This window comes from Streptomyces sp. NPDC127084 (genome assembly GCF_042724175.1).
GTDB lineage: Bacteria > Actinomycetota > Actinomycetes > Streptomycetales > Streptomycetaceae > Streptomyces.
In genome coordinates, this window is sequence record NZ_JBHXFA010000050.1 from 1 (window position 1) to 44,080 (window position 44,080).

General features: G+C 71.0%; 33 protein-coding genes. 21 read left to right on the plus strand and 12 right to left on the minus strand.

Annotated elements, in window-relative coordinates:
• The first annotated feature begins 139 nt into the window (after positions 1-139).
• Together ACFWI9_RS14390 and ACFWI9_RS14395 are read left to right on the plus strand one after the other, a co-directional pair.
• Positions 140-1,014 (plus strand): IS5 family transposase gene (locus ACFWI9_RS14390; protein ID WP_387161842.1). Its coding sequence is split into 2 segments (ribosomal slippage): positions 140-484 and positions 487-1,014, totalling 873 coding nucleotides; the frame shifts between segments, so codons are not numbered across the junction.
• A 75-nt stretch (positions 1,015-1,089) separates the two neighbouring features.
• Positions 1,090-1,749: a hypothetical protein gene (locus tag ACFWI9_RS14395; protein ID WP_387161844.1), complete on the plus strand. Its 660-nt coding sequence runs from the start codon at positions 1,090-1,092 to the stop codon at positions 1,747-1,749.
• Between the two features lie 19 nt (positions 1,750-1,768).
• Here the strand turns inward: ACFWI9_RS14395 and ACFWI9_RS14400 are convergent, their stop codons facing one another.
• Complete coding sequence (locus tag ACFWI9_RS14400) at positions 1,769-2,530, minus strand: VOC family protein (protein ID WP_387161845.1); 762 nt, start codon at positions 2,528-2,530, stop codon at positions 1,769-1,771.
• A gap of 363 nt (positions 2,531-2,893) precedes the next feature.
• On the opposite strand from ACFWI9_RS14400, the gene ACFWI9_RS14405 reads away from it, so the two are divergent.
• Together ACFWI9_RS14405 and rsgA are read left to right on the plus strand one after the other, a co-directional pair.
• Positions 2,894-4,009 carry a helix-turn-helix domain-containing protein gene (locus ACFWI9_RS14405; RefSeq protein WP_387161847.1) on the plus strand — a complete coding sequence of 372 codons (1,116 nt, stop codon included), beginning with the start codon at positions 2,894-2,896 and terminating at the stop codon, positions 4,007-4,009.
• Positions 4,010-4,277: 268 nt separating this feature from the next.
• On the plus strand, positions 4,278-5,402 hold the full coding sequence (gene rsgA, locus ACFWI9_RS14410) for a ribosome small subunit-dependent GTPase A (protein WP_387161848.1): 1,125 nt from the start codon (positions 4,278-4,280) through the stop codon (positions 5,400-5,402).
• Positions 5,403-5,566: 164 nt separating this feature from the next.
• On the opposite strand, the gene ACFWI9_RS14415 is transcribed toward rsgA, so the two are convergent.
• Complete coding sequence (locus tag ACFWI9_RS14415; protein ID WP_387161850.1) at positions 5,567-6,049, minus strand: DUF456 domain-containing protein; 483 nt, start codon at positions 6,047-6,049, stop codon at positions 5,567-5,569.
• Between the two features lie 52 nt (positions 6,050-6,101).
• Entirely contained in the window at positions 6,102-7,160 is a 1,059-nt protein-coding gene (locus ACFWI9_RS14420) for a helix-turn-helix domain-containing protein (protein ID WP_387161851.1), read from the minus strand.
• A 282-nt stretch (positions 7,161-7,442) separates the two neighbouring features.
• Here ACFWI9_RS14420 and ACFWI9_RS14425 point away from each other — a divergent pair, with 282 nt between their 5' ends.
• The 3 genes from ACFWI9_RS14425 (at position 7,443) to ACFWI9_RS14435 (ending at position 11,279) form a co-directional block, all read left to right on the plus strand.
• Complete coding sequence (locus ACFWI9_RS14425) at positions 7,443-8,939, plus strand: protein phosphatase 2C domain-containing protein (RefSeq protein ID WP_387161853.1); 1,497 nt, start codon at positions 7,443-7,445, stop codon at positions 8,937-8,939.
• 28 nt (positions 8,940-8,967) lie between these two features.
• Positions 8,968-10,710: a pyruvate dehydrogenase gene (locus tag ACFWI9_RS14430; protein ID WP_387161854.1), complete on the plus strand. Its 1,743-nt coding sequence runs from the start codon at positions 8,968-8,970 to the stop codon at positions 10,708-10,710.
• A 140-nt stretch (positions 10,711-10,850) separates the two neighbouring features.
• A complete protein-coding gene (locus ACFWI9_RS14435) occupies positions 10,851-11,279 on the plus strand; it encodes an ATP-binding protein (RefSeq protein ID WP_387161856.1) in 429 nt (142 codons plus the stop codon).
• A gap of 65 nt (positions 11,280-11,344) precedes the next feature.
• Here the strand turns inward: ACFWI9_RS14435 and ACFWI9_RS14440 are convergent, their stop codons facing one another.
• Positions 11,345-12,406, minus strand: a complete 1,062-nt coding sequence (locus ACFWI9_RS14440) for a DUF2637 domain-containing protein (RefSeq protein ID WP_387161857.1) — start codon at positions 12,404-12,406, stop codon at positions 11,345-11,347.
• 465 nt (positions 12,407-12,871) lie between these two features.
• Between ACFWI9_RS14440 and ACFWI9_RS14445 the strand changes: the two genes are divergently transcribed.
• Positions 12,872-13,513: a hypothetical protein gene (locus ACFWI9_RS14445; protein WP_387161859.1), complete on the plus strand. Its 642-nt coding sequence runs from the start codon at positions 12,872-12,874 to the stop codon at positions 13,511-13,513.
• A 131-nt stretch (positions 13,514-13,644) separates the two neighbouring features.
• On the opposite strand, the gene ACFWI9_RS14450 is transcribed toward ACFWI9_RS14445, so the two are convergent.
• Positions 13,645-14,511, minus strand: coding sequence for a (2Fe-2S)-binding protein (locus ACFWI9_RS14450; protein ID WP_387161861.1), 867 nt, complete (start codon positions 14,509-14,511; stop codon positions 13,645-13,647).
• A 179-nt stretch (positions 14,512-14,690) separates the two neighbouring features.
• Between ACFWI9_RS14450 and ACFWI9_RS14455 the strand changes: the two genes are divergently transcribed.
• Complete coding sequence (locus tag ACFWI9_RS14455) at positions 14,691-15,455, plus strand: GntR family transcriptional regulator (RefSeq protein WP_387161895.1); 765 nt, start codon at positions 14,691-14,693, stop codon at positions 15,453-15,455.
• A gap of 167 nt (positions 15,456-15,622) precedes the next feature.
• Here the strand turns inward: ACFWI9_RS14455 and ACFWI9_RS14460 are convergent, their stop codons facing one another.
• The gene (locus ACFWI9_RS14460; protein WP_387161863.1) at positions 15,623-16,399 is read right to left on the minus strand and encodes a hypothetical protein; all 777 of its coding nucleotides are present in this window, start codon (positions 16,397-16,399) and stop codon (positions 15,623-15,625) included.
• Between the two features lie 913 nt (positions 16,400-17,312).
• Positions 17,313-19,094, minus strand: coding sequence for a PucR family transcriptional regulator (locus ACFWI9_RS14465; protein ID WP_387161865.1), 1,782 nt, complete (start codon positions 19,092-19,094; stop codon positions 17,313-17,315).
• Between the two features lie 287 nt (positions 19,095-19,381).
• Between ACFWI9_RS14465 and ACFWI9_RS14470 the strand changes: the two genes are divergently transcribed.
• The 5 genes from ACFWI9_RS14470 (at position 19,382) to ACFWI9_RS14490 (ending at position 26,315) form a co-directional block, all read left to right on the plus strand.
• Positions 19,382-20,272 (plus strand): FAD binding domain-containing protein, encoded by an 891-nt coding sequence (locus tag ACFWI9_RS14470; RefSeq protein ID WP_387161867.1) that lies wholly within the window; start codon positions 19,382-19,384, stop codon positions 20,270-20,272.
• Positions 20,273-20,274: 2 nt separating this feature from the next.
• Entirely contained in the window at positions 20,275-20,904 is a 630-nt protein-coding gene (locus tag ACFWI9_RS14475) for a (2Fe-2S)-binding protein (protein ID WP_387161870.1), read from the plus strand.
• Positions 20,905-20,909: 5 nt separating this feature from the next.
• On the plus strand, positions 20,910-23,315 hold the full coding sequence (locus tag ACFWI9_RS14480; protein WP_387161871.1) for a xanthine dehydrogenase family protein molybdopterin-binding subunit: 2,406 nt from the start codon (positions 20,910-20,912) through the stop codon (positions 23,313-23,315).
• A gap of 279 nt (positions 23,316-23,594) precedes the next feature.
• The gene (locus ACFWI9_RS14485; protein WP_387161872.1) at positions 23,595-25,070 is read left to right on the plus strand and encodes an NCS2 family permease; all 1,476 of its coding nucleotides are present in this window, start codon (positions 23,595-23,597) and stop codon (positions 25,068-25,070) included.
• An 81-nt stretch (positions 25,071-25,151) separates the two neighbouring features.
• The gene (locus ACFWI9_RS14490) at positions 25,152-26,315 is read left to right on the plus strand and encodes an XdhC family protein (RefSeq protein WP_387161873.1); all 1,164 of its coding nucleotides are present in this window, start codon (positions 25,152-25,154) and stop codon (positions 26,313-26,315) included.
• Positions 26,316-26,343: 28 nt separating this feature from the next.
• Here ACFWI9_RS14490 and ACFWI9_RS14495 read toward each other — a convergent pair whose 3' ends face one another.
• Together ACFWI9_RS14495 and ACFWI9_RS14500 are read right to left on the minus strand one after the other, a co-directional pair.
• Positions 26,344-26,649 carry a DUF6479 family protein gene (locus tag ACFWI9_RS14495; protein WP_387161875.1) on the minus strand — a complete coding sequence of 102 codons (306 nt, stop codon included), beginning with the start codon at positions 26,647-26,649 and terminating at the stop codon, positions 26,344-26,346.
• 201 nt (positions 26,650-26,850) lie between these two features.
• Entirely contained in the window at positions 26,851-27,363 is a 513-nt protein-coding gene (locus ACFWI9_RS14500) for a DUF6328 family protein (RefSeq protein WP_387161877.1), read from the minus strand.
• Between the two features lie 230 nt (positions 27,364-27,593).
• Here ACFWI9_RS14500 and ACFWI9_RS14505 point away from each other — a divergent pair, with 230 nt between their 5' ends.
• Positions 27,594-30,017 carry an FHA domain-containing protein gene (locus ACFWI9_RS14505; RefSeq protein ID WP_387161878.1) on the plus strand — a complete coding sequence of 808 codons (2,424 nt, stop codon included), beginning with the start codon at positions 27,594-27,596 and terminating at the stop codon, positions 30,015-30,017.
• Positions 30,018-30,134: 117 nt separating this feature from the next.
• Positions 30,135-30,767, plus strand: a complete 633-nt coding sequence (locus ACFWI9_RS14510) for a hypothetical protein (protein WP_387161879.1) — start codon at positions 30,135-30,137, stop codon at positions 30,765-30,767.
• A gap of 4 nt (positions 30,768-30,771) precedes the next feature.
• Here the strand turns inward: ACFWI9_RS14510 and ACFWI9_RS14515 are convergent, their stop codons facing one another.
• Entirely contained in the window at positions 30,772-32,067 is a 1,296-nt protein-coding gene (locus tag ACFWI9_RS14515; protein ID WP_387161880.1) for a streptophobe family protein, read from the minus strand.
• 120 nt (positions 32,068-32,187) lie between these two features.
• On the opposite strand from ACFWI9_RS14515, the gene ACFWI9_RS14520 reads away from it, so the two are divergent.
• Positions 32,188-33,570, plus strand: coding sequence for a DUF6777 domain-containing protein (locus ACFWI9_RS14520; protein WP_387161882.1), 1,383 nt, complete (start codon positions 32,188-32,190; stop codon positions 33,568-33,570).
• Positions 33,571-33,759: 189 nt separating this feature from the next.
• Here the strand turns inward: ACFWI9_RS14520 and ACFWI9_RS14525 are convergent, their stop codons facing one another.
• Positions 33,760-35,955, minus strand: a complete 2,196-nt coding sequence (locus ACFWI9_RS14525; protein WP_387161884.1) for an FUSC family protein — start codon at positions 35,953-35,955, stop codon at positions 33,760-33,762.
• A 400-nt stretch (positions 35,956-36,355) separates the two neighbouring features.
• On the opposite strand from ACFWI9_RS14525, the gene ACFWI9_RS14530 reads away from it, so the two are divergent.
• Together ACFWI9_RS14530 and ACFWI9_RS14535 are read left to right on the plus strand one after the other, a co-directional pair.
• A complete protein-coding gene (locus tag ACFWI9_RS14530) occupies positions 36,356-37,267 on the plus strand; it encodes a DMT family transporter (RefSeq protein WP_387161886.1) in 912 nt (303 codons plus the stop codon).
• Positions 37,268-37,372: 105 nt separating this feature from the next.
• On the plus strand, positions 37,373-37,828 hold the full coding sequence (locus tag ACFWI9_RS14535) for an SPW repeat protein (RefSeq protein WP_387161888.1): 456 nt from the start codon (positions 37,373-37,375) through the stop codon (positions 37,826-37,828).
• A gap of 203 nt (positions 37,829-38,031) precedes the next feature.
• Here ACFWI9_RS14535 and ACFWI9_RS14540 read toward each other — a convergent pair whose 3' ends face one another.
• Positions 38,032-40,113, minus strand: coding sequence for a SpoIIE family protein phosphatase (locus ACFWI9_RS14540; protein ID WP_387161890.1), 2,082 nt, complete (start codon positions 40,111-40,113; stop codon positions 38,032-38,034).
• 327 nt (positions 40,114-40,440) lie between these two features.
• Here ACFWI9_RS14540 and ACFWI9_RS14545 point away from each other — a divergent pair, with 327 nt between their 5' ends.
• On the plus strand, positions 40,441-41,367 hold the full coding sequence (locus ACFWI9_RS14545) for a MurR/RpiR family transcriptional regulator (RefSeq protein WP_387161891.1): 927 nt from the start codon (positions 40,441-40,443) through the stop codon (positions 41,365-41,367).
• A 318-nt stretch (positions 41,368-41,685) separates the two neighbouring features.
• On the plus strand, positions 41,686-43,869 hold the full coding sequence (gene glgX / locus ACFWI9_RS14550) for a glycogen debranching protein GlgX (RefSeq protein WP_387161893.1): 2,184 nt from the start codon (positions 41,686-41,688) through the stop codon (positions 43,867-43,869).
• Positions 43,870-44,080: the final 211 nt, after the last annotated feature.

The following is a 44,080-nucleotide window of genomic DNA, read 5'->3' on the forward strand; positions in this document are numbered from 1 at the left end:
TCTCCCGCTCGGCATCAGACAGCACAACAGGCGGGATCTTCGGTCCAGGACGACTCACACCAGACCAACGACGAATCTTCGACTCAGGACACTAGGGCCTGTTGCGAAAGTTGATCAAGGTCGTGGATGATCAAGCGCCGTGGGGCGCGGAGATCTGACGAATGGCCAGTGGGCTCGGTTGGAGCCGTTGCTGCCGCTGGGCAAGAAGCCGGGGCGGCCGCCGACGTGGACGCGTCGGCAGTTGATCGACGGCATACGCTGGCGGACCAGGACCGGTGCGCCGTGGCGGGACGTTCCGGAACGGTATGGGCCGTGGGACCGGGCCTACGACCTGTTCCGCCGCTGGCAGCGCAACGGCACCTGGAAGCGGATCTTCGAGCAGCTCCAGGCCGAAGCCGATGCGAAGGGCCTCATCACATGGGACGTCAGCGTGGACTCCACCATCGCCCGGGCGCACCAGCACGCCGCCGGGGCGCGTAAAAAGGGGCAGAGCAAAAGGAGTCTCCCGGCGGCGTCGACACCGAGCCCGACGACCACGGCCTCGGGCGTTCACGCGGCGGGCTGACCACCAAGTTGCACCTGGCGGTAGAGCAGGGTCAGAAGCCGCTCTCGCTCATCGTCACCGCCGGGCACCGGCATGACAGCCCGCAGTTCCAGCCGGTGCTGGAGGCCATCCGGGTGCCTCGGATGGGTCTGGGCCGGCCGCGCACCCGGCCGGACAAGGTGCGGGCCGATAAGGCTTATGGCTCTCGAGCGAACCGCGCTTACCTGCGCAGACGTGGCATCGGCTGCACGATCCCGGAGAAAGCCGACCAGGTCCGCAACCGCAAGAAGCTCGGCTCCCGTGGCGGCCGACCGCCAAAGTTCGACAAGGTCGACTATCGCGAGCGACACGCGGTGGAGTGCGGGATCAATCGGCTGAAGAGGCACCGTGCGGTGGCGACGAGATACGACAAGCTGGCCGTCCGCTACGAAGCGACCGCACTGGTCGCTGCCATCAACGAGTGGCTGTGACTAGCGGAGCGGGGGGCGGAAAGTCCCGGGAAAAACCTTTCGAGGACACCACCACTGACCTGCCACCCTGGTGAGATGCTGCTCAAACTGACCGGCTCCAGCTGTTCGGGCAAGACCACGCTCGCTTACTCCATGGGCGAGCGGCTGGGGCGGCTCGCCGTGCACGACTTCGACGAGCTCGGCGTACCGGAAGGAGCCGATCGCTGGTGGCGTAACCGCATGACCGAGATGTGGGTGCGTCGTGCGCTGGAGTACCAGGACCGTGGAGTCGACCTCCTACTGACCGGGCAGTCCCCGCTGGGAGAGGTCCTGGCCAGCCCCTCCGCCCCGTTGCTGGACGGAATCGCGGTGTGTCTGGTCGACGTGTCCGACGAACTCCGGCGCGACAGGCTCACCATGCGCGACTCGGGCCGATGGGACGCTCCGGCGGTTGACGCCTTCCTCGGCTGGGCCGCCTGGCACCGCAAGCACGCCCAGGATCCCCGATACCGGCCCGACGTCATCATCGACAACAGCTGGCCCGAGATGGCTTGGCACCGCTGGACCGGGTGGACTGCCGAGGACCGGCGATGGTCCACCCACCTGCTCAACACCACGGACCGACCCGTCGCGGAATCCGTAGATCAGGTTGAGCAATGGGTGACCGAACAGCGCGACGCGCTCCGATCCGGCCGCCTCACCCTGTCGCGCGGCTGGTCAGACCAGACGGCCGCCCGAGCAGACCACGACTCCTGATCCACTTTCGCAACAGACCCTAGTCCGGTGTCTGCCGCTCCCCGGAGGTGAGATGGAACAGGCCCCCCTCGGGGTCCCTCACCGTCGCGGTCCTGCCGAGCGGTGTGTCCTCGGGCGCGGAGACCACCGTGCCGCCCTCGGCGCCCGCCCGCTCGGCCGCGGCGTCGACATCGGAACGGCAGAAGTACACATGCCACTGCGGACGGACCACCGGATCCTGCGCCTGTGTCGCACCGCTGCCGTAGATCCCGGCCACGGTCTGGCCGTCAGCGCGCAGCATCACCCGGTCGTGTTCGTACCGCACATCGATGCGGTCCGGCGCCCATGAGTCCCATTCGAACACCTCGCCGTAGAACAGGGCGGCAGCGAACGGGTCCCTGGTACGCAGCTCCAGCCACGCCACGGCGTTCATCCGGCGCCCGGCGTGCCAACCCGAGTCGACATGCCCCTCCCACACGCAGAACAGTGCGTCGCCGGGATCCGCCGCCCAGACACTGCGCCCCCTGCCGAACGCGATCGGCCCCACCGCCACCGTGCCGCCCCGCTCCCTGATCCTCGCGGCCACGGCATCCGCACTGTCAGCGGCGAAGTGAGCGGTCCAGACCGCGGGCAGCTTCACGCCCATGGTCCGCGTCGACTCCACCAGTCCGGCCACCGGCAGGCCGTTCGCCAGCGCGACGACGTACACCCCCTGCCCCTCCACACCGGGCGTGAACTCCCAGCCGAACACAGATCCGTAGAACGCCTGTGCGGCGCTGATGTCCTGGGTCCGCAGGCTCACCCAGCAGGGCGTGCCCTGAAGCCCACGCGGTGTGGTCGCCAAGGCCGCTCACCTCAAATCCGGGCACCCCCGCGCAGGTATCCACTCCTTCACACCTTTCAACACAATCAGCGCCCTCGCCACCGCAGCCGCCCGCCGCTCCTCGGCGGACGTCCGGGATCCGCTGCCGGGCACCGGTGCCGGGACTTCGGCGTTGCCGTTTCCCCGAATTCTGCTGTGGGCTTCCCTCCCACGGTGGTTCGGATTCTGCGACCTGCGCAGATACGTCAGTAAAGTGTTCGAGGGCAGGTGCGGCGAAACCGGGTGGGAACCGGGCCGTGATCCTGCTGAGGTGACGTTGGCACAGGGGGGAGGCATCGAGCGGTGCCCCGTACGTCGAGGCCGGATGTGGAAGCAGCGGTGCGGGCCGGGCCTGAGGCGTGCAACGCCATGGTGGCGCAGTTCGTCGGCCGACTGGCGAAGGCGAGGGGCCTGACCCTGCGTCGGCTCGCCAGCGAGATAGGCATCGCGCCGAACTCGCTCCGGTACTGGTTGCGGCACGCGTACCGGCTTCCGGAGGCGCAGGCCGAGCGGCTCGCCGACGCGCTGGAGATGGGCGCCGATGACCGCCGTTCCCTCGCCCTCCTGACGGGCAACGGCGGCCGGACCGCGCCGCTCCCCGGGCAAGAAGCCCCGGCGGCCGGGGAGCCGCCCGGGCAGAACGCTCTCATCGTCGCGCTGCTGAGGCGGCTGCTCAAGGCCGAGGGAATCACCTGGAAGGAACTGGCGGACAGGCTGGGCATCTCCGCGAAGTCGCTGCGGAACTGGATGGCCCGTGCCTACCGGCTGGAGACGCACGAGGTGGAGCGTCTCGTCGAGGCACTGCACCTGAGCGGGGAGAACCGCAACGACCTGTATGTGCTGACGGGGAAGGTCCCGCCCCCACCGCCGGCGAGCGAGCTTCGCCGCAGGCCGGACATGGCGCTCTACCAGGAGCTGATCGACGGCATCGAACACCTGTCGATGGCCCACACGGAGTGCGTCGACGTCGTGATCTACAACCGGACCTACCGGGACATCTTCGGGCCGGTACGGCCGCACGTCAGCGCCCACCCGTTCCGTAACGCGATGCGCTACACCCTGTTCCACCCTGATTCCTACCTGATCCTCGGCGCCGGCGACCGGGACGCCTGGTTCGAGGACTGGCTCATGCCGACGCTCGCCTACTTCGCCGCGGTCCTCCAGCAACTGCCCGACAACCCGCGGTTGAGGCAACTGGAGCAGGACATCCTGGAGCGCCCGGATCTGCGCCGGGCTTATCGCCAGGCGCCCGCGTGGATCGCGGACCACGGCGACATCGCGTTCAACCAGTCAGCGCGCCGGTTCTGGGATCCCCGCGTGGGCAAGGTGATGGACGCGTATGTGATCACGGAGGCGCATCAGGGCTACGGTCTCACCCTCCAGCGGGCGACCTTCGTCCTGCGCGACCGGGACGGATGAGTAGGCCCGCGAAATGCGCTGGTGCCGGGTGAGGCGGCGGGCTATGGTTCCAGCTGTCCGGAGCGCGGCATCGCGCCGCCGCTGTTCGGACAGGTCGGTTCGTTGAGGAATCAGGAGGTGAGGACAGTGATGACTGTCACGCTGACGGGCGCTGCCCGCACACAGGAGTTCATCATCGTTTCCGCCCCTGTGGCCTCCGGCTGACACAGACGCACCTCAGCGCGCCGAGCGCGCAACTCGCCGGGGCCACCCTTCGAAGGGTTTCCCCTTGTTCCACGCTTCGTTCGACTCGTTCGACGACACCATCACTTCTGAGGCCGCGCACGCCCTCGCTCCCTACGGTTGGGATGCGGCCTGGGCCGCGGAGTTCGGTCCCCACCTCGCACAGGGCCTGGTGCCCGGCCGGGTCGTACGTGTCGACCGCGGGCAGTGCGATGTCATCACCCCGCACGGAGTCGTCCGGGCCGACACCGCCTTCGTGACCCCGCACGACCCGCTACGGGTGATCTGCACGGGCGACTGGGCCGTGCTGGACGCGGACGGTACGCCGCGCTACGTACGCGCGTATCTGCCACGGCGCACAGCACTCGTGCGCTCCACGTCCTCCGGGCGCTCCGAGGGCCAGATCCTCGCCGCCAACATCGACCACGCGATCATCGCCGTATCGCTCGCCGTCGAGCTCGATCTCGGGCGGATCGAGCGATTTCTCTCCCTGGTCTGGGAGAGCGGCGCCGAGCCGGTCGTCGTACTGACCAAGGCGGACCTGGTCCCGGACGAGACCACCCGTTCGTATCTGGTGGCCGATGTCGAGAGCACCGCTCCGGGCGTGACCGTGCTGTCCGCCAGCGCGCTGACCGGCGAGGGGGTGGATGTGCTCTCGGCTGTCGTTGCCAGCGGTACGAGCGTGCTGCTCGGTGTCTCGGGCGCCGGCAAGTCCACTCTGGCGAACGTACTCACCGGCGAGGACGTCATGGCGGTACAGGCGGCCCGTGACGTGGACGGCAAAGGCCGCCACACCACGACCACCCGCAACCTCCTCGCACTGCCCGGCGGGGGTGTACTCATCGACACGCCGGGGCTGCGGGGCGTCGGGCTCTGGGACACCGGTACGGGCATCGGGCAGACCTTCTCCGAGATCGAGGACCTGGCCGAAGGGTGCCGCTTCCACGACTGCGCCCACGAAGTGGAGCCGGGGTGCGCCGTACTGGTCGCGATCGAGGACGGGCGGCTGCCGCAGCGCCGCTTGGAGAGTTACCGCAAGCTCCTGCGGGAGAACCAGCGCATCGTCGCCAAGACCGATGCGCGGCTGCGGGCGGAGCTCCGCCGCGACTGGAAGATGAAGGGTGCGGAGGGCCGCGCGAACATGCAGGCCAAGCGGGGCTACGTGCGCTGAGTCGGTAGGGGCGGGGTCGCGAGACCTCTGCCGCGGCCCTGCCCCTACCGTGGTCCGGTGACCGGCCGGCCAACCGCCCCGGCCTCAGGGCCGGTCTCGTTCCACGCGCCGCTGCGGAGTCCGGCTGGTTTCCGGCGCTGCGTCATGGCCTCGGCCCGACGGGTTCAGCTCGCGACCACCACGCACACCCAGGCGGCGACGATCAGCAGACACCCGAGCAACTCCACGAGCACACTCGTCCCCGCCGCGCGCATCACCGTGCGCGTCGAGGTCATCGCCTCGCCGTGCCCGCCGAGTCGCAGCCGCTCGGAGCCGTAGACCCCGCCGACAAAGCCCGCCACCGCGCCCACGACCGGGACCACCACGAAACCGACCAGCGCTCCTGCGCCCGCGAACACCGCCATCCGGGGGGTGATGCCCACGCCCCGCATCCTGCGTGGGCCCAGCTGCCAGACCACCATCTGGGTGACCAGCAGGAGCGCCGTGGACCCGACCAGCAGCCACCAGGCCGACGCCGACCGCTCCTGCGCCGACCACCAGAGCACCCCGGACCAGACGAGCCAGCTGCCCGGAACCCCCGGCACCAGCACCCCGAACAGGCCTAGCAGCATCACCATGCCGACCAGGACGAGCTGCCATGCCACCATCAGCCAAGGGTGCCGGATCGGCGCCGCCGCCGCAGGTCGTGGGGGCGCGGCGTCAGCCTGTCCGCGGCGCCGATCCCGAGTCCGACGCCCAGCCCGGTCCCGGTGCCGGTGCTGGTTCCGCGTTCGGTTCGCGTGCGACCCAGCCCTTCTCGTACGCGTGCCACCCCAGTTGCAGACGGGTCGTCACCCCCGCCAGCTCCATCAGCCCGCTCACCCGCCGCTGCACCGTACGCAGCCCCAGATCCAGCTGCTTCGCCACGCTCGCGTCCGTCATCCCCGCCAGCAGCAGCGAGAGTATCCCCAGGTCCAGGGCGTCAGGTCCCGGTGACTGGCCCTCCGTCACCTGGGCGTGGACACCGAGCCGCAAGGGCATGGCCTCCCGCCACACCGTCTCGAACAAGCCCAGCAGCGACTCCAGCAGCCCGCTCGTATGCACCACGAGCGCCGCGGTCTCAGCTCCTCGTTCCGCGAGCGGCACCATGGCCAGTGCTCGGTCCGCGATCACCAGTTTGGTCGGAACCCGGTCCGCGACGCGCACTTGCTCCGCGCGGCCCAGCGCGGCGGTCAGCTCGGTCAGCCTGGCGGGCCGGGCAAGCACATCACGCTCGATCACCACCCGGTACGCGACGCCGCGCCGCGCGGCGCGTACCTCCGCTTCCTCGTTGTCCGTTCCTGTCACCGCGACCGGCTGGCCGGTGACCAGCGCGCACACCTCGGTGGCGGCCCCCGACTGGAGCTGGCGGAAACGATGCGCCACCGCGCTCGCCCCCGTCACCACCTCGATCAGATCGTGTACGGCCGGCTCCGCGGCCTCTGTGCGGTACGCCTTGGCGAGCAGCGTCGCAGCGAGTTCCGCCTGTTCGAGCTCCTGCCGCTGCCGGGTGAGCAGCGCCCCCAGGGCCGCCGCGGGCGGCGCCGCCACCCAGCGGCCCGCACCGGCCGACGACTGCGCGGCGAGACCCTGCCGTTCCAATCGGCGCAGAGTGCTCTCGGTGTCCCCTTCGGGCAGCGCCAGCCGGTGTGCCAGATCGGTGACTTCGGCCGCGCCGAGCGCCACCAGCGCGCGATACGCGGACTCCTGCCTCGCGTCGATTCCTATCGCTCCCAGCACCCAGACCCCTCCCCGGACCTGTCCATTCCCCTTGTCCCCTCGCCCTTTGACGCGTACATCATCCCCGGCATCGCCGACCCGGCTTGAAGCTCACGGGGCCTCCGCTCTCCATCGACACGCCGACACGCCGACGGGCCCTGCGCCGCTTCAGGGAGGAAGTCACGCCGGCGCTTCCATGACGGGTTGCCAGGTACGCCTATTCGCACACCCGTTCCTTCACTTATTCTGACAAATTCTCCCGTTGGCCCACCCGCGCCCCGCCCTCGCGGGGACAATAAGGCCATGAATGAGCAGGGGGAGAGCCCCGCCTTCGCTGACGACTGGTGGCATCGGTTGTACGACGCGTCCGCTCCGGACACCGGCCCCGGACCCTCGGCGGGGGACACGGTTGACGACCGGTACGCGTCCGCGGTGGACACGGTCGGTCCCGAACCCGGCTCCACGGCGCCCTTGGGCCTCGGCCGGACGCCAGTGCGCCCGGCATCCGGAACGGCACCGGCCCCCGAACCATCGTCGTTACCCGTGCCCGATTCCACGCCTCCGACTTCGCCCCGTGCGGCGCGCCCCGGCGCCTGGTGGGACTCGCTGCTGCCCGGCGCCCGCGCTCCCTGGGAGTCCCCACCCGGCGAACCGTCCGGCACCCTCGAGCCACCGGAACGGCACCCCGTCGCCACAGGAGCCGAAGACGGGATCCCGACCGGCGGCATACCCGACCCCCGTGGCAACGCATCCCGCCCAACCCGCCGCCTCTCGGTCGGCCATGTGGGTGACGGCCCGCCCACCTACAACCCCGAGCCCACCGCCCTGCCACCCGCCGACCCCCACGAACTCGACGCCCTCGTGGCCGACACCGTGCTCGACGGCGCCTCCTACGGTACGTATACGCTGCGCGCCGCGTCCGTACGAGGCGACTCCGCGCGCTTCCGCGGCGAACCCCGGCGCGATGTCCTGCTGACCGCGCGCTTCGGCAGCGGCGAGGAAGCCCTGGTGCTGGTGGCTGTGGCCACCGGCACCCGGGCTGGTGAGCGGACGCATCTCGCCGCGGCGGACCTATCGCGCTGGATCGGGACGGCCGTCGGCCGCAGCCATGCCCGTCTGGCCGACGACATCCGCGCCGGCCGCCGGGGTGACCTCAAGTCAGGACTGCACCGGCTCACCGACCGCTCCCTCGGCAAGCTACGCGGCCGCGCCGGTGAACTCGGCGTGTCCCCGGAGGAGTACACCGCGGGTCTGCGCTGTCTGCTGCTGTCCGCTGACCCCGACTGCCGTACCCGGGTGTTCTTCGGAGTCGGCCGTGGCGGCCTCTTCCGGCTGCGGGACGGTGCCTGGCAGGACCTCGACCCACGTGCGCCCGAGGCCGCCGCCACGCCCGGGGAGCCCGTGGTCGGCTACGGCTCACCACCCTCGACACCGCCCCAACCGCCACCGCGGCCCGCAGCCTCCCCGACGTGCCCGCCATCGGAGACCCCCGAGGGCGACCGGCTCACCATGGACCTCGGCATCTCCACACCACCGGCACCGCATATCGACGCACCCGTGCCCCCGCCCGCCGAGCCCTTCCGATTCCGCGCCTCCGTGGCCCGCCCCGGCGACACCCTGCTGCTGTGCAGCGCCGGTCTCGCCGATCCGCTACGCGGGGAACCGGCGCTCGCCGACCGCCTCGCCCAGCGCTGGTCCGCGCCGGAGCCGCCCGGCCTCGCCGCCTACCTCGCGGACACCCAACTGAGAGTGAAGGGTTACGCCGACGACCGTACGGCCTGCGCGGTCTGGGAGGCGTGAGTGCGGAGGCCGTGGGATAGATGGACCCATGGCCAAGCAGAACGTCGCAGAACAGTTTGTCGACACGCTCGTCCGCGCCGGTGTGCGGCGGCTGTACGGAGTCGTCGGCGACAGCCTCAACCCTGTCGTCGACGCCATCCGGCGGACCCCCGGCATCGAGTGGATCCAGGTGCGCCACGAGGAGACAGCCGCCTTCGCCGCCGGAGCCGAGGCACAGATCACCGAACGGCTCGCCGCCTGCGCCGGCTCCTGCGGACCCGGGAACCTGCACCTCATCAACGGCCTCTACGACGCCCATCGGTCGAGCGCCCCCGTGCTGGCCCTCGCCTCTCACATCCCGTCATCCGAGATCGGCCTCGGCTACTTCCAGGAGACACATCCGGATCGGCTGTTCAGCGAGTGCAGCCACTACAGCGAGCTGATCTCCAGCCCCAAGCAGATGCCGCGCATCCTCCAGACGGCGATCCAGCACGCCATCGGGCTCAGCGGGGTGAGCGTCGTCGCGCTCCCCGGGGACATCGCGTCACAGCCGGCCCCGGAGCAGCCAGTCGCACAGGCCCTGGTCACCACGCGCCCGACGGTCCGCCCCGGTGACGCGGAGATCGACGCACTGGCCCGCATGATCGACGAGGCCGACCGCGTCACCCTCTTCTGCGGCAGGGGAACAGCCGGCGCCCACAACGAAGTCATGCAGTTCGCGGAGCGCATCAAGTCACCCGTCGGGCATGCGCTTCGCGGCAAGGAGTGGATTCAGTACGACAATCCCTACGACGTTGGTATGAGTGGGCTGCTCGGCTACGGTGCCGCGTACGAGGCCACCCATGAGTGCGATCTGCTGATCCTGCTGGGTACGGACTTTCCGTACAACGCCTTCCTCCCCGACGACGTCCGGATCGCCCAGGTCGACGTGCGGCCCGAGCACCTCGGCCGCCGCTCCAGGCTCGACCTCGCCGTGTGGGGCGATGTACGCGAGACGCTCCGCTGCCTGACCCCGCGGGTGCGCGCCAAGACGGACCGGCGCTTTCTCGACAAGATGCTGAAGAAGCACGCCGACGCACTCGAGGGCGTCGTCAGGGCGTACACCCGCAAGGTGGAGAAGCACACGCCGATCCACCCCGAGTACGTCGCCTCGGTGCTCGATGAAATCGCCGCTGAGGATGCGGTGTTCACGGTGGACACCGGGATGTGCAATGTGTGGGCTGCTCGCTACCTCACGCCCAACGGGCGCCGCCGCATCATCGGCTCGTTCAGCCACGGCTCAATGGCCAACGCACTGCCCCAGGCTATCGGCGCGCAGTTCGTCGACCGCGACCGGCAGGTCGTGTCGTTGTCCGGCGACGGCGGGTTCAGCATGCTGATGGGCGACTTCCTCACCCTCGTCCAGTACGACCTGCCGGTGAAGGTCGTGGTCTTCGACAACTCCTCGCTGAGCATGGTCGAGTTGGAGATGCTGGTGGCCGGGTTGCCTTCGTACGGGACGGCCTACCGCAATCCCGACTTCGCGGCGATCGCCCGTGCGGCGGGCGTCCACGGTGTGCGGGTGGAGAAGCCGAAGCAGCTCGCCGGTGCGCTGAGGGAGGCCTTCGCGCACAAGGGGCCCGCTCTCGTGGACATCGTCACCGACCCCAACGCGCTGTCCATTCCGCCGAAGATCCGTGCCGAGATGGTCACCGGCTTCGCGCTCTCCGCCAGCAAGATCGTGCTGGACGGTGGTGTCGGCCGGATGCTCCAGATGGCCCGTTCCAATCTGCGGAACGTACCGCGCCCTTGACGAGCGGAGGGTGCATCTTTCATCACGCCGCGTGAAATCCGCATGCGTCGGCGGCTCAGGGGCGGGGCATGCATTCCAGGGTGCCTGCTCGGGCTGCGAGCAGGGCGAGACGAAGGGACCGTTCCGACGTGCTGTGGGGGATGATGACGAGACGTCAGGGAAGGTCCGAGCCCGCCCAGTTGCACCGCCGAGTGGGAAGGTCGGACTTGCGTGCGGTGCCCGAAGTGCGGCGCGCGCTGCGCGACTTGTTGGGGCACGGCGACTGGGGTGAATCGGGGTCGGCCGAGGTGGCGGAGCTGCTGGTCAGCGAACTGGTGACCAACGCGCTGGTGCACACCGACGACGGGGCGGTGGTGACAGCGACCGTGGCGCCCGCCCGGCTGCGGGTCGAGGTGCGGGACTTCACCACGGGGGTGGGAGATCCGCATCTGCCGGTGCCTGCCGTGGGTGACGACAGTACGCACGGCAGGGGGCTGTTACTGGTGCAGAACCTCGCGGACGCCTGGGGGGTGCGCGCGCACGCTCTGGGCAAGGTGGTGTGGTTCGAGCTGGACGGCGCCAGGAAGTGACCTACGCGCCGCGGCCCGGCCAAGGGATCCCTCTCCCTTGACCGGGCCGCGGCGACGCGTAAGGCTCAGCCGAACTGCCGCTCAAGGTCCTGGAGTTTGCGCTCCAGCGAGTCCAGTCGCGGCAGCGCCTGGGTGTCGTCCTCGGCGGTCAGATCGACCGTGACGGGGGTGCGGGCCTCAGTGGTCCGCACGGCCTGAAGGGAGGGCCGGGAGCGAGCGGGCAGTTGTCCTGTCTCGGATAGGGCAGGCTCCGCTGACGGCCCCACGGCCGCCGGTGGGGAGCTCGCCGAGCCGCCCATCGCGGTGACATCCACCTGCCGCCCGCCACGGGCCCGGTTCCATGCGCGATGCTGCCGGTTGAGCGCCCGGAGCCTGGCGCGTTCCAGCTTTTCCTGCTCGCGTCGGCGCAGCCGGTTCTGCTCCTTCTCGCGGCGGTCCTCACGCACCTCGTCAACGGCCTCGTCCAGTGTGCGTACGCCTTCGAGGAGCATCAGCGACCAGGCGCCGAAGGTTTCGCGGGGTGCCCGCAGCCAGCGCACGACCCGGATCTGCGGCAGCGGGCGCGGCACCAGACCCTGTTCGCGCAGCGCCGCCCGGCGGGTCTGCTTGAGCGCCCGGTCGAAGAGCACCGCGGCCGACAGCGACATACCCGCGAAGAACTGGGGGGCACCCGCGTGGTCGAGTCCGCGCGGCGCGTGGACCCAGTTGAACCAGGCCGCGGCTCCGGCGAACATCCACACCAGCAGCCGTGAGCCGAGGGCGGCGTCACCGTGGCTGGCCTCGCGTACGGCGAGCACCGAGCAGAACATCGCGGCGCCGTCGAGGCCGAACGGCACCAGGTACTCCCAGCCGCCGTTGAGGTTCAGGTTCTGCCGGCCGAAGCCGACCAGTCCATGGAAGGACAGCAGCGCGGCCACCGCGGCACAGCAGAAGAGGAGTACGTAGGACGCGGTCCCGTAGATCGCTTCCTTGCGGCGCCTGCGCTCCTCGCTGCGCTCCCAGGAGTCCTCGGCCGCGGAGCCTCCGCCGGCACGCTTGGCGCGCGCGAGCACCGCCACCGCCGCGGCACCCGCGAGCAGCACACCACCCGGAAGCAGCCAGTTCAGCGCTATGTCGGTCAGTCTCATCGGGGTCCCTTGCATCCTTGCTACTGCACCGCGGTAGGGCCTTTCGGGCGTCATATTGGCCGAAGTCCCGTTACGGATAGGGGGTTTCGTGGCAAGAGAACGCCAACGAGGCGCAGGCACGGACGAATAGCCGACAAATGGGTGCGTACTTTTCGAACACTCCGCTGTCTTGGTGATCACCAGTTCGATGAGACCTGCCTGCCTCGACCTCGCTTCCTCACGCCTCGGACGCCCGAAGCGTGAGCGGTCCCGGGCCGCGCCACCCGGGGGTGTGACCCTGGGTGAGAGCTCCCGATACGGTGGCCAGGACGTCGCGAAACGATTCTGCCGTGGTCGGCGGACCGGCTACCGGCAAGGGCGTCGTCCAGGACACCAACGGTGCGGACCCGGGCGGCGACGCGGTCCAGGAAAGCGTACCGACGTGACCGCCTCGTGTGCGGCAAGAACAGTGAGGGACGATTTCGGGTGAGCAGGACGAAACGCGGCTCGGAGATCCGCGAGCGGGCGCTGGCGCTGGTGCCGGTGGGTGAGGTGCTGCGTGCGGATCATGCGGTCGGCCTGGCCGGACGAGCGCCGAAGCCGGGCTACTTCCGTCGCCCGCGTGCCCTGCGGTCTGAACGCCGCACGCTCAGAAGCTGGTTGTTCCTTCTCACACTCGGGGTCCTGCACCTTTTCACGATGACCTGGAACCCGATCGAGGCGCTCGTCGAGGCGTTCACGGAGCGTGAGTCGAAGAAGCCGGGCAAGCCGTTCCACGGCGGTTGGAACAGCATGGCCGGCAGCATGGCCATCGCCGTGATACCTCGGACCAAGAACATGGGGTTCGTGATGTTGCAGGTCACCGACCGCCGACTCCAGTTGGCGTACGTCTCCGACGCGCGTTCCCTCTCGGGCAGGCCCGGTCCGGTCGAGGTGGGATGGGCCACGGACATCCGCAATGTCGCCTGGGTCAGGGTTCGAAGCGATGTGGCGGCCGGGGATCACGAGATCGGTTTCGTCGACGGCTCGTGGTGCTCGGTCTCCTTCGCCGGTCAGGGCTGGAGCCGGATGTCGGATGCGTTCCCGCTCCGGCTGAGCCATCTCGACCCGATTCCGCAGATGAGGTGAGCGGCAGCCCGTTGCGGGCCGGCCATGCGGCGTTGTCCCCTGTGGTCGGCCCAGTCGGGCGGGCGGGACCGGCCGTGCCGCGAACAGGCAGCTGGGCCGGTGCCGGCGACCGCTCCTCACGGAACGGCCGTCTATCCGGCCCTGCGGAGCCGTTCCGCGTCACTGGTGCGCGGACAGGTGAGGCAGGTTTCATCGGGTCGGAGCGTGTAGAAGAAGCAGCAGCTCGCCCGGTCGCGAGTGGGCAGGGTCGTCCCGTCGGGGCGGATGAGGTCCCGGAAGCCCGCCGTGCCGACGTACGGCTTCACCGCGCCCGGCAGCAGGGTTTCGAGCTCCGCGATCCCTCGCTGCTCATCGCCCAGCAGATGGGCGATGTACCAGAGCCCCTCGACCACCTCGTCGGTCGCCATGCCCCACAGGGCGCGCCTGCCCCGCCGCATCCGGGGACCGAAGCCTTCGAGTACGGGTGCGAGGTGCTCGGCGACCGCTTCCCGTACCTCGGCTCGCAGGGACTCCTCGTCTGGGACGATGCGCGCCCCCGGCAGGATGGCGGCGGGGTCGTTTGGCAGGCAGGCGAATTCGCGCACCCGGACGGCCATCCGTCCCAGGCCGCGCTGGAAGGCCACGTCCTCGACGGGCAGCCGCGGTACCCGCCGGTGCAGAAACCAGGGCACTGTGATCAGCAGGCATGCGGGCCAGGCGTACCGGTGCAGCCCGAAGCTCGCGACCACGTCGGGCCGTGCCTGGCAGCCGTAGTCGCGCAGCACCTGGGCGTTGTCCCAGGCGAGGAAGGCGTCCAGGGCGGGTCCGCCGGCCGCGAGGTCGGCAGCCATGACCCAGCCGCCGTCCCGCGGGGTCGGTTCTCCGTCCGCGAGCTCCTGGATCGTCAGTCCGGGGAACACCTCGGTCAGCCGCGTGTACGCGGCAATGAGGGGTGTCCCGGCGGAGGCAGCCGTGACCCTGGGCGGCGTGCCGGAGATGACTGCGTGGGGGACGGTCATGGGCGGACCACCGAATCGCGATCGTTAGTAGGTTAGCCTAACCTTACCCGATACGACTGATGTTTGCCCCTTTACACTGGGGGTCCAGTCCCCGGTGTCAGCGTATGTAGGTATGTGCCGGGCTCGCACCATGCCGACGCCGGAGGAGGATTCGAGTGGAGCAGGGCAGCGCGCGCGGTATGTCCGCGACACGTCCGCCGGAGTATCCGCGCGAAGCCGCCGAAGGCGTACGCGGCGAACACACGCACGGCGAGCCCACGGTCCCCGGTGCACCTCACACCGGGCACATCCCGGGGCCGCGTCCCCCCGTCACGGCGGTGCGCCGCCACTCCGTGCGCGGCCAGGTTCTCCAGGCCCTGCGTACGGCGCTGGTCGGCGGCCAGATGACGCCGGGCGAGGTCTACTCGGCCCCGGCGCTGGCCGAGCGCTTCGGTGTCTCCGCGACACCCGTGCGCGAGGCCATGCAGCAGCTCGCCACCGAAGGCGCCGTCGAGGTCGTCCCCAACCGGGGCTTCCGGGTCATCGAACGCGACGCCCGTGAGCTGGCCGAGCTCGCCGAGGTCCGTGCCCTGATCGAGGTCCCCGTCCTCCTCCGGCTCGCCCGGACCGTACCCGCCGCCCGCTGGGGCGAGCTGCGCCCACTCGCCGACGCCACCGCCCAGGCCGCCGCCACCGGCGACCGCGCGGTCTATGCGGAGTCGGACCGCGCCTTCCATCGCGCGATCCTCTCCCTCGCCGGGAACGGCCAGCTCGTCACCATCGCCGACGAACTGCACCGCCGCTCCCAGTGGCCGCTGCTCACCCCCGCCGCTCAGCAGCCGCCCCGCGCCCTGCTGGTCGCCGACGCCGCAGAACACTCCGCGCTGCTCGACGCGCTGATCGACCAGGACCTGGACGTGGTGAGCGAACTGGTGCGCGAGCACTTCGCGGGCGCCGACCGCTGAGCGGCAACACCCTTAAGGAACGGCACCTCGCTGCGTCGTCGAATCACCCGAGTACATCCAGTACGAGGGCGATCTCCCCCTGCCTTCGGCGGGGGGACCCCCACCGCCTTTGCGATGTACCGCACCGGACGCCGCGAGCTTCCCGGCAAACCTATCCGGCCACAGCACTAGGCCGCAGGCGATGCCGGCCGTGTCGGTGGTGACAACTGGTCGGCGAGCCAGGTCGGTACGCCCCCGAGCAACCGGAACAGCCGCGCCGCCTCGGCCCGCAACCGACCCGCTTCGGGCTCCGGTTCGGTGTCGGCCAGCGCGGTGAGCGCGGGGGCCGTGCCGACGAGATAGCCCAGCTCCTCGCGGATACGCAGCGACTCCCTGAATCCCTCCCTTGCCTCGGCCAGTTCGCCGTCGCGCAGCGCCAGCGCGGCGAGGTGCCGCCAGGTACAGGACAGCAGCAGCGGATCGTTCTGGGCCACGGCTCCCGCGTGGGCGCGCAGATAGGCGGCGCGTGCCGACTGCGGTGATTCGGCGAGGTGTTCGGCGACCAGGCCGCGCCGGAAGTGGAGCAGCGCCCGCCCCGGGGCGTCCGGTGCGAGCAGCGCAGCTGCCCTGCCCAGCGCCGCACTGGCCTCGTCCGCCCGGTCGCGTACCCCCAACACCGTGGACGCGTAGGCGAGATGCCCCCGTTCACAGGCCGCGCCGCCCCGCTCGTCGTCGCTGCCGGCCGCGGCCTCCGCCGTACGCAGGGCATCCTCCGCGTCCTCCCAGCCGGTGCCGGTGAACAGACACCGCTCCACCAGCAGCGCGGTGCGCTGGAGGGTGAGGGCGGGGGATGAGGGATGGGGCGCCAGCAGGGCCGCCGCGTCGGTCCAGCAGCCGCGCGAACGCAACCGCCATACCGCGGTCTGGAGCGGCTCGTCACCTGCGGTGGTTCCGGAACCAGACATGGCGGTATACGCCACATTGCCCTCCCCTAGCGCGCCATTGTGCTGTTGGGACAGATCGAATCTCAGCATGGATGGGTATGCCTGGCCAACCCCTCTGGTGAATCAGTTCACAAACGCTCGGTTCCGGTCGATCAAGATCACAAAAGCGGGCATCCCTCGCGCTGAGCGCCGCGGGTGGCGAAGTGTCGTGGATCGTCGGCTTCGTTCCGGCGCTGCCGTCGTCACCGCATGGCGTGGCTCGGTTTTCGCGTTGTCCCGAGGGCGAGCCGCAGCCTCTGCTCGGCGGTCGGCGCCCAACGGCCCCTGCATCCGCAGCAGTACCACTGCCACCGGTCGTCATGGCCGGGCGCGGTGCGGGAAGTGTCCTTCCACAGGGGCGGACGCGCTGGGCAGTGGGGGCACTTCGGCGGCTGATGCACCATGCGGTTCTCCTTCGACGTCGTGCTCAGCAGCGTGGTGCGTCGTCCGGCGGTTCGTGGCGCGTATGCGAGTGCCCCACTCCAACGGGGGATGACGTGGGCGCTGCGCACGGGCAGTTCCCGCACGGCTGACCGGTGACCGCACCGCCCCGGCGGCGAGCTGGCGCGTCACCGAGCCCCGGGACGATGGTGTCCCTTCCCGTGGTGCAGCCCGATCAAGGTGTGGGTGTGCGCAGGCGTGTACCCGGCGCGCACTCCTGCCGGTGCCGCGTGGTCCGACTGGTGCGCCCCCCGGCCGGGGCTACTGGCTGCCGTGCGGCAAGGCCGGCGCGGCGCCTCGGGTGCGAGCGGGTTCACGCTCCTGCGGACACGCGTCGCAGCCGGGCCGGACTTCCGGGATGGCGGACTCCAGCCGCGCGGGGCTTCAGATGAACCGAATCCGTACCGTGCCGGAGACCACCGCACGCACCGGTATCCGAGGAGGACGGAGCCCCTCAGCTCATCCGCAGCGCGAGGAAGAAGTCCAGCTTGTCCTCCAGCCTGGACAGGTCACGCCCCGTCAGCTGCTCGATCCTGCCCACCCGGTACCGCAGCGTGTTCACGTGCAGATGCAGTCGTGTCGCGCAACGCGTCCAGGAGCCGTCGCAGTCCAGGAACGCCTCCAGGGTGGGGATCAGCTCAGCGCGGTGGCGCTCGTCGTAGTCGCGCAGCGGGTCGAGCAGCCGGGCGGTGAAGGCGCGGCGGACGTCGTCGGGGACGAAGGGGAGCAGCAGGACGTGCGAGGCCAGCTCGTGGTGGCCGGCGGCGCAGACGCGGCCGGGGCGGGCGGCGGCGACTCGGCGGGCGTGGCGGGCTTCCTCCAGGGCGCCGCGCAGGCCCTCGGCGGAGTGGACGGCGGCGCTGACGCCGAGGGTGAGGCGGCCGTCGCCGTCGAGGCCCGACGACAGGGGAGCGTGCACGGCGGCGAGCAGGGCGTCGGCGTGGAGGCCCGCGCTGCTGGTGCCGACGTCGGCCGCCGGGCCTTCGAGCAGGTCACCCTTCGGTGCGTCGGACTCGTCGGATCCGGGCGTCGCGGCGACCGCGGGGAGGGGTACCAGAGCGATGGCCTCGTCGCCGACGTGCGCGACGGCGATACGGTCGGCCGAGTCCGGGCCCGTCGTCGCCGGATCGACCAGGATCTCCTCCAGCAGTGACTGGGCCACCGGGCCGGACTCGACCGGGCCGCCCCCGGTCTCGTCCCACTCCACCTTCGCCACCACGACCTGCCAGTGCGGGGCGGTCCCGAGGCCGGGCAGCAGCACGGGCGCGGCGACCCGCAGCCGGGCGGCGATCTCCGGGGGCGCGGCGCCGGTCTGGACGAGTTCCAGGACCTCCTGGGCGAGGCGGCGACGCACCGTGCGGGCGGCCTCGCGGCGGTCGCGCTCCACGGCGATGAGCTGGGTGACGCCCTGGAGCAGGTCCAGCCGGGCGGCCGGCCAGTCAGAAGCGTCCGCCTCGACGGCGAGCAGCCAGTCGGACAGCACGGATGCCCGGATGTCGCGGGGACCCCGCATGTCCCGGGACTCCCGGATATCCGTGACCTCGCGGGCCGCGGAGCCCGCGGTCCGCCCGGTGCCGCGGATCGGGAAGAGCGAATACGTTGAGCCTTCAACGGTCGCGCGGTAGGGCGCGCGGCGCCCGCTGCGGCTGGCCGCCAGGTGCTCACCCGCGAGGGCGGCGCTCACCTCCTGGGGCAGCGACTCGCCCGCACCCGCGATCTGCCGCCCGGTGGGGGAGAGCACCCAGGCGCGCAGGTCCAGGTCGGTGCCGAGCAGGTCGAGCACCACATCGGGGCCGCCGCCCGCCGGGCCCGAGGTCATCATCCGGCGGTGCCGGTCCACCACCGCGGCCAGGTCACCGGCGCGCTCGCCCGAGACCTGGCGTACGACATGCTCGGTGATCGTCGCGAAGGCGACGGACTCATGGACCGCGAACAGCGGCATCTTGTGCCGTCGGCAGGCCTGGATCAGGTCGTCCGGGATGTCGCCCAGTTCCGCCTCGCCCGCCGCGAGACCCGCGACCCCCGCAGTTGCGAGAATACGGACAAAGGACTCGGAATCCTCGGGTGCGTGGCGCCAGGCAAGACCGGTGAGGACCAGCTCGCCGCCTGACAGATAGCGGCTCGGGTCCCGCAGGTCGGTGGTCATCACGCCGCGCACGCCACGGTCCAGCTCGTCGTCACCGCCGAGCAGCCGCAGTCCCAGCGCGTCGGTCTCCAGCAGTGCGCGCAGCCGCATCACGTCGCCGCCGATCTGTCTCGTTGTAGCCGTTGGAGTGATCCGGGGGCAGCGCCCTCGGTTTCAGGAGGAAAGCGGGGAGGTTACCGGGGTCCACCTTTCGTTCGAATCTACAAGACCAGGGTGCCCACCAGCCAACTCCTTCATGGTTTCGGTGACTGCACTCGCTGAGGACGCTGCTTGTGTACTGGTGCGAGATCCCCCTTAACAGGAACCAGACAGATCCGCACCCGGGCCGGCCGTACCCAGCCCCTGAGAACGACCGATCACGAAGAAGAGAGCCGCTCATGGACTTCCTTCGCCCCAGCAGCTGGGAGGAGGCGCTCGCCGCCAAGGCCGAGCACCCCTCGGCCGTGCCCATCGCGGGTGGCACCGACGTCATGGTCGAGATCAACTTCGACCACCGGCGCCCCGAGTACCTCATGGATCTGGGCCGCGTCGCCGAGCTGTCCGAGTGGGAAGTGGGTGGAGAGTCCGTCCGTCTCGGTGCCTCCGTACCGTACTCCCGGATCATGGAGCATCTCCGCGCCGAGCTCCCGGGGCTCGCGCTCGCCTCGCACACCGTGGCCTCCCCCCAGATCCGCAACCGCGGCGGCGTCGGGGGCAACCTCGGCACCGCGTCGCCGGCCGGTGACGCCCACCCCGCCCTGCTGGCCGCGGGCGCCGAGGTCGAGGTGGAATCGGTACGCGGCACCCGGCGCATTCCGATCGACGAGTTCTACACCGGGGTGAAGCGCAACGCCCTCGCGCCGGACGAGCTGATCAGGGCCGTCCACATCAAGAAGGCCGACGGACCGCAGCAGTACTCCAAGGTCGGCACCCGCAACGCGATGGTCATCGCGGTATGCGCCTTCGGAATCGCCCTGCACCCCGGGACCCGCACGGTGCGCACCGGCATCGGCTCGGCGGCGCCCACCCCGGTGCGAGCCAAGGCCGCCGAGGAGTTCCTGAACGCCGCACTGGAGGAGGGCGGCTTCTGGGACAGCGGCAGGATCATCACCCCCTCGATCGCCAAGCAGTTCGCCGAGCTGGCAGCGGCCGCCTGCAATCCGATCGACGATGTCCGCGGCACCGCCAGATACCGCCGCCACGCGGTCGGCATCATGGCCCGCCGCACCCTCGGCTGGACCTGGGAGCAGTACCGCGGCACCGGCCGCACGCTGGAAGGAGCTGCCTGACCATGCGCGTCAACTTCACTGTCAACGGCCGCCGTCAGGAAGCCGACGACGTCTGGGAAGGCGAGAGCCTCCTCTACGTACTGCGTGAGCGGCTCGGCCTCCCCGGCTCCAAGAACGCCTGTGAGCAGGGCGAATGCGGTTCCTGTACGGTCCGCCTCGACGGCGTCCCGGTGTGTGCCTGCCTGGTGGCCGCCGGACAGGCCGAGGGCCGCGATATCGTCACCGTCGAGGGCCTCGCGGACTTCGCCAAGCAGCGCACCGCCTCCTGCGCGACGGGCGCCTGCGGCGACACGGGTACGTCCGCCGGCACCGGTGTGTGCGGCGGCGGTGACGTCGGCACGTCCCTCCAGGACGCCCAGCGCTGGAGCGCCCGCGGCACCGACTCGCAGACCGGCGAGGGCACCGAGCTGGCCCCGATCCAGCAGGCGTTCATCGACGCCGGAGCCGTGCAGTGCGGTTTCTGCACCCCGGGCCTGCTGGTCGCCGCCGACGAGCTGCTGGAGCGCACCCCGTCCCCGTCCGACGCGGACATCCGTGAGGCGCTGTCCGGCAACCTCTGCCGCTGCACCGGTTACGAGAAGATCCTCGACGCGGTCCGCCTCGCGGCCGCCCGTCAGGGAGAGGCGGTCTGAACACCATGGCGCTGAATCCCCGAGCAGCCACCGCCCCGTCCGGCGCTCCGACCAAGGTCACCCAGGGTTCCCCGACCAAGGGCGGCATCGGCGAGTCCACGCTGCGCCCCGACGGCACCCTGAAGGTCACCGGCGAGTTCGCGTACTCGTCCGACATGTGGCACGAGGACATGCTGTGGGGCCAGATCCTGCGCTCCACCGTGGCACACGCCGAGATCGTGTCCATCGACACCTCCGAGGCACTCGCCCAGGCCGGCGTCTACGCCGTACTCACCTACGACGACCTGCCGACCGAGGTGAAGAACTACGGTCTGGAGATCCAGGACACTCCGGTCCTCGCCCACGGCCGGGTACGCCACCACGGAGAGCCGGTCGCCCTGGTCGCCGCCGACCACCCGGAGACCGCACGCCGAGCCGCCGCGAAGATCAAGGTCGAGTACCGGGAGCTGCCCGTCGTCACCGACGAGGCCTCCGCGACCGCCCCCGACGCGCCCCTGCTGCACCCGGGCCGCGACGACCACCACGCAGGGCATGTCGCCCACCCCAACATCGTCCACCGCCAGCCGATCGTGCGCGGGAACGCCGACGAGGCCGCCGAGCGCGCGGATGTGATCGTCAGGGGCGACTATGTCTTCGGCATGCAGGACCAGGCCTTCCTCGGCCCCGAGTCCGGTCTCGCCGTGCCCGCCGAGGACGGCGGGGTCGACCTGTACGTGGCCACCCAGTGGCTGCACTCGGACCTGCGCCAGATCGCCCCGGTACTCGGCCTGCCCGAGGACAAGGTCCGCATGACGCTGTCCGGCGTCGGCGGCGCCTTCGGTGGGCGCGAAGACCTGTCGATGCAGATCCACGCCTGTCTGCTGGCGCTGCGCACCGGCAAGCCGGTGAAGATCGTCTACAACCGGTTCGAGTCCTTCTTCGGGCATGTCCACCGCCACCCGGCGAAGCTGCACTACGAGCACGGCGCCACCAGGGACGGCAAGCTCACCCACATGAAGTGCCGGATCGTGCTGGACGGCGGCGCCTACGCCTCCGCGTCCCCCGCCGTCGTCGGCAACGCCGCGTCCCTCTCCGTCGGCCCGTACGTCGTGGACGACGTCGACATCGAGGCCATCGCGCTCTACACCAACAACCCGCCCTGCGGCGCCATGCGCGGCTTCGGCGCGGTCCAGGCCTGCTTCGCCTACGAGGCCCAGATGGACAAGGTCGCGGCCGAACTGGGGATGGACCCGGTCGAGTTCCGGCAGATCAACGCGATGGAGCAGGGCACCATCATGCCGACCGGGCAGCCCGTAGACTCCCCGGCCCCGGTCGCCGAGCTGCTGCGCCGTGTCAAGGCCATGCCCCTGCCGCCCGAGCAGCAGTGGGTGACCACCGAGGGCGCCGACGTACGCGCGCTGCCCGGCGGGCTGTCCAACACCACCCACGGCGAAGGTGTCGTACGCGGTGTCGGCTACGCCGTCGGCATCAAGAACGTGGGCTTCTCCGAGGGCTTCGACGACTACTCCACCGCCAGGGTCCGTATGGAGGTGGTGGGCGGCGCGCCCGTCGCCACCGTGCACACCGCGATGGCGGAGGTCGGCCAGGGCGGTGTCACCGTGCACGCCCAGATCGCCCGCACCGAGCTGGGCGTCACCCAAGTGACGATCCACCCCGCCGACACCCGGGTCGGCTCCGCGGGCTCCACCTCCGCCTCCCGCCAGACCTATGTCACCGGAGGCGCGGTCAAGAACTCCTGCGAGGCCGTGCGCGAGCGGGTCCTGGAGCTCGGCCGCCGCAAGTTCGGCTCGTACCATCCGGCCTGGGCCACCGCCGAGCTGCTGCTGGAAGGCGGCAAGGTCGTCACCGACAGCGGCGAGGTGCTCGCCGATCTGGTGGACGTGCTGGAGGACGAGGCCGTCGAGGTCGAGCTCGAATGGCGGCACCGCCCCACCGAGGCCTTCGACCTGCGCACCGGCCAGGGCAACGGCCATGTCCAGTACTCCTTCGCCGCCCACCGCGCGGTGGTGGAGGTGGACACCGAGCTCGGCCTGGTCAAGGTGGTCGAACTGGCCTGTGCCCAGGATGTCGGCAAGGCGCTCAACCCGCTCTCCGTCGTCGGCCAGATCCAGGGTGGCACCACCCAGGGCCTGGGCATGGCGGTGATGGAGGAGATCATCGTCGACCCGAAGACCGCGAAGGTGCGCAACCCCTCCTTCACGGACTACCTCATCCCCACCATCCTCGACACGCCGACCATCCCCGTCGACGTGCTCGAACTCGCCGACGAGCACGCCCCGTACGGGCTGCGCGGAATCGGCGAAGCCCCGACTCTGTCGTCCACCCCGGCCGTCCTCGCGGCGATCCGGAACGCGACAGGACTCGAGCTGAACAGGACACCGGTGCGGCCAGAGCACCTCACCGGAACCTGACAGCCCGCCCGCCAGGCCGTGCCACGGCCTGGCACCCTCCGGACGGTGCGTGCCTCCCGGTACGCCACAGTCCACGCGCGCGCCGCCCGGAGGACCCGTACCGCACCGCTGGCGGTACGCAGCCCCGCGGTCACCCCCGCCCAGTGGTTGAGCAGCGTCGTTCGTTCGTCTCGGGCCGTCCCCCGGGTCGTGCAGCCAACGCAAGATCCCAAATCCCGCATTTCCCCCGGCTTCCACGCCGTTCGCGGGTGCCCCTATGAACCTTGGGAGTAGGCAACCATGACCCAGTCATCTGTGGAGCCGAAGGCCACCACCGCGGATACGGAGGACGCGGGCTCCGACTCGCGGATCCCCGCCGCCGGGCGGTCCTGGCTCGACCGGTACTTTCATATTTCCGAACGAGGATCCACCGTCGCACGCGAGGTGCGCGGCGGCACCACCACCTTCATGGCGATGGCGTACATCCTCCTGCTCAACCCCCTGATCCTGAACGGCAAGGACGCCGCGGGGAACGTACTCGGCCAGCCCGGCCTCATCACCGCGACCGCCTTCGCCGCCGCAGCGACTACTCTCCTGATGGGCTTCATCGGCAAGGTCCCGCTCGCCCTCGCGGCCGGTCTGAGCGTCTCCGGAGTCGTCGCCTCGCAGGTGGTGCCCCAGATGACCTGGCCGCAGGCCATGGCCATGTGCGTGGCCTACGGCCTGGTGATCTGCCTGCTGGTCGTCACCGGACTGCGCGAGCTGGTGATGAACGCGATACCGCTGCCGCTGAAGCACGGCATCACCATGGGAATCGGCCTGTTCATCGCCCTGATCGGCCTGGTCAAGGCGGGCTTCGTCGGCCATGGCGCCGAGTTCGGGCCGCCCGTCGAAATGGGTGAGGGCGGAGTGCTCTCCGGCTGGCCGGTACTGATCTTCTGCGTCACCCTGCTGATGATCTTCATGCTCCAGGCCCGCCGCGTACCGGGTGCGATCCTCATCGGCATCGTCGTCGGTACCGTCGTGGCGGTGGTCGTCCACAACATCGCCGGCCTGGACGCCAAGGCGTGGAACATGTCCCCGCCGGAGCTGAGCGGCAGCGCGGTCTCCATGCCCGACTTCTCGCTCTTCGGCCAGGTGGACTTCGGCGGCTGGGGCGACGTCGGCGCGATGACGGTCGGCTTCATCGTCTTCACCCTGGTGCTCGCGGGCTTCTTCGACGCGATGGCCACCATCATCGGTGTCGGCACCCAGGCCAAGCTCGCGGACGACCAGGGGCGGATGCCCGGACTGTCGAAGGCGCTGTTCATCGACGGCGCCGGCGGAGCCATCGGCGGTGTCGCGGGCGGCTCGGGCCAGACGGTTTTCGTGGAGTCCGCCACAGGTGTCGGCGAGGGCGCCAGAACCGGTCTCGCCTCGGTCGTCACCGGCCTGTTCTTCGCGGCCTGCCTCTTCTTCACCCCGCTCACGGCGATCGTGCCGCCGCAGGTCGCCTCCGCGGCGCTGGTGGTCATCGGCGCCATGATGATGCAGAACGCCCGGCACGTGGACTGGAACGACCCCTCGGTCGCCATCCCGGTCTTCCTCACCGTGGTGCTGATGCCGTTCACGTACAGCATCACGCCGGGTGTCGCCGCCGGGGTCATCTCGTACGTCGCCATCAAGGTCGCCCAGGGCAAGGGCCGCGAGGTGGGCGCCTTCATGTGGGGCCTGACCGCGATCTTCGTGGTCTTCTTCGCCCTCAGCCCGATCGAGGGCTGGTTCGGGGTCCACTGACCGGTCCGGGGTTCCCCGCCCCGCGCCTGACCCCGCGCCGCGCCCACCACGCACGCTACCCGCAGACCCGAGGAGACCGACATGCTGGACATCGCCGCTGAGCTGCACCGGTGGGTCGAGCAGGGACGGGACTTCGCCGTCGCCACCGTCGTGGCCGTCGGCGGCAGCGCGCCCCGGCAGCCCGGTGCCGCACTCGCCGTCGACAGCGAGGGCACGGCGGTCGGGTCGGTCTCCGGGGGTTGTGTGGAGGGCGCGGTATACGAGCTGTGCCGGCAGGCGCTCGAGGACGGCGAGACCGTACTCGAGCGCTTCGGCTACAGCGACGACGACGCCTTCGCCGTGGGCCTGACCTGCGGCGGGATCATCGACATCCTGGTGACCCCGGTACGTCGGACCGACACCGCCGCCCGGCGGGTCTTCGCGGATGCGCTGTCCGCGGCGGCTTGCGGGCAGGCGGCGGCCCTCGCCCGGATCACCGACGGGCCGGCCGAACTGATGGGCCGCGCCCTGCTGGTGCACCCGGACGGTTCCTACGAGGGCGGCCTCGGCGGCCACCCCGAACTGGACCGCACAGCCGCGGGCGAGGCCCGCGCCCTGCTGGACGCGGGCCGCACCGGCACCACCGCCATCGGCGCGGACGGCGCCCGCTGCGGGCAGCCGCTGACCCTGCTCGTGGAGTCCAGCGTGCCGCCGCCCCGAATGATCGTCTTCGGCGCGATCGACTTCGCGTCCGCGCTGGTGCGGGTGGGGAAGTTCCTCGGCTACCACGTGACCGTGTGCGACGCCCGCCCTGTCTTCGCGACCAGGCAGCGCTTCCCGGAGGCCGACGAGATCGTCGTGGCCTGGCCGCACCGCTATCTGGCCTCGACCGAGGTCGACAGCCGCACGGTGCTGTGTGTGCTGACCCATGACGCCAAGTTCGACGTGCCCCTGCTGGAGCTGGCGCTGACCCTCCCCGTGGCGTACGTGGGCGCGATGGGCTCGCGCCGCACCCACGAGGACCGCGAGCGCCGCCTGCGCGAAGCCGGGGTCACCGAGCCTGCCCTCGCCCGGCTGCGCTCGCCGATCGGCCTTGACCTCGGAGCCCGTACGCCCGAGGAGACCGCGCTGTCGATCGCCGCCGAGATCGTCGCGGACCGGCGCGGTGGCAGCGGCGTCTCACTGACCGGCGCTCACACGCCGATCCACCACGACGCACCGCGTACCCGCGCCGGGGTGTTCGCGGCCATCAGCTCCGTGGCCTGAGGCCTCCTGCCTCGCGGCGATTGCCGCGTCAGCGCTCAGACCCCGGCCGGCTGCTGTGGGGCTTGAGCTCGTGAGGTGTGAGACGTGAACCGTCTTCCGGGAACGGCGCTCCACCCGGCTCCCGGGTCTGCTCGAGGTGCGTGGGGTGTGCCGGTGCGACCGGCTGTTCCTCGGGCCTGGGCGGCGGCGGTTGCGTCTTGCGCCGCCTGACGGCCCATGGGATCACGCCGATGAGCACGGCCACGATCACGATGCCCGCGACAAGCGGCCCGACGCCCCCCAGAACGGGATTGCCGGCCGCGTGCTGGACGAGGGGCTCGATGCTGGTGAGCACGGTGGCGTCCTTCCCCGAGTACGGTGGCGCTTTCGCTGTTCCCAGGCGTCTGCCCCGGTATCCGCGAGGGACACGCGCGAACCACCGTCGCGGGTCGAACGCCGGCGGCACGCCATCCCCACCATCGCTCCACAGGCCCGCTCCGCCACTTCCCCGCCCCCGCCGGAACACCAGGCTCCGGCGCCACGACTGCGGTGTCCACTACTCGGTCGGAGAGTCCTCCGAGGTGTAGCGCAAGCGGGCCCAGAGCGGCAGGACGAGCCAGCAGAGCAGGTACCAGCCCAGGACTCCGGCGACCAGATAGGGCACGAAGCCGTCGTGTGTGGCGGTGCGCAGGATCAGGAACAGCGCCGAGATCAGTGTGGCGAGCAGCAGCACCAGCCCCAGGAACGTGAGTCGCGAGGCCCAGACCACCGTCATCGGCTTGATACGGCGCCCTGAGACGATCCGGTGGAGCGCCACCGGCCCGATGAGAGCGCCGGTGGCCAGCGAACCCAGGATGACCGTCACGATGTAGATCGTCTTGTCGGTCTGACCCAGTTTCTGGAAGGCCGGGGTGAACACGACCGTGAGCAGAAAGCCGAAGAGGACCTGTACGCCGGTCTGGGTGACTCGTATCTCCTGGATGAGTTCCTGCCAGCGACGGTCCGCTCGCTCGTCCTCCGTCTCACGGCGGCTGTCATGTCCTTCGTGGGGGGCTCTCTCACCGGCCATGTCGTCTCCTTCGGTGGGCTGGCCTACCCGTGTACCCCCGCACGGCGGAAGTCTGCTTATCTGAACACCGCATACGGTGAATGAACGCGCACCCGGTTCCGAAAGCCCCCTGGAGACCCCCTGGAGACCCCCTGGAGACCCCCTGGAGACCCCCGGGATTCCCTCCGGCCGACGGCCGGGCGCGGGGCACCGAGCCTGCGTGAAAGGGGCCCCGAAGATAAAATCGGGGCATGGCTGAGCGGCCCGCAGCGCGCGCAGCGCCCGAGCTGGTCATCGAAACCGACGAGGGCTCGACGCTGATGAGCCCGGGCCGGGTCTACCACGTCGGACGGGACCCGCTGAGCGACATCGTGATCGACGACGCCCGGGTCTCCTGGCACCACGCGGTGCTCAGGACCGAGGCGGACCACTGGACGCTGCAAGACGAGAACAGCACCAACGGCACTTACACCGGCGGGCGACGCATACGCGCGTCAGGCGTGGGGCCCGGCAGCGTCATACGCTTCGGCAGCCCGCAGGACGGTCCGCGGGCCGTCCTCGTCGGTACCGAACCCGCGGCCCCGCCCGCGCAGGTCACACCGGCCACACCAGTCGCTCCTGTTACTCCGACCGGTCCCCATGCCGCACCGGAGCCGGAGCCGGAGCCGCACCAGCACCCCGCCGTCACCGGCAGCTTCCGGCAGCCGACCACCGTACGGCCGCTGCCCAGCCGCACCATCCGGATCGGCCGCTCGCCGGACAACGACCTCGTCATCGAGGACCTCATCGTCTCGCGCCGGCATGCCGAACTGCGCGCCCTGCCCGACGGCAGCTACGAGATCGCGGACCTCGGCAGCCACAACGGCACCTATCTCAACGGCCAGCGCATCACCCGCGCAGCCGTCACCCCCGCGGACATCCTCGGGATAGGACACTCCACCTTCTGCCTCGTCGGTGACGAACTCCAGGAGTTCGTGGACTACGGCGAGGTCTCGCTCGACGTCCAGGACCTCGCCGTCTCGGTGACCGACGGAAAGGGCGGCACGAAGCTGCTGCTCGACCATGTCTCCTTCCCGGTCGGCGAGAAGTGCCTGCTCGGGGTGGTAGGGCCCAGCGGAGCCGGGAAGTCCACCCTGCTCAACGCGCTCACCGGACTGCGCCCCGCCAACCACGGCACGGTCCTCTACGACGGCCGCGACCTCTACCGCGACTACGCCGAGCTGCGCCGGCGTATCGGGCTCGTACCGCAGGACGACATCCTGCACCTCCAGTTGACCGTGCGCCGGGCCCTGTCGTACGCCGCCGAGCTGCGCTTCCCCGAGGACACGGCGCGCGCGGAGCGCGAGGCCCGGGTCGAGGAGGTCATCCAGGAACTGGGGCTCGAACAGCGGGCGGACCAGCCGATCCACACCCTCTCGGGAGGCCAGCGCAAACGGGTCAGCGTCGCGCTCGAACTGCTCACCAAGCCCTCGCTGCTGTTCCTGGACGAACCCACCTCCGGCCTCGACCCGGGGATGGACCGCTCGGTCATGCATATGCTGCGGGGGCTCGCCGACGACGGCCGCACGGTCATCGTCGTCACGCACAGCGTGCTCAGCCTGGACGTGTGCGACCGGCTGCTGGTGCTCGCACCGGGCGGGCGGATCGCCTTCTTCGGCGCGCCCGAGGACGCCCTGCCGTTCTTCGGCTTCGACGACTGGCCGGTGGCCTTCGAGGCCTTCGAGAACGACCGGGGTCGCGACTGGGCGGGCCAGTACCAGGCGTCCCCGTACTACCACCAGTACATCGGCGCGGCGGCACGGCCCAAGCCCCGGGCCGAGCCGGACCGGCAGTCCGTGGACGTGGCGCCACCGCCCAAGTCGCAGAGCTGGTTCGCCCAACTGCGGACGCTCGTACGCCGCTACGCGTCCGTGCTGAGCGCCGACCGCACCTTCCTGATCATCATGATCGCGCTGCCGTTCGGTATGGGCGCGATGGCCCGGGGGCTGGCGGGCAGCAAGTTCGCCCTGGATACCGCACTCGACGCCCTGCTTGTGCTGTGCGTCGGCGGGGTGCTGACCGGCGCGGCCAACGCGGTACGCGAACTCGTCAAGGAACGCGTCATCTACCAGCGCGAACGTGCTGTCGGACTGTCCAGATCCGCGTATCTGATGTCCAAGGTCGTGGTGCTGGGCGTGATCACGGTCGCCCAGGCCGTGGTGCTCACCCTCGTCGGCCTGCTCGGTGTCGACCTGAGCGCCCCCGGCGGCAAGGGCGTGCTGATGCCACCGCTGATCGAGATCACGCTGGCCGTGGCGCTGCTGTCGTTCACCTCGATGATGATGGGCCTGGTGATCTCCGCCCTCGTGCCGAAGGAGGAGGTCACCATGCCGCTGCTGGTCCTCCTCACCATGGTCCAGATCGTGTTCTGCGGCGCGCTGCTGGAGTTGGACGGCGTGCGGGGCATGGAGCAGATCTCCTGGCTGGTTCCGGCCCGCTGGGCGTTCGCGGCCATGGCGGACACCGTGGACATCGCCCGTATCGTGCCGGGCCCCGACACCGACGATCCGCTCTTCGAGCACTCCGCCGAGCTGTGGGCGCAGAACATGGCCGTGATGGTGGTGTACTGCGTGTTCCTCTGGTTCCTGGTGGCGAGGCTGCTCCGGCGTCATGAACCCGAGGTCATGCGGAAATGACCGAAACGGGCGGCGGACGGGCGGCGGGCCGGACGGTACCGGCGAAAGCACGCGGTGGACGGTGCTGTCGACATGCCGACCCGGCTGAGCTGAGCTGACATGGCTGATATGACTGGCATGACAGAGTTCGACGCCGTGCCCGGCTTCCGGCCGACGCATGTCGTCCCCGGTGACGGGCTGCCCACCTGGGAGAGCCCGGACGCCGCCCGGCCCAGCGCGCCGCTGGACCCCTTCCTGCCGGTGGAGCTGCTCGACCGGCGCGGCGACTGGGGCCGCGTGCTGTGCGCCAACGGGTGGTCCGCCTGGGTCGACGGACGGCTGCTGGTCCCCGTGCCGCAGGCCCCGCCCCCCGCCGGGCAGCCGCTCGCGCGCACCGCCGATCCGCGGCCCCTGCTGGCGCGTGCCGAGGAACTCCTGGCCCGTTATCGGCGGGCGGTGGACGACCTCGCCGGGAAGCGGTCGGACGGGGAGGCCTTCCGCAGGGCCACCCAGGGCATGCGGGTGGGGATGGTGGTGGACGGCGAGGCGATGTGGCTGTACGAGGCCGAGCACGAGCGCTGGGTGTACTGCGACGGCGACCAGTTGACCGTGTTCGCCACGGAAGGCTCCCCGCCGGGCGGCGGTGGTGATGTACGTGGCGGCAGCGGCGCCGGCGACGAGGCGGGCGGAGGCGACGCACCCTCCGCCCGTCCACCCACGCAGATCGTCAGCCGCGAGGGCACCATGTCCGCGGACCATGACCGGGGCTGAGGGCCTATCGCGCGCGGTCGTCCTTCGCCCGAGCGGCTGCCGCGGCTGCGCGGCGGCGTACGGGCGCGGCCAGCGCCGACCCGATCAGCCCCGCCGCGAGGCCCCAGACCAGCGCGATCCCCAGCGCACCCCACAGCCGCGGCTGCAGGGTTACTTCACCGCCCAGGCCCTCGATGTCGCCGACCCCGATGACCGACAGGTCGTACCGCGCGGTGACCCGGGCCAGCAGGCACACGGACAGCACGGTCAGCACCAGCGCGATACCCATGCGGTCGGCGTGCTGCCAGGGCCTGACCCGGTCGGGCGACCGTACGGCCATCAGGAAGGCGGCGGCGAGCACCAGCACCACGGCGGCCACCAGCAGCCACCAGGCCCGCCCGTCACGTTCGGACAGCGTGGAGAGGTTGAGCGTCGAACCACCAGGCGTACGCAGAACCTCTTCCAGCTCATGCGGCAGCGGTAGCCCGAACGGCCCCTTGACCGTGCCCTCCCAGGAGGCGCCCAGACCCAGGGTGAACGCCAGCCACGCCAGGTTCGGCAGGGCGAGCAGGATCACCGCGAACGTGCGCCCCGCATGCCCCTGCGTCGCCGCGGCGACAAGACCGGCGCACAGAGCGATGACCACATAGGCGAGCAGCAGCGACAGCATCGCGAACGCGGCCGGGCGCACCGACGCCTGGAAGCGCACCAGCCGGGCGGGCAGTGGGGCCCGCCGTGACACCAGCAGCGCCACCGCGGTCACGCCGACCAGCCACAGCAGTCCGTACAGCAGCGTGGGCGCGACGCCGGCGGCGAAGCCGACGCGGGGCGAGGCGCCGAGGAGGTCTCCGATGTCGCCGAGCAGGGAGTCGCCCAGCGAGACCTCGAACGTCTGGCGGGCTGCCGCGGCCAGGCCCGCGAGTCCCAGCAGCCAGAAGACCGCCAACCGCACGAAGCGGAGCAGCAGCTCGCCGGTGCCCAGGACGGCGCGGTGCCGCAGCGGACGCAGGAACAGCCAGGCGATCACCAGGGCGCCGACCAGGCTCACGGACAGGGGCACCACGCTGAGTTCGGCCTGTGTCTCGGCGAGCACCCCGGCGTCCCCGGACAGCCGCACGGTGCCGCCCGCCGCCATGACGACGATCGCGGCGACGACTCGGAGGAAGGGGTTTCCGGGCAGTCCGGTACCGCCCGCGGCCCACAGACCCAGCGCTGCGACGACGATCATGCCGACCAGTCCCGCGAGGACGGCGGCCAGCGCCTCGGCCCAGCCCCGGACCGCCGGCCCGAGGCCGCTCCGGGAGGCTGCGTGCTGGCTCACGGTGCCACCGTAAGCAGCGGGGCGCTGAGGGCGCGCGCCCAACGGGGCCGATCGCGTACGGCTGCCGCTGCCGGCGGCTACGGCTTGCAGGCGGTGCGGAGCCGGGGCAGACAATAGGGGGTGAGCGATCAGCCGACTCCGGGCCGACCCGAAGGGCCTCCCACCGGTCCACTCTCCGGCCGGGACTCGGCGCCACAGCCGTCAGCCTCGGGACCGCCCGCCGGGCCGCCGAGCGGCGGCGGACACCGCCCGTCCGGTCGTGGCGGCGGGGGCCAGGGCCCGCCGCCGGGCAGCGGCGGCGGAAGCAGCGCCGGTGACGGCGGCGGCACCGGTGGGGGAGCAGGGGAGGAGAAGGGCGGCGGCGAGGCCTGGTACCGGTCCGTCCCCAAGGTCGCCACGATCACCGCGGCGATCGTCGCGGCTGCCGCGCTCGCCATCGTGCTCACCCGTCCGGGCGGCCAGACGGTGGCTTCGGGCGAGATCTTCATGCAGTCCGCGAACGAGACCGGTCTCGATCCGTTCACCGCCTCCACGGCCAACGGCGCGGTCGACGCCCCGCCCGCCGCCCTGCCCACCTCGGACGGCGACGCAGCCACCTCGCACCCGCCGTCCGGGACCCTCGTACGGGCAGTGGACGGCGCGACCCCCGGGCTCTACGGCGGCACCCGCTCCACCGCGAGCTGCGACACCGAGAAGCAGATCCGGTTCCTCGCCGCCCAGCCCGCGAAGAACCGCGCCTTCGCCTCGGCCCTGGGCATCGAACCGTCCGCCGTCGCGCCGCGCCTCCGTGCGATGACCTCCCTTCGGCTGAGACTGGACACCCGGGTCACCAACCACGGTTACCAGGACGGCGAGGCGACCGCCTACCAGGCCGTTCTGCAAGCCGGTACGGCGGTACTCGTCGATGAACGAGGGCTGCCACGGGTGCGTTGCGCCTGCGGCAACCCCCTGGCGCCACCCGTGGAGGTCCAGCGCGACCCGAAGCGGACCGGCACGATCTGGTCCGGGTTCGAACAGTCCCGGGTGGTGATCGTCCAGCCCGCGCCGCGCACGGTCGACGCCTTCGTCGTACTGGACTTCGGGGACGACACGTACTTCTCCCGTGACCGCGCCGACACCGGCGCCCACGACAGGCCCGTGGCGCCGCCCAGGGACCCCGCCACCCCGACCGAGGTCCCCACGGCACCGCGGAGCGGTGAATCCACCCCGCCCGGGGAGCCGCCCGCGTCCCACCACGCCACCAGCCCCGGGGAGAGCCCCGTGAGCGCGACTTGCGAACCGGGCGACGGCGCCCCGGAATGCCCACCGCCCCCGCTTCCCCGCGAGAGTTCCGGTCGGGAGTCCCGTCCGCCTGACGACCCCGCGACCGCCACCGCGACCCCGTCGCACCGTGGAACCGAGCAGCCGGAGACCCCGCCCCGCACCACACCGCCGATCGAGCCACCGACCGGCCTCCCCGACGATGGCGGGCCGGGCACCCCGGAGTCCTCGCCCGCGCCCTGAGCGGGCTGGGATGGCGACGCGGGTGCCGAGCCCGCACTCGACCTGACCCGCGGTAGTGCCTCGGCGGCGGCCGGCAACGCGGTTGTCACACAGGTGCTCACGAATCTCGTCACCCCCGTCGGCCGGGGACCAGGGCCCGGTCGAGCTCCCGCAGCGATCAGGCCGATCACCGATCAGGCCGATCACCAATCAGACCGTCAAACGGTCCTCGTCGCCCCGCCCGCGCCGGGGACGCATCGATTCCTCGACCGTCGGCTCGATCCGGGAGAGCTGCGCCAGCAGGCTGTTCAACCACACCTCGAGGTCGATGAGCATGGGCAGCGGACGGTCGTCCGTGGGGGCCGGGAGCCGGGCGGTGTCCGTGGCCCGGGGCCGGGAGTCGTCATCGGCGGCGAGCTCGGCGATGTAGTCGCTGGTCTCGCCCAGCCGGGCCGCACTGTCCCGAGCCCAGCTCGCCGCCTTGCGCGGCACCCGCACCACCGGCAGATCGATCCTCGGCAGCCACAGCGCGCCGGTGAGCAGCTGCTCCGTCGCGGTCAGCACTCCGTGCCAGTCGGCGTAGGGCCCGGAGGACAGCGGCGGTTCACTGCGGGACTGGGCGTAAGCCGCCTCGGCGAGCCGCAGCCGGTGCAGGGCGTGCAGCGTCGAAGGCGGCGGCTTCGCTCCGGGCGGGTCGGCCAGCAGCACTTCGACCGTGCCCGTGACCAGGGGACGGAACGAGCGCAGCAGATCCGCCATGGTCCGGCGCACCTCACGCCGGGCACCGGCCGGCCAGGCGATCAGTCCGCACAGCAGTCCGACCACGCTGCCGGTGAGGATGTCGATGACCCGCTGCTCCGCGAGCTGCCATGACGCGGGTGCGATCTGGGCGAACGCACAGGCCACCACCAGGGTGAACAGCGCCTGAGCCCAGGCGATCCCGAGCATCGGCCCCAGCGCGAAGGCGGCGAGCATGCCGGGCACGAACACAGCCGCGTAGACCACGGAGTGCTGGCCGAAGCCCGCGAGCAGCGCCCCGGCGGCCACCGCTCCCACGAGGTTGCCGAGCAGGGCCTGGCGGACCGCAGACCAGGTCTCTCCCGCGGTGGTACGGCCCAGCGTCAGTACCGCGAGCAGCACCCAGAACCCGTGCGCCAGGTCCAGCGATCCCGCCACGAGTCGTGCGAGGCCGAGGCCCAGGGCGATGCGTACCGCGTTCTGGAACATCACCGAGTGCAGGGTCATGTTCCCGATCAGGCGCCTGGCCCAGAGGCGCGGTGTGCTCAGGTCCGCGTACCAGAACAGTTCCTGCGGCGGGATCGGATCCGTCCTACGCCCCTCAAGGCCCACCCGGATGGCGGTCTCCACGATCCGTGCGGTCTCCGCGATGCCCAGCACCAGGGCCTGCCGCCGCAGCAGGGGCACCGGCGGTACGCCATCGGGTGGTCCGATCGCCTGCCCGATCCGCAGCGACTGGAAGTCGGTCATGGCGTTCTCGAGCAGTCCGGGGAGCGCGGGCGGGCGGCGCCCGCGTAGGGCCACCGCTGTGTCCGTGCACAGTCCGGCGACCCGTTCGAGCAGCGTGTCACAAGAGGTGTGGGCGAGTTCCCTGGCACCCGCGGACTGCATCGAGTCCTGCCCCGGTGCGGTGCCGTGTGCGTCCGGTCCGGGTGCGCGGTTGGTCTCGCCGTAGCGGGCGAGCTGGTCGAGGAGACGGCGGACCGCGTTGCCCCCCTGGGCCAGGGCCCGGTCGCTGCGACCGGGCCCGGCCGGGCGTTCGGCCGGAGGCAGTTTGGAGAACCGCAGCTCCTGGCCGGTCGCGCGGAGCCGCTCGGGCGGGATCGCCAAGGGGTTGGCGGCGGCGATGGCGGCGAGGTCGAGTGCGTCCGCCAGCCGGGTCCGGTAGCCGGGCGACGCGGGCGCGGGGAGCAGGAACACCTCGAAGGCGGCGAGCAGCAGCACACCCACCGTGAGTCCGGCCAGCCGGAGCACGAGGGTGTCAGGCGCGTAGGGCGGGAAGCAGGCCAGGATGTAGAAGAGCTGGAGTCCCGGGGCGGCACCGGCCGGCAGCGGGCCCGCGACCGCCGAGAACGCCAGGCAGAAGCCGACGACCAGCATTCCCAGCACCGCGGCCCAGGTGTGTACCGCCAGCAGAGTGCCCAGGGTGACCAGCAGCAGTGCCACGGGCAGGGCCTTGAGCATGACGACGGAGCGCTGGTGTCCTGACCCCGGGATGGGGGAGAGACCGCCGAGGGCGATGGGCGCGAAGAGCGCGTACAGCGCCAGTTCCGGTTGCGGCTGGGGGAGCGCGTAGAGGAAGACGTAGAAGCCGATGCTGCTGGCGGCGGTCACCCGGATCGCACGGTGCACGATCTCGGTGCGCTCCGCCTTGGTCTTGCCGGTCATGGCGGGGCCTCGCCGAAGGGGCGCGTCCGCGCGGCCGGAGCCGACTCAGCGCGCATGGGCACATTCCTCTCCGCCGGCGGCGCCGTGGGGCGCCGTGAGCCGGGACGCATCCCATTGTGGGTCGGGGCCGTTCCCGCCGCAGCCCGGCCGGTCATCCGGCGCCGACGCGCGGTGCTGTCACGCGGCAGGGCGGTGTGTACGCGACCGGGCGCGTCCGGATCGCGGGGAGCAGGGGCCGGGGCGACGATGGTGCAGCGGGCGCGGGGGTGGACGCCGACGGTGGTGCGGGGCGGGGGCAGGCGTCGGAGGAGTCAGGCGTCACAAGGCGGTAAGGCGGCGGAGTGCGGCCGGACGGCCGGGCGCTCAGACGGTCGTCAGGCGGTCGTCAGGAGGTCATACGGTGTACTTGCTCGTCCCGGTGGTGTTCGCGCTCGCCGCGGCGCTCAGCAACGCCATCGCCACCGTGCTCCAGCGCAAGGCCGCGACCAGCGTGCCGAGCTCCCAGGGCCTGCGCGCCGGGCTGTTGCTCGATCTGCTGCGGCGGCCCGTGTGGCTCATCGGGATCGTGGCCGTCATCGTCGCGGGACTCTGCCAGGCGCTGGCCCTCAACACCGGGCCGCTGACGGTCGTCCAGCCGCTGTTCGTCCTCGAACTGCCCCTCACCCTGATCGTGGCCTCGCTGCTGATGCGCCGGCATCTCGCCCGCAGCGGCTGGATCGCCGTGGCGTGCGTGGTGGTGGGGCTCGGCGTCGCCCTCGCGGCGCTCGCCCCCACGGGCAACCGCACGCATGTCCCGTTGGACCGCTGGCTGCCCGCCCTCATCGGCTGCGTCGCGGCGGTGGTCCTACTCTCCGCCGTGGCCCTGCGCCGTCCTGAGGGCCGGATGCGCGCCGCGTGCCTGGGCACCGCCACCGCTATCTGCTTCGCCCTGACCGCGGCCCTGATGAAGCAGGCCACCCACATCCTGGACGACCTTGGGGCCGTGGCGTTCTTCACCGCCTGGCAGACGTACGGCTTCGCGGCGGCGGGCATGGCGGCGCTCTTCCTGCTCCAGAACGCCATGCAGGCGGGCCCATTGGTCGCCTCCCAGCCCGCGATCACCCTCGGCGACGCGATGGTGAGCCTCGCCCTCGGTGTCGTCGTCTACGAGGAGCAGGTCCGCTCCGGCTGGTGGATAGTGCCCCAGCTGCTCGGGTTCGCGCTGATCGGGCTGGGTGCGGTGACCCTGGCGCGGATCCCGCTCACCCAGGATCTGGTGGCCCCCGACGACACCGCCGACGACCCCGCACCGGCCACACAGCCGCCACCGTGAGTCCAGGCCCTGAACAAAGTCCGCCAGAGTTGGCCAAAACGGCATATAAAGCGTTTCATTGCAGGTGAAAGGGTCACGCCAGGCGCCCGAAGGAGGCGGCCCACTATGACCACACACCCGAGTATCGAACAACACCCTGACCTCGCGGAGATGCGCGCTCGATTCGAACGCGCGACCGCCACCCCGCGTGCCCAGGCGATAGAGACACTGGCCCTGCTCACGGGCCTCTACCTCGCCGCATCGCCCTGGATAGCCGGCTTCAACGGCCTTACCACGCTGGCCGTAACCAACCTGATCACCGGCGTGGCCTATGTGCTGTGCATGAGCGGTGTCGGCTCCGCCTACGAGCGGACGCACGCCATGGCGTGGTGCGCCATCGCGATCGGGGCATGGACGATCATCAGCCCGTGGGTCGTCGCAGGCGGCGTCGCCACCACGGCCACGATCGTCAACAACGTCATCGTCGGCCTCCTGGCGCTCTGCCTGGGTGTCGCCATGGCCGCCATGAGCGGCGGAACGACCGGTGGCCGCCGCTCCGGCGGTCTGGGCTCGCTGCGCTGACGTATCGCTACCGCCCCCGCTGACACGGCCGGCCTTCAGCATCTGCCGGGCCCTCAGCGCCACCCGGGCCGCGGACCGTTTCCTGGCCCGCGGCCCCCTGCGAAGTTCCCCGCGGCCCTGCGAACTCCCTGCGGCCCTGCGAAGTCCCTACGCTGTGAACGTCTTGCGGCCTCGGCCGTCCCCGCCACCCCGGCGAGCACCCTTCAGCCCTTCACATGCGCGATCAGCAGCGCCACGTCGTCCTGATCGGTCCCGGCACGCAGCGATTCGAGCAGCCGGTCACATGTCTCCTCAAGGCCCGCGCGGGGCCCGTCGAGCAGTCCGAGAAGCACATTGAGCCTGACGTCGATGTCCTCGTCGCGGGTCTCGACCAGCCCGTCCGTGTAGAGCACGAGCCGGTCGCCCGGATCGACGTCCACGGTGACCGCGCGGAACGCGACCCCACCCACGCCGAGTGGTGCGCCCGTGGGCAGTTCGAGCAGTCGCGGCGGGCCGTCGGGCCGCACCAGAACCGGGGGCAGGTGTCCCGCCGCGGCGATGGTGCAGTGCCCCTGGTGGGGGTCGTAGAGCGCGTACAGGCAGGTGGCGATGTACGAGCCGAGGCCGATGGTGATGTCGTCGAGGTGGCGCAGAACCTGTGCCGGATCGAGGTCGAGCGCCGACAGGGTGCGGGTGGCCGTGCGCAACTGGCCCATCGCGGTGGCGGCGTTGATCCCGCTGCCCATGACATCCCCGACCACCAGCGCGGTCCTGTCCCCGCTCAGGGGCAGGATGTCGTACCAGTCGCCGCCGACCTCGCTCGCGGCACCGGCCGGCTGGTAGCGGGAGGCGACGTCCAGACCGGTCACCGGTGGCGGCTGCTGGGGCAGCAGACTGCGCTGGAGCGTCAGGGCGGTGTTGCGCTGCTGCTGGTACCAGCGCGCGTTGTCGATGCACACGGCGGCACGGGCGGCCAGCTCGGAGGCGAGCAGCACGTCGTCGGAGTCGAAGGGGAGCTGGTTGCGGAACCGCTTGAGGTCGAGTGCCCCGAGCACCTCGCCCCGGGCGATCAGCGGTACGGCGAGATACGAGTGCACTCCCGCCTCGGCGAGCAGGACCGCCGCGTCGGCATCACGCGCGATGCTGATCAGATCGTCCTCGCCCACGTGCGGGATGACCACCGGCGTGCCCGTCCGTACGCATCTGGTGACCAGCCGGGCGGCGTCGTACCGGGCGAGTTCACCGGGCTGGTCGGCCGCCTGCAGCGCGGGCGTGGGCTCAGCGGCGGTGACCGCGAGTGCGCGTATCACCGCCCGGCCACCCGCCGGGATCTGCTCGCGACGGCCCTCGACGGCCGAGTCCAGGACATCCACGGCCGCGATGTCGGCGAGCTCCGGTACCGCGATGTCGGCGAGCTCCCGCGCCGTCTGGCGCAGGTCCAGCGTGGTGCCGACGCGTACCGCGGCGTCGGCCACCGTCGTCAGCCTCCGCCGGGCCCGTTCGGCGGCCTTGGCGGCGTGGTGGCGGTCGGTCACGTCCACGACCGACGCGGCCAGGCCGAGGATCCGCCCTCCGGGGTCCTCCAGCCGGTACAGGGAGACCGACCAGGCCCGCTCGGTGCCGGGCTCGGCCGGGATCCGCCCGACGACCTGCCGGTCCAGCACGGGCGTACCGGTGTCCAGGACCTTCCGCATCGAGATCTCGATCGTGCCGTCGTCCTGGAACGGCAGCGTCTCGCCGGCCCGGCGGCCGATCTGCTCGGCGGTCGGGATGCCGTTGATGCGTTCCAGCGCCGCGTTGACGGCGACATAGCGCAGATCGGCGTCCAGCACCGCGAGCCCGATGGGGGACTGGTCCACCAGGCGCACGGACAGCGCGAGGTCCCGTTCGACACGGCGCAGGGTGGACTGCTCGGTGGCCAGGCCCAGGGCGTAGTAGCCGCCGTGTACGTCCTGGAGGCGCATGTTGCGCATCTCCAGATACCGGATGCCGCCGTCCTTGTGCAGTATCGGGAAGACCCCGGCCCAGCTCTCACCGCTGCCCATGACCTGGGCGAACAGATGCACGACCAGATCGACGTGCTCGTCGGCGACCAGCAGCCGGGCGGCGTACTGGCCCAGCGCCTCCTCCGCCGTGTAGCCCAGGAGCTGTTCCGCCTGCGGGCTCCACAGGGCGATCTGGCCCTCGGAGTCGAGCACGATCGCCGCCATCCGCAGGACGTCGAGCAGGCCCCCCGGCGGGGCAGGCCCGAACTCCATCTGGCCGACCGGCGCCGGCCCAGCGGAGAACCCGTCCGTGCCACCCATGCCCAGCAGCTCCTCCCGCCGTCACGGCGTGCTCGTACCCTCCCCCTGACCGCGCGCGTTCCATACTCCCCCCGCGACCATGGACACGCACCCCCCGCGCACGGATCGGGACAGGGCCGTGATCCTCGGAGAGTTCCCCCGATCGGCTCCCGCCCACCCGCCGGGCGACTCCACCCGCCCGCCGGCCGACCCGGGAAGCCGGCCGGGAAGTCGCCGGGAAGCCCCTCGTGACCCTCTGTCCGCATAGTGATCACCTTCCGCCGCCCGCCCCAGCCCACAGCCAGGGGCGCTATGTTGAGCACGAATGGGACAAGAAGGAGGCACACGGTGCCATCAGGGCAGCAGCAGGCGCGGGCGCAGGCCTCCGCGATCACACCGGGACGGCAGGCCCCGGACGCGGAACCGTCCCCGGCGGACAAGGTCCGTGCCCTGTTCGGCGGCCACCGCCTGTCCCCGGGGCAGCGCCGCATCGCGCAGTACATCACCGACCATCTGACCGAGGCCGCGTTCCTGTCCATCACGGATCTGGCGGAGCGGGTGGGGGTGAGCCAGCCCTCCGTCACGCGCTTCGCGTCCTCGCTGGGCTTCAGCGGCTATCCCGCGCTCCGCGAAGCCCTCCAGCCGATCGCCCTGAGCGCCGTGGCGGGTGCCCAGGACACGGGCGAGGCGGACCGCCGCAACGAGCTCCAGGCTGCCGTGGACGCCGAGATCGCCAATCTGGAGAGCCTGCGCCGGGTACTGGCCAACCCCGACCAGGTGCTCGCCCTTGGCCGCGCTCTGGCCCAATCGGTGCCCTTGACGATCCTCGGTCTGCGTATCTCCGCCTCGCTCGCGGAGTACTTCGCGTACGCCGCCAGGCGTATTCACCCTGATGTGCGACTGGTCTCGCGCGGCGGCAGTGTGGCCTACGACGCCCTGCTCCAGTCCCGGGAGGCGGGCGGCACCTGGGTGCTCGCGTTCGCGATGCCGCGGCATGCCAAGGAGACCCTGGCGGCGGTGCGGGCGGCTCGCCGGACGGGGCTCCGCACCGCCCTGATCACGGATCTCACGCTGGGGCCGCTCGTGGACGAGGCTGATGTGGCCCTCACCGCGGCAACGGGATCACGCCTTGTTTTCGATTCGTACGCGGCGCCTGGCGTGCTGTCCGCCGCCGTGCTCCAGGCGATGGCGGACGCCGACCCCGAGCGCACCCAAACCCGCCTTGAGCAGTACGAGCAAGCCGCGGACCAGCACGACTTCTTCCTGGAGGACTGAGGGGGCCGGGGCCGCAGCGGCATGGGCGTTTTCAGCCATCCATCAGCATGAAATTTTTCATACGCTTGCTTACTTGGCAGTATATTTATTTACTGTCCTTGGCACCCGGACGACACTCCTCCTCGTCGGACCCGACGGTGTTCTGTTCCGGGCACTCCGCTCCCCTCGGAGTGCCCGACCCGGTGGCCTCGGTCAACCCCTGGGCCGGGGCCACCGGGCCGTACAGCCCCGGCTGACGGCGTTCCGGGGACACGCTGACCCAGAGACACGCTGAGCCGGTGATCCGTGGCGGGCCGGAAACGGGCTACGGTCACCGAGGTGAAGATTCGCCCCGGTCGTCCCTGTCCGCTCGGCGCCACCTACGACGGCACCGGCACCAACTTCGCCCTGTTCTCGGAGGTGGCCGAGAAGGTCGAGCTCTGTCTGATCGACGACAACGGCGCTGAGGAGCAACGAGTCGCGCTGACCGAGGTCGACGGTTTCATCTGGCACTCCTACCTGCCGCGCGTGGAACCCGGGCAGCGCTACGGCTTCCGGGTGCACGGGCCCTTCCAGCCCGGCGAAGGCCACCGCTGCAACCCCGCCAAACTCCTCCTCGACCCCTACGCCAAGGCCATCGACGGGCAGATCGACGGGCATCCCTCGCTGTCCGGCCACCGGCTCGACCAGCCCGGGGAACCCGGAGCGGCCATTGAACCCGGTGCACCGGACGTACCCGACGACAGCGACAACCTCGGCCACACACCGCTTTCCGTGGTGACCAACGCCTTCTTCGACTGGGGCAACGACCGTCCGCCCAGCCGCCCGTACCACGAGTCCGTGATCTACGAGGCGCATGTGAAGGGCCTGACCCGGACCCATCCCGGACTACCCGAAGCCATCCGCGGCACCTACGCCGGTATCGGGCATCCGGCGGTCATCGAGCACCTCACCGCGCTCGGGGTGACGGCGATCGAGCTGATGCCTGTGCACCAGTTCGCCCAGGACGGGCATCTGCGGCAGCGGGGGCTGTCCAACTACTGGGGCTACAACACCATCGGATTCTTCGCACCGCACAACGCCTACGCCTCCACCGGCAGCCGCGGCCAGCAGGTGACCGAATTCAAGAGCATGGTCAAGGCCCTCCACGAGGCGGGCATCGAGGTCATCCTCGACGTCGTCTACAACCACACCGCCGAAGGCAACGAACGGGGTCCCACCCTGTCGTTCAAGGGCATCGACAACGCCGCCTATTACCGTCTGGTGGACGGCGACCGCCGCCACTACTACGACACCACCGGCACGGGCAACAGCCTGCTGATGCGGCACCCCAACGTCCTCCAGCTCATCATGGACTCGCTGCGCTACTGGGTCACCGAGATGCACGTGGACGGCTTCCGCTTCGACCTCGCCGCCACCCTCGCCCGGCAGTTCCACGAGGTGGACCGGCTCTCCGCCTTCTTCGACCTGGTCCAGCAGGACCCGGTGATCAGCAGGGTGAAGCTGATCGCCGAGCCCTGGGACCTGGGCGAAGGCGGCTACCAGGTCGGCAACTTCCCGCCGCTGTGGTCGGAATGGAACGGCCGCTACCGCGACGCGGTCAGGGACTTCTGGCGCGGTGAACCCTCGTCGCTCGCCGAGTTCGCCTCCCGGCTCACCGGTTCGTCCGACCTCTACCAGGACGGCCGCCGCAGACCGCGGGCGAGCGTCAACTTCGTCACCGCGCACGACGGTTTCACACTGCGCGACCTCGTCTCCTACGACGAGAAGCGCAACGACGCCAACGGCGAGGACGGCAACGACGGCGAGAACCACAACCGCTCGTGGAACTGCGGCGCCGAAGGACCCACCGGCGACGCGGCCGTACGGGAGCTGCGGGCACGGCAGCAGCGCAATCTGCTCACCACCCTGCTGATCTCCCAGGGTGTGCCGATGCTGGCCCACGGCGACGAACTCGGCCGCACCCAGCAGGGCAACAACAACGCCTACTGCCAGGACAACCCACTGTCCTGGGTCGACTGGGACCTGGACCGGGAACGGCGGGACCTGCTGTGCTTCACCCAGCGGCTGGTACGGCTGCGGGCCGGCCATCCGGTACTGCGCCGACGGCGGTTCTTCCACGGCGAGAGCGACGGCAACGGCATCGCCGACCTGCTGTGGCTCCGCCCGGACGGCGAGGAGATGCGAGCGGAGGACTGGGCGCGGCCGGACGCCCGTGCCATCGGCGTGTTCCTCAACGGGGACGCCATCACGGAACCGGACGCGTTCGGGGAGCCGGTCACCGACGACACGTTCCTCATCCTGCTCAACAGCCACCATGAGCCGGTCGACTTCCGCCTGCCGGACCGTACCCACGGCGACAGCTGGTCGGTCGAGGTGGACACCGCGGCACCGGCGGGTGACACCGACGAGACAGCGGTCAAGGCCGGTGCCCGGGTCACGGTCGAGGCGCGCGGCACACTCGTCCTCGTACGGGATCGGCCCACCGCCGGTCGCCGATCGGGCGGCGACCCGGCTGAGTAGACACCGCCCGGGCGGAGGCCCGGAACGGGCCCCCGGGTCGGCGGCGCAGGCGGCAGGACCCGGTGCCGGACAACACACCTGGTGCTGTGGCCGGATAGGTTCACCGGCTCGCGACGCCTGCACGGCACCTCGCTGCGTTGTCGAATCACCCGAGTACATCCAGTACGAGGGCGATCTCCCCCTGCCTTCGGCGGGGGGACCCCCCCCGCCT

Bases quoted from the DNA above. Each gene is read 5' to 3' on its own strand.
- ACFWI9_RS14395 (WP_387161844.1), top strand. From the start codon at position 1,090: ATGCTGCTCAAACTGACCGGCTCCAGCTGTTCGGGCAAGACCACGCTC.
- ACFWI9_RS14415 (WP_387161850.1), bottom strand. From the start codon at position 6,049: ATGGTGGCATGGCAGCTCGTCCTGGTCGGCATGGTGATGCTGCTAGGC.
- ACFWI9_RS14425 (WP_387161853.1), top strand. From the start codon at position 7,443: ATGAATGAGCAGGGGGAGAGCCCCGCCTTCGCTGACGACTGGTGGCAT.
- ACFWI9_RS14430 (WP_387161854.1), top strand. From the start codon at position 8,968: ATGGCCAAGCAGAACGTCGCAGAACAGTTTGTCGACACGCTCGTCCGC.
- ACFWI9_RS14435 (WP_387161856.1), top strand. From the start codon at position 10,851: ATGATGACGAGACGTCAGGGAAGGTCCGAGCCCGCCCAGTTGCACCGC.
- ACFWI9_RS14440 (WP_387161857.1), bottom strand. From the start codon at position 12,406: ATGAGACTGACCGACATAGCGCTGAACTGGCTGCTTCCGGGTGGTGTG.
- ACFWI9_RS14450 (WP_387161861.1), bottom strand. From the start codon at position 14,511: ATGACCGTCCCCCACGCAGTCATCTCCGGCACGCCGCCCAGGGTCACG.
- ACFWI9_RS14455 (WP_387161895.1), top strand. From the start codon at position 14,691: ATGTCCGCGACACGTCCGCCGGAGTATCCGCGCGAAGCCGCCGAAGGC.
- ACFWI9_RS14460 (WP_387161863.1), bottom strand. From the start codon at position 16,399: ATGTCTGGTTCCGGAACCACCGCAGGTGACGAGCCGCTCCAGACCGCG.
- ACFWI9_RS14465 (WP_387161865.1), bottom strand. From the start codon at position 19,094: ATGCGGCTGCGCGCACTGCTGGAGACCGACGCGCTGGGACTGCGGCTG.
- ACFWI9_RS14470 (WP_387161867.1), top strand. From the start codon at position 19,382: ATGGACTTCCTTCGCCCCAGCAGCTGGGAGGAGGCGCTCGCCGCCAAG.
- ACFWI9_RS14475 (WP_387161870.1), top strand. From the start codon at position 20,275: ATGCGCGTCAACTTCACTGTCAACGGCCGCCGTCAGGAAGCCGACGAC.
- ACFWI9_RS14480 (WP_387161871.1), top strand. From the start codon at position 20,910: ATGGCGCTGAATCCCCGAGCAGCCACCGCCCCGTCCGGCGCTCCGACC.
- ACFWI9_RS14485 (WP_387161872.1), top strand. From the start codon at position 23,595: ATGACCCAGTCATCTGTGGAGCCGAAGGCCACCACCGCGGATACGGAG.
- ACFWI9_RS14490 (WP_387161873.1), top strand. From the start codon at position 25,152: ATGCTGGACATCGCCGCTGAGCTGCACCGGTGGGTCGAGCAGGGACGG.
- ACFWI9_RS14500 (WP_387161877.1), bottom strand. From the start codon at position 27,363: ATGGCCGGTGAGAGAGCCCCCCACGAAGGACATGACAGCCGCCGTGAG.
- ACFWI9_RS14505 (WP_387161878.1), top strand. From the start codon at position 27,594: ATGGCTGAGCGGCCCGCAGCGCGCGCAGCGCCCGAGCTGGTCATCGAA.
- ACFWI9_RS14510 (WP_387161879.1), top strand. From the start codon at position 30,135: ATGACAGAGTTCGACGCCGTGCCCGGCTTCCGGCCGACGCATGTCGTC.
- ACFWI9_RS14525 (WP_387161884.1), bottom strand. From the start codon at position 35,955: ATGACCGGCAAGACCAAGGCGGAGCGCACCGAGATCGTGCACCGTGCG.
- ACFWI9_RS14535 (WP_387161888.1), top strand. From the start codon at position 37,373: ATGACCACACACCCGAGTATCGAACAACACCCTGACCTCGCGGAGATG.
- ACFWI9_RS14540 (WP_387161890.1), bottom strand. From the start codon at position 40,113: ATGGGTGGCACGGACGGGTTCTCCGCTGGGCCGGCGCCGGTCGGCCAG.